General features: G+C 72.8%; 40 protein-coding genes and 1 rRNA gene (1 of these 41 running past the window's edge). 24 read left to right on the top strand and 17 right to left on the bottom strand.

What is annotated here, in order from left to right:
* The 9 genes from ACZ470_RS00205 to ACZ470_RS00165 all read left to right on the top strand — a co-directional run.
* A protein-coding gene (locus ACZ470_RS00205; RefSeq protein WP_468422930.1) for an FHA domain-containing protein crosses the window boundary here: on the top strand, nucleotides 1–3179 show its 3' portion. Its footprint begins 499 nt before the window's first position; 3179 of the gene's 3678 nt are visible here — the last part of the coding sequence; the start codon falls outside the window, past its left edge; it ends in the stop codon at nucleotides 3177–3179.
* A 174-nt stretch (nucleotides 3180–3353) separates the two neighbouring features.
* Entirely contained in the window at nucleotides 3354–4709 is a 1356-nt protein-coding gene (locus ACZ470_RS00200; RefSeq protein WP_468422928.1) for an ABC transporter substrate-binding protein, read from the top strand.
* Nucleotides 4710–4716: 7 nt separating this feature from the next.
* Nucleotides 4717–6066, top strand: a complete 1350-nt coding sequence (locus tag ACZ470_RS00195) for a carbohydrate ABC transporter permease (RefSeq protein ID WP_468422926.1) — start codon at nucleotides 4717–4719, stop codon at nucleotides 6064–6066.
* A complete protein-coding gene (locus ACZ470_RS00190; RefSeq protein WP_468422924.1) occupies nucleotides 6063–6980 on the top strand; it encodes a carbohydrate ABC transporter permease in 918 nt (305 codons plus the stop codon). The genes ACZ470_RS00195 and ACZ470_RS00190 overlap by 4 nt, the downstream gene beginning before the upstream one ends.
* A gap of 132 nt (nucleotides 6981–7112) precedes the next feature.
* Nucleotides 7113–9380 (top strand): bifunctional glycosyltransferase/CDP-glycerol:glycerophosphate glycerophosphotransferase, encoded by a 2268-nt coding sequence (locus ACZ470_RS00185; RefSeq protein WP_468422922.1) that lies wholly within the window; start codon nucleotides 7113–7115, stop codon nucleotides 9378–9380.
* Between the two features lie 147 nt (nucleotides 9381–9527).
* A complete protein-coding gene (locus ACZ470_RS00180) occupies nucleotides 9528–11732 on the top strand; it encodes a bifunctional glycosyltransferase/CDP-glycerol:glycerophosphate glycerophosphotransferase (RefSeq protein WP_468422921.1) in 2205 nt (734 codons plus the stop codon).
* 7 nt (nucleotides 11733–11739) lie between these two features.
* Nucleotides 11740–13962 (top strand): bifunctional glycosyltransferase/CDP-glycerol:glycerophosphate glycerophosphotransferase, encoded by a 2223-nt coding sequence (locus ACZ470_RS00175; RefSeq protein ID WP_468422920.1) that lies wholly within the window; start codon nucleotides 11740–11742, stop codon nucleotides 13960–13962.
* Nucleotides 13959–15260, top strand: coding sequence for a hypothetical protein (locus ACZ470_RS00170; protein WP_468422918.1), 1302 nt, complete (start codon nucleotides 13959–13961; stop codon nucleotides 15258–15260). Before ACZ470_RS00175 ends, ACZ470_RS00170 begins: the two co-directional genes overlap by 4 nt.
* 73 nt (nucleotides 15261–15333) lie before the next feature.
* Entirely contained in the window at nucleotides 15334–16890 is a 1557-nt protein-coding gene (locus ACZ470_RS00165; RefSeq protein ID WP_468422917.1) for a hypothetical protein, read from the top strand.
* Here ACZ470_RS00165 and ACZ470_RS00160 read toward each other — a convergent pair.
* A complete protein-coding gene (locus tag ACZ470_RS00160) occupies nucleotides 16880–17293 on the bottom strand; it encodes an organic hydroperoxide resistance protein (RefSeq protein ID WP_193510828.1) in 414 nt (137 codons plus the stop codon). The two genes, ACZ470_RS00165 and ACZ470_RS00160, sit on opposite strands and share 11 nt — an antisense overlap.
* 127 nt (nucleotides 17294–17420) lie before the next feature.
* Between ACZ470_RS00160 and ACZ470_RS00155 the strand changes: the two genes are divergently transcribed.
* The 3 genes from ACZ470_RS00155 (at nucleotide 17421) to galE (ending at nucleotide 20701) form a co-directional block, all read left to right on the top strand.
* Nucleotides 17421–17927: a MarR family winged helix-turn-helix transcriptional regulator gene (locus ACZ470_RS00155; protein ID WP_468422915.1), complete on the top strand. Its 507-nt coding sequence runs from the start codon at nucleotides 17421–17423 to the stop codon at nucleotides 17925–17927.
* A gap of 105 nt (nucleotides 17928–18032) precedes the next feature.
* Nucleotides 18033–19664, top strand: a complete 1632-nt coding sequence (locus ACZ470_RS00150) for a glycosyltransferase family 2 protein (RefSeq protein ID WP_468422914.1) — start codon at nucleotides 18033–18035, stop codon at nucleotides 19662–19664.
* Between the two features lie 56 nt (nucleotides 19665–19720).
* The gene (galE, locus tag ACZ470_RS00145; protein WP_468422912.1) at nucleotides 19721–20701 is read left to right on the top strand and encodes a UDP-glucose 4-epimerase GalE; all 981 of its coding nucleotides are present in this window, start codon (nucleotides 19721–19723) and stop codon (nucleotides 20699–20701) included.
* Between the two features lie 7 nt (nucleotides 20702–20708).
* Here galE and ACZ470_RS00140 read toward each other — a convergent pair whose 3' ends face one another.
* The 3 genes from ACZ470_RS00140 to ACZ470_RS00130 are packed head-to-tail and all read right to left on the bottom strand — an operon-like array spanning nucleotide 20709 to nucleotide 22482.
* Nucleotides 20709–21353, bottom strand: coding sequence for a dihydrofolate reductase family protein (locus ACZ470_RS00140; protein WP_468422911.1), 645 nt, complete (start codon nucleotides 21351–21353; stop codon nucleotides 20709–20711).
* Between the two features lie 55 nt (nucleotides 21354–21408).
* A complete protein-coding gene (locus ACZ470_RS00135; protein WP_468422910.1) occupies nucleotides 21409–21807 on the bottom strand; it encodes a YunG family protein in 399 nt (132 codons plus the stop codon).
* Nucleotides 21808–21843: 36 nt separating this feature from the next.
* Entirely contained in the window at nucleotides 21844–22482 is a 639-nt protein-coding gene (locus ACZ470_RS00130; protein WP_468422909.1) for a TetR/AcrR family transcriptional regulator, read from the bottom strand.
* Between the two features lie 132 nt (nucleotides 22483–22614).
* Here ACZ470_RS00130 and ACZ470_RS00125 point away from each other — a divergent pair, with 132 nt between their 5' ends.
* The 4 genes from ACZ470_RS00125 (at nucleotide 22615) to ACZ470_RS00110 (ending at nucleotide 28338) form a co-directional block, all read left to right on the top strand.
* A complete protein-coding gene (locus ACZ470_RS00125; protein WP_468422908.1) occupies nucleotides 22615–23547 on the top strand; it encodes an ABC transporter permease in 933 nt (310 codons plus the stop codon).
* Nucleotides 23540–24373 carry an ABC transporter ATP-binding protein gene (locus tag ACZ470_RS00120; protein WP_468422906.1) on the top strand — a complete coding sequence of 278 codons (834 nt, stop codon included), beginning with the start codon at nucleotides 23540–23542 and terminating at the stop codon, nucleotides 24371–24373. The genes ACZ470_RS00125 and ACZ470_RS00120 overlap by 8 nt, the downstream gene beginning before the upstream one ends.
* Nucleotides 24374–24475: 102 nt before the next feature.
* On the top strand, nucleotides 24476–26668 hold the full coding sequence (locus ACZ470_RS00115; RefSeq protein ID WP_468422904.1) for a CDP-glycerol glycerophosphotransferase family protein: 2193 nt from the start codon (nucleotides 24476–24478) through the stop codon (nucleotides 26666–26668).
* The gene (locus ACZ470_RS00110) at nucleotides 26665–28338 is read left to right on the top strand and encodes a glycosyltransferase family 2 protein (RefSeq protein ID WP_468422903.1); all 1674 of its coding nucleotides are present in this window, start codon (nucleotides 26665–26667) and stop codon (nucleotides 28336–28338) included. Before ACZ470_RS00115 ends, ACZ470_RS00110 begins: the two co-directional genes overlap by 4 nt.
* A 158-nt stretch (nucleotides 28339–28496) precedes the next feature.
* Here the strand turns inward: ACZ470_RS00110 and ACZ470_RS00105 are convergent, their stop codons facing one another.
* The 4 genes from ACZ470_RS00105 to ACZ470_RS00090 all read right to left on the bottom strand — a co-directional run bounded on the left by ACZ470_RS00105 (nucleotide 28497) and on the right by ACZ470_RS00090 (nucleotide 36855).
* Nucleotides 28497–30029: a hypothetical protein gene (locus ACZ470_RS00105; protein WP_468422901.1), complete on the bottom strand. Its 1533-nt coding sequence runs from the start codon at nucleotides 30027–30029 to the stop codon at nucleotides 28497–28499.
* Between the two features lie 124 nt (nucleotides 30030–30153).
* On the bottom strand, nucleotides 30154–35097 hold the full coding sequence (locus ACZ470_RS00100) for an NAD-glutamate dehydrogenase (protein WP_468422899.1): 4944 nt from the start codon (nucleotides 35095–35097) through the stop codon (nucleotides 30154–30156).
* Nucleotides 35098–35633: 536 nt separating this feature from the next.
* Complete coding sequence (locus ACZ470_RS00095) at nucleotides 35634–36302, bottom strand: HAD family hydrolase (RefSeq protein ID WP_468422897.1); 669 nt, start codon at nucleotides 36300–36302, stop codon at nucleotides 35634–35636.
* Between the two features lie 46 nt (nucleotides 36303–36348).
* The gene (locus tag ACZ470_RS00090) at nucleotides 36349–36855 is read right to left on the bottom strand and encodes a DUF6912 family protein (protein ID WP_468422895.1); all 507 of its coding nucleotides are present in this window, start codon (nucleotides 36853–36855) and stop codon (nucleotides 36349–36351) included.
* Nucleotides 36856–37147: 292 nt separating this feature from the next.
* Between ACZ470_RS00090 and ACZ470_RS00085 the strand changes: the two genes are divergently transcribed.
* Nucleotides 37148–37816, top strand: a complete 669-nt coding sequence (locus tag ACZ470_RS00085; protein WP_468422893.1) for an Rv3235 family protein — start codon at nucleotides 37148–37150, stop codon at nucleotides 37814–37816.
* A gap of 85 nt (nucleotides 37817–37901) precedes the next feature.
* On the opposite strand, the gene secA is transcribed toward ACZ470_RS00085, so the two are convergent.
* Nucleotides 37902–40748, bottom strand: a complete 2847-nt coding sequence (gene secA / locus ACZ470_RS00080; RefSeq protein WP_468422891.1) for a preprotein translocase subunit SecA — start codon at nucleotides 40746–40748, stop codon at nucleotides 37902–37904.
* Nucleotides 40749–41028: 280 nt separating this feature from the next.
* On the opposite strand from secA, the gene ACZ470_RS00075 reads away from it, so the two are divergent.
* Both ACZ470_RS00075 and ACZ470_RS00070 read left to right on the top strand, forming a co-directional pair.
* Nucleotides 41029–41598: a GNAT family N-acetyltransferase gene (locus ACZ470_RS00075; protein ID WP_468422889.1), complete on the top strand. Its 570-nt coding sequence runs from the start codon at nucleotides 41029–41031 to the stop codon at nucleotides 41596–41598.
* Nucleotides 41599–41647: 49 nt separating this feature from the next.
* On the top strand, nucleotides 41648–42835 hold the full coding sequence (locus ACZ470_RS00070; RefSeq protein WP_468422887.1) for a winged helix-turn-helix domain-containing protein: 1188 nt from the start codon (nucleotides 41648–41650) through the stop codon (nucleotides 42833–42835).
* Nucleotides 42836–42855: 20 nt separating this feature from the next.
* Here the strand turns inward: ACZ470_RS00070 and ACZ470_RS00065 are convergent, their stop codons facing one another.
* The 7 genes from ACZ470_RS00065 to mtnA form a co-directional block, all read right to left on the bottom strand.
* Nucleotides 42856–43602, bottom strand: coding sequence for a response regulator (locus ACZ470_RS00065; RefSeq protein ID WP_468422885.1), 747 nt, complete (start codon nucleotides 43600–43602; stop codon nucleotides 42856–42858).
* A 202-nt stretch (nucleotides 43603–43804) separates the two neighbouring features.
* A complete protein-coding gene (gene hpf, locus ACZ470_RS00060; protein WP_468422883.1) occupies nucleotides 43805–44497 on the bottom strand; it encodes a ribosome hibernation-promoting factor, HPF/YfiA family in 693 nt (230 codons plus the stop codon).
* Between the two features lie 312 nt (nucleotides 44498–44809).
* Nucleotides 44810–45718: a ComF family protein gene (locus ACZ470_RS00055; RefSeq protein WP_468422881.1), complete on the bottom strand. Its 909-nt coding sequence runs from the start codon at nucleotides 45716–45718 to the stop codon at nucleotides 44810–44812.
* A gap of 79 nt (nucleotides 45719–45797) precedes the next feature.
* A complete protein-coding gene (locus ACZ470_RS00050) occupies nucleotides 45798–47603 on the bottom strand; it encodes an LpqB family beta-propeller domain-containing protein (RefSeq protein WP_468422880.1) in 1806 nt (601 codons plus the stop codon).
* Complete coding sequence (mtrB, locus tag ACZ470_RS00045; protein WP_468422878.1) at nucleotides 47590–49788, bottom strand: MtrAB system histidine kinase MtrB; 2199 nt, start codon at nucleotides 49786–49788, stop codon at nucleotides 47590–47592. Before mtrB ends, ACZ470_RS00050 begins: the two co-directional genes overlap by 14 nt.
* A 1-nt stretch (nucleotide 49789) precedes the next feature.
* The gene (gene mtrA, locus ACZ470_RS00040; protein ID WP_004930665.1) at nucleotides 49790–50479 is read right to left on the bottom strand and encodes a two-component system response regulator MtrA; all 690 of its coding nucleotides are present in this window, start codon (nucleotides 50477–50479) and stop codon (nucleotides 49790–49792) included.
* Between the two features lie 4 nt (nucleotides 50480–50483).
* Nucleotides 50484–51632 (bottom strand): S-methyl-5-thioribose-1-phosphate isomerase, encoded by a 1149-nt coding sequence (gene mtnA, locus ACZ470_RS00035; RefSeq protein WP_468422877.1) that lies wholly within the window; start codon nucleotides 51630–51632, stop codon nucleotides 50484–50486.
* A gap of 140 nt (nucleotides 51633–51772) precedes the next feature.
* Here mtnA and ACZ470_RS00030 point away from each other — a divergent pair, with 140 nt between their 5' ends.
* From ACZ470_RS00030 to ACZ470_RS00010, 5 genes are read left to right on the top strand one after another with little or no spacing between them, the layout of a single operon-like run.
* Nucleotides 51773–53092 carry a DUF7847 domain-containing protein gene (locus ACZ470_RS00030; RefSeq protein ID WP_468422875.1) on the top strand — a complete coding sequence of 440 codons (1320 nt, stop codon included), beginning with the start codon at nucleotides 51773–51775 and terminating at the stop codon, nucleotides 53090–53092.
* Nucleotides 53093–53132: 40 nt separating this feature from the next.
* A complete protein-coding gene (locus ACZ470_RS00025; RefSeq protein ID WP_468424017.1) occupies nucleotides 53133–53843 on the top strand; it encodes a DUF4129 domain-containing protein in 711 nt (236 codons plus the stop codon).
* Nucleotides 53840–55036 (top strand): DUF4350 domain-containing protein, encoded by a 1197-nt coding sequence (locus ACZ470_RS00020; RefSeq protein WP_468422873.1) that lies wholly within the window; start codon nucleotides 53840–53842, stop codon nucleotides 55034–55036. The genes ACZ470_RS00025 and ACZ470_RS00020 overlap by 4 nt, the downstream gene beginning before the upstream one ends.
* Nucleotides 55036–56025, top strand: coding sequence for an AAA family ATPase (locus tag ACZ470_RS00015; protein ID WP_468424016.1), 990 nt, complete (start codon nucleotides 55036–55038; stop codon nucleotides 56023–56025). Before ACZ470_RS00020 ends, ACZ470_RS00015 begins: the two co-directional genes overlap by 1 nt.
* The gene (locus tag ACZ470_RS00010) at nucleotides 56025–57335 is read left to right on the top strand and encodes a DUF58 domain-containing protein (RefSeq protein ID WP_468422871.1); all 1311 of its coding nucleotides are present in this window, start codon (nucleotides 56025–56027) and stop codon (nucleotides 57333–57335) included. Before ACZ470_RS00015 ends, ACZ470_RS00010 begins: the two co-directional genes overlap by 1 nt.
* 66 nt (nucleotides 57336–57401) lie before the next feature.
* Here the strand turns inward: ACZ470_RS00010 and rrf are convergent.
* Nucleotides 57402–57518 (bottom strand): 5S ribosomal RNA (gene rrf / locus ACZ470_RS00005).
* Nucleotides 57519–57671: the final 153 nt, after the last annotated feature.

Below are 57671 nucleotides of genomic sequence, written 5' to 3'. Positions count from 1 at the left end.
CCAACGGCACGACCCTGGACGGCCGGCGCGTGGGCCCCCGCCCGGTCCGTCTCGCGCCGGGCGCGCTGCTCCGCATCGGCGAGTCGGCCCTGCGCCTGACCCCGGCGGCGGGACCACGCGCCCGCGCGGCGACCACGCCGGACGGCGAGGGGCATGTGCGGGTGCGGGGTGAGGACACGGGGGCGGCCGTCCCCGCCAGGGAGGTCCCGCTTCCGCGGGTCGCGCCGACGGAGGCACCGTCCGGGCCCACGCACCACGCCTATGGTTCTGCGAGCCGACCGACGGGCGACGGGCGGATGTCGGAGGGGGAGGCTCCGGCCGGATGGTCCGCCGGCGGGCGGCCTCATGCCGGGCAGGGCTCGACGGCCCTCGGCGACCGCACCCCGGGCGCCACGGACGCCGGGCGGGCGCGGATGGTGCCGGGACAGAGTTCGACGGCCTCTGGCGACCGCACCCCGGGTGCCACAGACGCCAGGCGGGCGCGGACGGTGCCGGGCCAGGGCGGCGCGCCGGAGGGGCAGGCGCCGGACGGACGGTCCGGAGGCGGGCGGCCGCATGCCGGGCAGGGCGGGGCGCCGGGGGGCGAGCGGCAAGGGAGTGGTTCGGGCGGGCGGACCGTGCGGATCGCGGCCCAGGGGGACGTGCCGCGTGTGCCCAAGGGGCGGCGGGTGTCGCAATACGGGCCCGTCGGTGACGAGACGCACGCGGGGGGCGGGTCACTCGACGCGGGGTTCGGCGTGCGCCCCGGTTCCGTCGATCCCGGGCACCGGGCCTCCGACGCGGCTCACGGCGACTCCCGGGACGAGGCGCCCGCCGCCGCTCCCGGCGGGCGCACCGCCCGGGTGACCGGTGACGCCCGCGGCGCACACCAAGGCGGCGAGGTCCCCGGCACCCGCAAGGGCACCCCCCTGCGGGGCACCGACCTCCCCCAGCCGCCGAGCGGGCGGAAGCGCGGCGGGATCGGGGCCTGGGCGCGGCGGCTGGCCGGCGGGCGGCAGGAGCGGGAGGCCGTGCGGGACGGCGGCCACGGCGAGGAGTCGCGCGGGTTCGCGGACGAGCCGTCACCCCTCGCCCCCGTGCTGCCCGACACCTGGCCGGACCCCGCCACGCTGCTGCTGACCGCGCTGGGCCCCGGACCCCGGTTGTGGGAGCGCGGGCCGGGTCACCCGGAGGCGCTCGCGGTGCGGCTCGGCACGGCCGACCGGCCGGCACCGGACGGCTCCGGTCTGCTGCCCGCCGTACCGGTGACCTCGGGTCTGCGCGAGGTCGGCGCGCTGGGGCTGGCCGGGCCGCGCGACCGTCTCGCCGGGCTGGCCCGCGCGGTGCTCGCCCAGCTCGCCGCGCTGCACTCCCCCGACTCCCTGGAGATCGTCCTGATCGCCGCGGACCACTCCCGCCCCCTCGCGGAGCGCACCGCCGAGTGGTCCTGGCTGGGCTGGCTGCCGCATGTGCGTCCGGGGCACGGCCAGGACTGCCGGCTGCTCCTCGCCCACGACCGCGAACAGGCCACGGCCCGCGCCGACGAGCTGCTGCGCCGGCTGGCGGACCACGACCACGCGGCCCCGGCGGGCCCGACCCCGGCCGGCTCCGGCGAAGGCCCGTACACCGTGGTCGTCGTGGACGGCGACCTTGGCGGCGCGGATGTGCGCGAGGCCGTGGCGCGGCTGGCCCTGGAGGGCCCGCGCGCCGGCATCCACGTGGTGTGCCTCGCCGAGACGGCCGCCGCCTCCCCCGCGTCCCCGGTGACGGAGACGTACGAGGCGGCCTGCGCGGTGGCGCCGACGTTCCGGCAGTGCGGGTCCGTCGCCCTGCTCAGCGGGGACGTGGCGACCGCGCTGCGCGTGCTGCGGGTGGCCGGCCCCGGCTCCGGGACACCGCCCGGCCCGGTCGGCCACGGCACCCTCGCCACCGTCGACGCGGTCTCGCCGGCCTGGGCCGAGCGGTTCGCGCGGGCACTCGCGCCCCTGCGCACGGACGGCACCGGCGGCGAACGGCACCCGCGGGTGTCCGCGCCGCTCCCCCAGTCGGCGCGGCTGCTGGACGAACTGGGCCTGGCCCGCGCCACCCCGGCCTCGCTGATGGCCCGCTGGGCCGACGCCGCCGACGACACCCGGGCGCTCGGCGGACGCGTCACCGCCATACTGGGCGCCGGACCGCGCGGCCCGGTCACCGCCGACCTCGCCGCCGACGGACCGCACCTGGTCGTCGAGGGCCCGTCCGGCAGCGGCCGTACGGAACTGCTGCGGGCGGTCGTCGCCTCGCTGGCCGCCGCCGAGCGTCCCGACCGGCTGGGCATCGTGCTGGTCGACGGCCGGGGCGGCCCCGCGACGGGCGCAGCGCCCGGTGAGGGCCTGCGCGTGTGCACGGACGTACCGCATGTCACCACGCATCTCACCGCCAACGACCCGGTGCTGATGCGGGAGTTCGCGCAGTCCCTGACCGCCGAGCTGAAGCGGCGCGCGGAGCTGCTGGGCCGGTCGGACTTCGCGGAGTGGCACACCGGGCGGGAGCTGTCGGACCGTATGGTCGCCCAGCGCACGGCCGCGTCCCGCGCGGGGGCGGCGGCCGGCGGGGAGCAGAACGGGGACCTCGACGCGCCGCCCAGTTCCACGCTGCGGCTGCGGCCGGGGGCGGACCGGCGCAAGACGGAGGCCGCGCCGCCGCTGCCCCGGCTGGTGGTGGTCGTGGACGACCTGGACGCGCTGGTCTCCCCGGCGCTCGGCGCCCCCGGGCGGCCCTCCGCCGGCTCGGTGACGCGGGCGCTGGACGCGGTGGCCCGGGACGGCGAACGGCTGGGCGTGCATCTGGTGGTGGCCACCGGGCCGTGCGCCCGGACGGCACAGACCGAGCCGGTGCGCCGGGCGTCGCTGCGGGTCACGCTCGACGCGCCCGTTCCGGGCGGCGGACCGGACGACCCGGCGCCGGGCCGCGGCCGGCTGGCTCACGCCGACGGACGGGAGACGGCCTTCCAGGGCGGCCGGGTGACGGGCCGTATCCCGCGGACGGCGACGCTGCGGCCCACGGTCGTCCCCCTGGAGTGGCACCGCATGGGCGACCCCCCGGCCCGCCGCCAGGTCCGCGAACTCGGCAACGGCCCGACCGACCTGGCCCTCCTCGCCAGCGCGTTGGAGCGGGCCGCCCGCCAGGTTGCGGCGGCCGAGGTGCCGTCACTTCTGTAACACGCGTACCACTGCCGGGAGTTGTCCCACACCTTCCCGCCCCGAGGAGTCACGACGCGGTCACGATCGCGGACTTGACACGGGACGCGCTCTTGCCACCCCCACCCCCCGGGCGTAGACCAGAGCGCACGGGACAGCGCTCGACGTTCGACGAGTACGAAGAACGGGGCAGTGATGCGCAGAACGAGCAGGATCAACCGGATACGTGGAGCCGCCGCGCTCGCCGCGGGCGTGCTCGCGGTCTCGCTCACCGCGTGCGGTGGCGACGACGACGGCGGGGGCGAGGAGGACAAGGGCGGCGGGACCGGCAGCGCCACCGTCACCCTGCCGAAGCTGGACGGCGAAAGCCTGGAGGTCGCCGCCGTGTGGACCGGCGCCGAACAGGCCAACTTCAAGAAGGTCCTCGCGGAGTTCGAGAAGCGCACCGGTGCCAAGGTGACCTTCGTCCCCGCCCAGGACCCGATCATCAACTTCCTCGGTTCCAAGATCGCGGGCGGCGCCCCGCCGGACGTGGCGTTGCTGCCGCAGCCGGGCGCCATCAAGCAGGCCGTGGAGAAGGGCTGGGCCAAGCCGCTGGGCGCCGAGGCGACCAAGGAGCTCGGCGAGAACTACTCGCAGGGCTGGCAGGACATCGGCAAGGTCGACGGCAAGCAGTACGGCGTCTACTACAAGGCCGCCAACAAGTCGCTGATCTGGTACAACGCGCAGGTCTTCGAGAACGCCGGCGCGGCCGAGCCGAAGACGTGGGACGAACTGCTCACGGCCGCGCAGACGGTGTACGACTCCGGTGTCACCCCGTTCTCGGTCGGCGGCGCCGAGGGCTGGACGCTGACGGACTGGTTCGAGAACGTCTACCTCTCCCAGGCGGGCCCGGAGAAGTACGACCAGCTCGCCCAGCACGAGATCAAGTGGACGGACCCCTCCGTCAAGGAGGCGCTGACCACGCTCGCCGAGATCTGGGGCAAGAAGGACTATGTGGCGTCCGGCGCGCTGGGGACCGATTTCCCGACGTCCGTGACGCAGACCTTCACCGGTGGTGACCAGCCCAAGGCCGGCATGGTCTACGAGGGCGACTTCGTGCAGGTCAACATCGGCGAGACCAAGGCGGAGATCGGCACGGACGCGAAGGTGTTCCCGTTCCCGGCCGTCGGCGACACCGCGCCGGTGGTCTCCGGCGGTGACGCGGCCGTGATCCTGGAGGACTCGAAGGCGGCGCAGGCGCTGGCCACCTTCCTGGCCTCCCCCGACGCGGCGGCGATCCACGCGAAGCTGGGCGGCTTCCTCTCGCCGAACAAGAGCATCGATCCGTCGACGTACCCGAACGACGTGCAGAAGAAGATCGCCGAGGCGCTGATCGCGTCCGGCGACGACTTCCGCTTCGACATGTCCGACCAGGCCCCGCAGGCGTTCGGCGGCACGCCCGGCAAGGGCGAGTGGAAGGCGCTCCAGGACTTCCTGAAGAACCCGAAGGACATCGCCGGCACGCAGGCGAGGCTGGAGGCCGACGCGGCCGCGGCGTACGGGAACTGAACCGGCGATGGCGTCGGACACGGCGGCAGGGGCACCGAAGGCGGCCCCTGCCGCTCCCAAGTCGCGCAAGAGCGTCACCGGCACCCGCGGCACCGTGGCGGCGCTGTTCCTGCTGCCCGCGCTCGTCCTGCTCGGTGCGCTCGTGGTCTACCCGATCGGGTACTCCGTCGTCCGCAGCTTCTACGACCAGTCCGGTGACGGCTTCGCCGGATTCGACAACTACCAGGCCCTGTTCACCGACGACGGCATCCGCACCGCGCTGAAGAACAACATCATCTGGGTGGTGTTCGCGCCGACGGTGGCGACGGCGCTCGGTCTGGTCTTCGCGGTGCTGACCGAACGGGTGCGCTGGGGCACGGCGTTCAAGCTGGTCGTCTTCATGCCGATGGCGATCTCGATGCTGGCGGCCGGGATCATCTTCCGGCTGGTGTACGACCAGGACCCGGACAAGGGCGTGGCGAACGCTGTGTGGGTGGGGGTGCACGACACCTTCGCCCAGTCGTCGGCGTTCCCGAAGGCGCACCCGGGCCGCGAGTCGCCGCTGGAGCCGGCCGGCGGCGGCGCGTTCATCACCAAGGGGACGGTGAGCGCCGGTGACACGGTGACGCTGCCGCTGGTCGGTGTCGCCCCGGACCTGATGCCGGACGAGGCGCAGCCGGCGGCGGCGCCGAAGCCGGAGGGGGACCGGATCACCGGCACCACCTGGCAGGACTTCACCCGGGGCAAGGGCGTGGGCACGCTGAATTCCGTCGACGCCTCCGAGCTGGGCTATCCGGGGATGCGGATCGAGGCCGTCAAGGACGGCGTGGTGGTGGAGACGGCCACGGCGGGCGACGACGGCACGTTCTCCCTGTCGTCCAAGGCCGACGGGGCACAACTGCGCCTCCCGGCGAGCAACTTCGCGGCGCCGTACAACGGGCTGGACTGGCTCGGCCCGTCGCTGGTCACGCCCGCGATCATCGGCTCGTACATCTGGATGTGGGCGGGCTTCGCGATGGTGCTGATCGCGGCCGGGCTGGCGAGCATGCCGCGGGAGCTGCTGGAGGCCGCGCGGGTGGACGGCGCGAACGAGTGGCAGGTGTTCCGGCGGGTCACGGTGCCGCTGCTGGCGCCGGTCCTCGCGGTCGTCACCGTCACCCTGATGATCAATGTGCTGAAGGTGTTCGACCTGGTCTTCATCATCGCCCCGGGCTCCTCCCAGGACGACGCGAACGTGCTCGCGCTGGAGCTGTACCGCCAGGGCTTCTCCGCGGACCAGCCGGGCGTCGCCAGCGCGATCGCGGTCTTCCTGCTGCTGCTGGTGATCCCGGTGATGTGGTTCAACGTACGGCGGCTGAGGCGGGAGGTGCGGCGATGAGCGCGGACACCGAGAGCGTCACCACCGGGGCGGGGGCCCCGCCCGTCAAAGCCGCCGGGACCGAGCAGTCGCTGGGGTCCCGGCTCAGCCAGTGGGTGAGCGGCGGCCTGGTCCGGGTGTTCCTGATCGTCGTCGGCCTGTTCTGGCTGGTCCCGACCCTCGGGCTGCTGCTGGCCAGCCTGCGCGCCCCGGAGGACATGGCGGCCGACGGCTGGTGGAAGGTGTTCACCGAGCCCTCGCAGCTCACCTTCGGCGCGTACGAGACGCTGCTGGAGAACGACGACATCACCGGCTCGCTGCTGAACACGGTGTACATCACCGTCCCGGCGACGGTGCTGGTCGTGGTGATCGGCTCGCTCGCGGGATACGCCTTCGCCTGGATGGAGTTCCCGGGCCGCGACTGGTGGTTCCTGGCCGTGGTGGGGCTGCTGGTGGTGCCGGTGCAGGTGGCGCTGATCCCGATCGCCGAACTCTTCGGCAACCTGGGCATCTTCGGCTCCGTGACCGGTGTCGTCCTCTTCCACGTCGGTTTCGGCCTGCCGTTCGCGGTGTTCCTGCTGCGGAACTTCTTCGCGGAGATCCCGCGGGAGCTGCTGGAGGCGGCCCGGCTGGACGGCGCGGGCGAACTGCGGCTGTTCGTCCGGGTCGTGATGCCGCTGGCCGGTCCGGCGATCGCCGCGCTCGGCATCTTCCAGTTCCTGTGGGTGTGGAACGACATGCTGGTCGCGCTGATCTTCACCGATTCGGGGAGCCAGCCGATCACGGTCGCCCTCCAGACGCAGGTACGGCAGTTCGGCAACAACATCGACGTGCTGGCGCCCGGCGCGTTCATCTCGATGGTGGTCCCGCTGGTCGTGTTCTTCGCGTTCCAGCGGCAGTTCGTCTCCGGTGTGATGGCGGGGGCGGTGAAGTAGCCGCGAGGGGCGGACCCGTGCGGGTCCGCCCCTTCGTGTGACGGGCGTCCCCCGGATGCCGCAGGGGGCGTAACCAAGTCGGCCCAGCGGCCGTTGCCGGGCCGAACGCCCGCACCGACCGTTGGATGCCCCTTGCCCAGGTTCAGTGTCATTGTCCCCGCGTACCAGGTTCAGGCGTATCTGCACGAGTGCCTGGAGTCGGTGCTGTCGCAGTCGTATCCCGACCTCGAACTGATCGCCGTCGACGACTGCTCGCCGGACGCCTGCGGTGCGGTGATCGACGAGTTCGCGGCCCGCGACCCGCGCGTACGGGCCGTGCACCTGCCGGAGAACACCGGCCTCGGGCCGGCCCGCAACGCGGGGATGGAGCGGGCGACGGGCGACTACCTGGTGTTCCTGGACGGCGACGACACCCTCACCCCCGACGCGCTGCTCGCCCTCGCCGACCGGCTGAAGGAGACCGGCGAGCCGGACGTCCTGGTCTACGACTACGCGCGCACCTACTGGTCCGGCCGGGCCGTGCGCAACCGGGTCGCCGCGGAGCTCACCGAGCACGGTCCGGCGCCGTTCCGCCTCGCGGACCGGCCGGGGCTGCTGAACGTGCTGATGGTGGCCTGGAACAAGGCGTACCGGCGGGAGTTCGTGGAGCGCGCGGGGTTCGCCTTCCCGCCCGGGTTCTACGAGGACACCCCTTGGACGTACCCGGTCCTGATGACGGCGGAGTCGATCGCCACCCTGGACCGGGTGTGCGTGCACTACCGGCAGCGCCGGACCGGCGGAATCCTGCGCACCACCAGCGAACGGCACTTCGACGTCTTCGACCAGTACGACCGGGTCTTCGCGTTCCTCGACGGACGGCCCGAGCTGGAGTGCTGGCGGCCGGTGCTGTTCCGCCGGATGGTCGACCATCTGGTGACGGTGTACGGGCGGCGGGACCGGCTGCCGCGGGGTTCGCGCGCCGCCTTCCTGCGCCGGGCCCGTGCCCAGTACCGGCGCCATCGGACGCCGGGCGCGTCCGTGTCGGCGCGGGCCCGCGTCCATCACACGCTGACCCGGTTCGGGCTGCACCGCACCTACCAGGCGCTCCGGCTGGCGGCGGCCCTGCGCCGCCGGTCGGCCCGGTTCGCGGGGAGGCTGCGGCGCGCCCTGGGCCGCATGGCGCTGCGCCTGCACTACCGCGTCCAGCGGCTGCTTCCGCTCCGCGCCGACCTGGCCCTCTTCACCGTCCACGGGCATCGCGGCCACGGCGGCGACCCGGGCGCCCTGGAGTCGGCGCTGCGCGACCTGGCCCCGCACGTCCGTACCGCGTGGGTGGCCCGCCCCGAGCACCACCACACCGTCCCGCCGGGCACCCGCCGTCTCGTCCCCGGCACGGCCGCCCACTGGAGCGCGCTCGCCCGGTCCGCGTACCTGGTGACCGACACGGACGTCGTCGCCGGTCTCGTCAAGCGCGAGGGGCAGGTGCTGGTCCAGACGCGGCGCGGCACCCCTCTCGGGCACGAGGGCCTGGACCTGCTGGAGCGCCCCGCGGCGGCCCGGGACACCGACTTCGCGCGGTTCCTGGCGGGCGTCGACCAGTGGGACCACCTCGTCTCCGCCGACCGCCACTCCACCCTCACCTGGGAGCGGGTGTGCCCCGGCCGCTACACCACCCTGGAGTACGGCCGGCCGCGCACCGACCGGTTCCACACGGCGACCGAGGCGGACGTGGCCCGGCTGCGGGCGTCGCTGGGCGTCCCGGAGGGCTCGGTGGCGATCCTGTACGCGCCGGCCCACCGCGACTACCGGCGCACCCAGCCGCGGCCGCTCGACCTGGAGCGCGTGGTGCGCCGTCTCGGCCCCCGGTTCGTCGTCCTGTCCCGCGCCCGCGATCCGCACCGCGGGCCGGTCGAGGCCGCCTCCGACCGGGTCCTGGACGTCAGCGGCCACCCGGACGTCATCTCGCTGTGCCTGGCCTCGGACGCGCTGGTCACGGACTACTCCTCCCTGATGTTCGACTACGCGGGCCTGGACCGGCCGGTCGTGCTGCACATCGACGACTGGGAGGCGTACGAGGCGGCCCGCGGCGCCTACTTCGACCCGCGGGCGTTCCCGCCGGGGGCGGTCGCGGCGGACGAGGACGAGCTGATCGACATCTTCGCCACGGGTCACTGGTGCGGCGCCCGTTCCACCCGGCTGCGGGCGGAGTTCCGGGCCCGCTTCTGCCCGTACGACGACGGCCGCGCCGCCGAGCGGGTCGTGCGCCGGGTCTGGCTCGGGGAGACCGCCCTGCCCCCGGTCGTCCCGCCGGACGAGCGCCGTCCGGTTCCGTCGGCGGCCGCCGCGTCCGGCCCGTCGTCGCTCACGACGGTGCCCCCGCAGCAGCCCACCGCCCTGCTGACCGTCACCGATCACGGCTGACCGCCGTTTTCCCCACAGGGAGTCCCATGTCCCCCGGCTCGTCGCGGCCCACCCCGAGCCGGCCGCCCACCTGGCGGCCGGCGGGGCGGCCCGGTCGGCGCCCCACCCGCTGAGGACGCCCACGACACCGTCGACAGAGAGAGCAGCATGCCCCGCTTCAGCATCATCGTCCCGTCCCATGGGGTCGCAGGCCGGCTGGGCCAGGCGCTGGACTCGGTCCTCGCCCAGTCCTTCGGTGACTTCGAGCTGATCCCGGTCTGCGACGCGCCGGGGTCACCGGCGGCCGACGTCGCCGCCCGGCACGCCGACCGCGACTCCCGGGTGGCCCCGGTGCACGCGCCGCCGTCGGCCGGACTGGCGGGGGCGCGCAACGCGGGGACGCGGGCGGCCACAGGGGCGTATCTGCTGTTCCTCGACGGCGACGACGTGCTCGTACCGGGCGCGCTGGCGGCCCTGGACGCCCGGCTGGCGGAGACCGGGCCCGTGGACGTGCTGCACTTCGAGCACGAGCGCGCCCCCTGGTGGGAGGGCGAGCCCGGCAACCCGGCCGCACCGCTGCTGGCGAGGGCCCCGGACGGCGCCTTCGCCCCCGACCGTGCCCCGCACCTCACGGGCGTGGGCCTCCCGGCGTGGAGCGCGGCCTGGCGGCGCGCGTTCGTCACCGAGCGGGGTCTCGCCTTCCCCGGCGGTCACTTCACGGACGTCGGCTGGGGCGGACTCGCGATGCTGAGCGCCGAGCGGGTCGCGGTGCTGCGGACGGTCGTCGTACGGCATCTGGTGCGCCGGCAGGGCAGCCGGCTGAACCTGCCCGGTGAGCACCACGCCGAACTGCTGGACCAGGCCGAGCTGGTGCTCGTCCGGGCCGCCGAACTGGGGCTGTCCGCCGACCGGTCGGGGCCGCTGTTCGAGCAGCTCTTCACCGCCGTACTGAAGACCGCCGCCCATCCGAGGCGGCTCACGTCGGGCCGCCGGGCCTTCTTCCGCCGGGCGAGCCTCCTGTACCGCCGTCACCGCCCGGCCGGCTACCGGCCCCCGCGCGGCAGCCTCGGGGTCCAGCACCGCCTGCTGGCGTCCGGTTCCTACGCGGCGTTCCGCGCCCTGCGGGGCGCCCACCGCGCGGTGACGCGGGCGGTGGTGGCGGTGCCGCGCCCCCGGGGCCTGCGCACCCGGCTGCTGTACCGGACGCACCTGCGCCGTCCGCTGGACCCGCACCTCGCCGTGTACTGCGCGTACTGGGGCCGCGGTTACGCCTGCAACCCGGCCGCGATCCACGCGAAGGCGAGCGAACTCGCCCCGCACATCCGGTCGGTGTTCCTGGTGGAGGCCGGCCAGGAGCACACCGTGCCGGACGGTGTCGAGTACGCGGTCATCGGCAGCCGCCGCTACTGGGAGGTCCTGGCCCGCGCCAAGTACCTGGTGAACAACGCCAACTTCGCGGAGGGGGTGGTCAAACGCCCCGGCAGCGTCCACCTCCAGACACAGCACGGCACCCCGCTGAAGACGATGGGCGTCGACCAGTCGACGTACCCGGTGGTGGCCGCCGCGACCGGCAGCTTCACCAAGCTGCTCGGCCGGGTGGACCGCTGGGACTACAACCTCTCCTCCAACCCGCACTCCACCCGCGTGTGGGAGCGCGCCTTCCCCGGCTCCTACGAGCATCTGGAGTACGGCTATCCGCGCAACGACGTGTACTGCACGGCCGGCCCGGAGGACGTGGCCCGCGTCCGCGCTCAGCTGGGCGTCCCGGAGGGCGCGCGGGCCGTGCTGTACGCGCCCACGCACCGCGACCACCACACCGGCTTCGAGCCCGGCCTCGACCTGGAGGCGTTCTGCGAGGCGGCCGGGGAGGACGTCGTCGTCCTGCTGCGCGCCCACTACTTCTACGACCGGGGCACCGCGCGGGCCGGCGGCCGGGTCATCGACGTCACCGCGCACCGCTCCTCCGAGGACGTATGCCTGGCCGCCGACGCGCTGATCACCGACTACTCGTCGATCATGTTCGACTACGCCAACCTCGACCGCCCGATCGTCGTGTACGCCGACGACTGGGACGTCTACCGGGAGACCCGGGGCGTCTGCTTCGACCTGATGGACGGGCCGCCCGGACCGGTGGCCCGTACCCCGGAGGAACTGGCCCGGGTGTTCCGCGACAGGTCGTACGCGGACGCGGAGTCCGCCGCGCTGCGGGCCCGTTTCCGCGAGCGGTTCTGCGCGTTCGACGACGGGCGGGCCGCCGAACGGGTCGTGCGCCGGGTGCTGCTCGGCGAGCCGCCCGAGGCCCTGCCGCCCGTGATCCCGCTCGCGGAGCGCGTCCCCGCCCCCGCGGCCGCCGCCACCCTGGTGAGGAGCTGACGAAGCAGTGCCCCGCTTCAGCATCATCGTCCCCGTCCACAAGGTGCAGGGGTACCTGCACGCCTGTCTCGACTCGGTGCTCGGGCAGTCGTACCGCGACATCGAGGTGATCACCGTCGACGACCGCTCCCCCGACGGCTGCGGAGCGATCCTCGACGGGTACGCGGCCCGCGACGAGCGCGTCCGGGTGGTGCGGCTGCCGGAGAACGTGGGCCTCGGCCGGGCCCGCAACGCCGGGATGCCGCACGCGACGGGCGACTACCTGTTCTTCCTCGACAGCGACGACACCCTCACCCCGGGCGCGCTGCGTGCCCTGGCCGACCGTCTCGACGAGACCGGCGACCCGGACGTCCTGGTCTTCGACTACGCCCGCACGTACTGGTGGGGCGGCACCCGCCGCAACGCCCTGGCCCGGCTGCTGGCCGAGTCCCCCGGGGGCACCTTCACGGCCGCGGAACGGCCGGAGATCCTCGACCTGCTGATGGTGGTGTGGAACAAGGTCTACCGGCGTGACTTCGTCGAACGGGAGGGCTTCGCCTTCCCGCCCGGCTACTACGAGGACACGCCCTGGACCTTCCCGGTGCTGCTGACCGCGGAGCGCATCGCCGTCCTGGACCGGATCTGCGTGTACTACCGGCAGCGCCGCCGGGGCAGCATCCTGTCCACCACCAGCCGCAAGCACTTCGACGTCCACGAGCAGTACGCGCGGGTGTTCCGGTTCGTCGACGCCCGTCCGGCGCTGGCGCACTGGCGGCCCTTCCTGCACGCCAAGATGGGCGAGCACTGTCTCGACATCCTCTCCAAGCCGGACCGCCTGCCCCCGTCCGACCGGGGCGAGTTCTTCCGCCGTACGGCCGAGATGTTCCGGGCGCACCGGCCGGAGGGCGCCCGGGTCCCGGCCGAGCTGCGGGTGCTGGAAGGGAGTTACGCCGGCTACGTACTGCGGCGGCAGGCCGGGCGGGCGGGCCGGGAGCTGGGGCGGCGGGCCCGGCAGGCGCGTACGGCGACGGCGGCGCGGGCCGTCCGGGCCAGGTCCGCGGTCGCCCTCCACCGGCCCCTGGACGACGGCCTCGCGGTGTACTCGGCGTTCTCGCACCGGGGAGTGCTCGGCGACCCGGCGGCCGTCCACCGCGCGGCACGCGAACTCGCCCCGCACATCAGGGGCGTATGGGTGCTGGCCGACGAGGAGCGGGCCGCCGGGCTGCCGCCGGACACCGAGTACGTGCTGCTGGACTCGCCCGGCTACCGCAGGGTGACCGAACGGGCCACGTACTTCGTCAACAACGTCAACTGGCCCGGGGCGCTGGTCAAACGGCCGGGGAGCGTGCACATCCACACCCACCAGGGCACGCCGCTGAAGTACATGGGCGCCGATCTGCTGGACCGGCCCGGAGCCCGGCTCGGCACCGACGTGCCGCGGATGCTGCGCCGGGCCGACCGCTGGGACTACAGCCTGGTCGCCAACCGCCACTCCGAGCTGGTCTGGGAGCGCGCCTACCCCTGCCACTTCACCTCCCTGCGCACCGGCAGCCCCCGCAACGACGTGCTCGTCGGGGCGCCGGCGGAGCGCGGCCGCGCGGTCCGCGCACGGCTCGGGATCCCGGACGGCGACACGGTGGTGCTGTACGCGCCGACGCGCCGCGACTACCGCAGGGGCGGGCTGGTGGAGCGGATCGACCTCGCCCGGTTCGCCGCCGACCTGGGCGAGGGCCGCACCCTCGTCGTCCGTCTGCACCCCTCGCTGGCCGGCGGACCGGCGCGCGGGCTGGGCCTGGCGGAGCTGCACCGGCGGGGCGTGCTCGTCGACGCCACGGACGAACCGGAGGCACAGGACGTGCTGCTCGCCGCCGACGTGCTGGTCACCGACTACTCGGCCCTGATGTTCGACTACGCCAACCTGGACCGGCCGATCGTGATCCACGCCGACGACTGGGCCGCGTACCGGGCGAGCCGGGGCGCCTATCTGGACATCACGGCCGAGGCGCCGGGCCATGTCGCGCGTTCCTACCGGGAGCTCGCCTGGCTGTTCGACTCCGGGACCTGGCGGGACGAGGAGTCCGCCCGGCTGCGGGCGGCGTTCCGGGAGCGGTTCTGCGAGTTCGACGACGGCCGGGCGGCCGAACGGGTGGTGCGCACGCTGATGCTGGGCGAGCCGATGCCCGAACGGCCCGCCGGCCCGGCCCGGGTGCCGTCCCAGGCCACCGGCCGGAATCTGCTGACCCCGTCGTGAGCCCGCGCAACCTGGTCCTGCTGCTGGCCGCCGTCTTCGCGCTGCTGCAACTCGCCAACGTCACCGGCCGGGACACCCCGGACAGCAAGAACTACCTGTCGTACGCGCTGAGCCTGACCGGTGCGGACAAACGGGAGGCGGCGGCCGCCACCATCGACTACTTCTGCGCGGGCCGGGCGTCGATCGCGCACCGCGAGCAGAACGTGAACGTGGTCCGCTTCCACGCGCCGGACCCGGCCCCGCGGGTGCTGCGGGAGTGCCGGGAGCGGGAGTGGCGGCAGGTGGAGGCGCGGCTGGCGGCCGGGCAGACCGGCGGGCACACCGTGCCGTTCATGCCGGAGCGCTTCATGCGGATCTTCGAGGTGCGGCCCGGCTATCCGGTGGTCCTGGCGCCGTTCGTGTCGCTGTTCGGGGTGACCTGGGGCGTGTGGGCGGCGGGCGTGGCGGTCACCTGCGCGGGCGGGGTGCTCGCCTTCCTGGTGCTGCGCGCCCTGTCGGTGTCCGTGCCGCTCGCGCTCACCGGGCAGGCGCTGTTCATGGTCCTGCCGTGCGGGACGACGGCGATGCGCCCGATGACGGAGGGGCTGCTGCTGGCGCTCACCCTGGCCGCGCTGTGGGGCTGTGCGCTGGTGCTGGAGGGGCGCAGGACGCGGGCGGGCGTGGCGCTGGTCGGCGCGGCGCTGCTCGCGTTGTTCACCGTCAAGCACTCGCAGGCGCTGTTCCTCGGGCTGTGCCTGGCGGGCGCGGGCGCGCTGATCGCCGTACGGCGCCGGTCGCGGGGACTGCCGCCGGGGCGCGGGGTGGTGGTGCTCGCCGGGGCGGGGTGTGCGGGGGTGCTGGGCACGGTGCTGCTGTCCCGGCTGCTGGACTTTCCGTCGGTGTCGGAGAGCGTGCAGGACCTGCTCACCGATCACTTCGCCCGGCCCGACCGGGAGCGGCCCTGGGCGGAGTTCTTCCAGCTCCAGGGGAACTTCTGGATGGAGTGGCTGCGGCGGCAGGCGTGGGAGCCGGTGTTCCTGGCGTTCCTGGCGGCCGGTGTCGTGGGGGCGCGGCGGCGGCCGGCGTTCGGCGCCTTCTTGGTCGCCGCCGCCGGTACGGGGTTCCTCAACCAGGCCGGGCATCCGGACATCAACATCTGGGGCGACCGGCTGATCACGCTGGCCTGGCTGCTGCCGGTGCTGGGGGTGCCGCTGCTGCTGGAGCCGGTGGTGCGACGGGTGGCGGTGCCGGCGCAGGGGGCTTCCGTGCAGGCCGTCCGCCGACCGTGCGCCGACCGTCAAGATCACTCGATGAGGTGACGCGAGGTCATGTCATTGACCTCGCGGGGAACATACGGCAGATGTCTGGAACGCTTTTCTTCCTCACCACCCGATGAGCGCCGGAGTCCTCGTCCGGCGGACCGCCGTGCACGGTGCCACGGCGCTGCGCGGCGGCGGGTCCTGGCGCCCCACCCCGTACCAGCTGACCGGCTTCCTGTTCTGGCTCGTGATGGCGCTGGCGTACTGGAGGGTGCCGCTGTGCTGCGACGCCGGGCAGCACGCGGCGGTCGTCGAGCGCCTCAAGGCGGATCTGCTGGATCCCCGGCATCCGATGGCGGACCTGCCGGGGGCGGGCAGCCCCTACTACTCGCCGTTCGCGCTGGCGCAGGGCGTGTTCGCCCGGCTGACGGGGCTGGGCGGCTGGGAGGTCGTCAAGCTCACCGGTCCGCTGAACCTGCTGGTGCTGCTGACCGGGATCGGCCGCTTCGTGCGCGTGCTCACCCCACGCCCCTGGGCGCCGGTGCTGGCGCTCGGCGCGATGACGCTGCTGTGGGGGCTGGAGCGGGCCTGGTGGAGCGGCTATCTCAACCTGATGTCGATGACGGGCAATCTGGCCTACCCGTCGGCGTTCGCGATCGGGCTCGCCTTCTGGGCGTGGGCGCTGACGGGGGCGCGGGCCCGGGACGCGGGGGCCGTGCGGTACGTGGGTCCGGGCGGGCTGCGCCCGGTGTCCGGGTACGCGGCGCTGGGCGCGCTGTACGGGCTGATCCTGCTCGTGCATCCGATCACGGCGGTGGCGGCGGCGCTGGGGGCGGTGGCGCTGGTCGCCGGGTGGCAGCGGCGCTGGGGGCCGGCCGTCGTGGGGCGGTGGGCGCTGACGGGGGCGGTGGCCGTACTGACGGCCGCCTGCTGGCCCTACTTCGACGTGTTCGCGCTGGCCGGGGACTCCAGCGTGGACGCGATGCACCGGCGGTTGTACCTGGACCTCGGCGGGCAGTTCGGGCTGGCGCTGCTGGGGCTGCCGGTGCTGTGGCTGCGGGCGCGGCGCACCTCGTGGCGTGATCCGCTGGTGCTGATGTTCGCACTGGACTGCCTGGTGGTGGCGTACGGCTGGGTCAGCGGCCACTACACCTACGGCCGGATCCTCGGGCTCACCCTGGTGCCGCTCCAGTTCGCGCTCGCGGTGGAGCTGGCGGCGCCCCGGCCGTGGCCGGTGTGGCGGCGGCTGCTGGGCGGCGCCACGGCGGCGGGGGCGTGCGCCGGGTTCCTGACCGTGCAGGCCGGGGCGGTGGTGCCGGCCGGTTTCGAGCAGCCGCCGAGCTGGCCGGAGTACACGTGGGCCGCCCGGCACATCGGGCCGGGCGAGGTGGTGATCACCGACGGCTACTACGCCGTCCACGCGATCGCCGGGTACGGGCCGAACCTCGCCGCGCCGGCCTGGCCCGACGCGGCGCTGGACGAACGGGAGCGGCTGCGGCGGGCGGCCGACGTGCGCGCGTATCTCGACCCCGCCTCGAGCCGCGCCGAGCGCGCCGCGGTCGTCCGCCGGTACCACGCGCGCTGGCTGCTGCTGACGCCCCGGCAGCGGGTGCCCGAGGAGGCGGTGGTGGTGGCGTGGAGCCGGCGGACGGGGGAGGTGCTGGCGCGGGTCCCGGGTGTTACTCGATGACGAGGTCGACCGGGATGTTGCCGCGGGTGGCGTTGGAGTAGGGGCAGACCTGGTGGGCCTGCTCGACCAGCTTGCGGCCGGTCGCCTCGTCCACGCTGTCGGGCAGCTCGACGCGGAGCGTCACCGCGAGCGCGAAGCCCTCGCCCTGCTTGCCGAGGACGACCTCGGCGGTCACCGCGGCCTCGCTGACGTCGACCTTCGCCGCCCGGCCGACCACGCCGAGGGCGCTGCCGAAGCACGCCGCGTAACCGGCGGCGAACAGCTGCTCGGGGTTGGTGCCCTGGCCGTTGCCGCCCAGCTCCACCGGGGCGCTCAGGCCGAGGTCCAGCTTGCCGTCGGAGGTGACGGCGCGGCCCTCACGGCCGTGGGTGGCGGTGGCGACAGCGGTGTAGAGCGCGTCCATGGAAGGACCTTCCCTCTCGAGTCGTGACGCGGCCGGGCCGGTGGGGCCGGGCCGCCGAACGACCTCAAGTAGAGCACACAATTAAATTGCGCACAACTAAATGGTTCGCCGGAGCTACCCTGGACCCATGACAGCGACTCCGACTCCCCCGCCCGCGACCCAGGCGCCACCCCCGCCACCGGGCTCGGCGGACGACCTGCTCCGCCTGGACCAGCAGATCTGCTTCTCGCTGCACGCGGCGTCCCGGGCCTTCAACGGCGTGTACCGGGTGATCCTCAAGGACCTGGGGCTCACCTATCCGCAGTACCTGGTGATGCTGGTGCTGTGGGAGCGGGGCGCCCTGCCCGTGAAGAAGCTCGGCGAGCATCTGCGGCTGGACTCCGGCACGCTGTCCCCGCTGCTCAAGCGGCTGGAGGCGGCCGGTCTGGTGCGCCGGGAACGCAGTGCGCACGACGAGCGGTCGGTGGAGGTGCGCCCCACGGAGGAGGGCACCGCGCTGCGCGTGCGGGCCCTGGAGGTGCCGCGCCGGATCATGGCCTCGACCGGCTTCGAGGTCGACGAGATCCGCGATCTGAGCACCCGTCTGCACCGGCTCACCGCGGCGCTCGACACGGCGGCGGCGGAAGGCGCGTAGCGACCGGGATTCCCGCGCCGCCCCGTCCACGCAGGATCGCCAGGGCGCACCGGGGTACTAATGGGCACAGGAAAGACAAACCGCCCATAGCATCCCGAGGACGCCATGCGCCCCCACCGCCCTCAGGTCGCCGTCATCGTCATCGGCCACAACGACGCCGCCCACGTGACCGACGCCGTGCGCTCGGCGCTCGGGCAGGGCCCCGCCGTGCGCTCGGCGCTCGGGCAGGGCCCCGCCGTGCGCGAGGTCGTCGCCGTCGACGACTGCTCGACGGACGGCAGCGCCGGCCTGCTGGACCGGCTCGCGGCCGGCGAACCCCGGCTGCGGGTGATCCGGTGCCCCGTCAACAGCGGCGGCTGCGGCACCCCGCGCAACACCGGGCTCGACGCGGTGACCTCGCCGTACGTGATGTTCCTGGACAGCGACGACGTCCTGCCGCCGGGCGCGGTGGACGCGCTGCTCACCGCGGCGGCCGACGCGGACGCCGAGGTCACGGGCGGCCTGTGCGTACGCCGGGAGCTGCCCTCGGGGCGCGAGGTGCCGTGGGAGCCGGGGCTGTACGCCTCACCCGCCGTGCTCGCCCACCCCACGCGGCGCCCGCGTCTGATCCACGACACCCTGTGCGTCAACAAGCTCTACGCCACGGCCTTCCTGCGCGCACACGGCATCCGCTTCCCCGAGGGCCGGTTCCCCTACGAGGACGTGGTGTTCACCGCGCGGGTGTGGGCCGCCGGCCCGCGCGTCGCGCTGGTCCCCGACCCGGTGTACGTGTGGCACGTCCGCCGGTCGGCGCGGCGGCTGTCGATCTCGCTGGACCGCGCGGGCGTCGACAACTGGCGGGCCCGCACCCACGCGTGCCGCACCGCCCACGAGATCCTGCTGGGCGCCGGGCAGAAACGGCTGGCGCGCAGGGCGCGGGCCAAGTTCCTCGACCACGACCTGCGCATGTACGCGCGTGAGCTGCCGCTGCGCGACGAGGAGTACCGGCGGGAGTGGTGGGCGCACACCCGTGCGTTCCTCGCGGAGTACGACGCCGCCGACTGGGCCCGCGACCCGGTCGCCCCCGGCCGGCTGATCGGGCGGGTGGTGCTGGCCTCCCCCGAGCCGTGCGACCTGCCCCGGCTGCGGGAGCTGGCGGCCCGGCCGGCCCGGCTGTGCCCGCCGTACGCCCGCGCGGAGGACGGCACACCCCGCTGGTCGGCGGGCCTGCCCGGAATCACCCTGGAACCCCTGCTGACCCGCCCCGCGCCCCTCCTCCCGCTCGCCGTGGACGCGGAACTGCGCCCCCGCGCGCGGGGCGTACGGCTGCGGCTGCGCCTGCACGAGCTGTACGGCCGGGTCGCGCAGGCCGGGCCCTGGTCGGTGGAGGTGGAGTGGCGGCACCGGGACCGGACGGGCACGTCCGTCCGCCGTACGGTGCCCCTCCGGGCGGCCCCCGGGGACACCTGGACCGCCGAGACGACCGTACGGCTGGACCGGCTGGCCACGCTCGGCACGGGCGCCTGGGACCTGCGGCTGCGGGTGCGCTTCCGGGACGGGTCGAGCCGCAGGGTCACCGCGCACGCCCTCGCCGGGCCGGGACTGCTGCGCCGCCGCGCGGTGCCGAGCCCCCGCCACGGCGTGGTGCTGGTCCGGCCGTACGCCACCCACTCGGGCTCACTGGCCCTGCGCGTGGCGACCGGTGTGCGCGGAGTCGTCCCGGTGCTGCGCGGCAGGCTCTGGCGCCTGCTTCACTGAGGGCTGACCATTCTCGGCCACACGAGCACGGGCCAACGACGAGGGGACGGCCATCCATGACCTGGTTGATCACCGGCGGCGCCGGCTACATCGGGGCGCACGTCGTACGGGCGATGACCGAGGCGGGCGAAGGGGCGGTGGTGTACGACGACCTGTCCACCGGCCTCGCCGACCGGGTGCCGGACGGGGTGCCCCTGGTGGTCGGCTCGACCCTGGACGAGGAGCGGGTGGCGCGTGCCCTCACGGACCACGGGGTCACCGGCGTGGTCCACCTCGCGGCGAAGAAGCAGGTGGCCGAGTCCCTGTCGCTCCCGCTGCACTACTACCGGGAGAACGTCGAGGGCCTGCGGGTCCTGCTGGACGCGGTCACGGCGGCCGGGGTGCGGTCGTTCGTGTTCTCCTCCTCGGCGGCGGTGTACGGCATGCCGGACGTCGACCTCGTGACGGAGGAGACCCCCTGCGTGCCCATGTCGCCGTACGGCGAGACCAAGCTGGCCGGCGAGTGGCTGGTCCGCGCGGCGGGCCGAGCGGCCGGACTCTCCACGGCCTGTCTGCGCTACTTCAACGTTGCCGGCGCGGCGCGCCCGGACCTCACCGACACCGGCGTCTTCAACCTGATCCCCATGATCTTCGAGAAGCTCACGGAGGACCTGCCCCCGCGCGTGTTCGGCGACGACTACCCGACCCCGGACGGCACCTGTGTCCGCGACTACATCCACGTCGTCGACCTGGCCGAGGCCCATGTGGCGGCGGCCCGCGCGCTGCGCTCCGCGCCCGGCCGGGACCTCACGCTGAACATCGGCCGCGGCGAGGGCGTCTCCGTCCGGGAGATGATCGACCGCGTCAACGCCCTCACCGGCCACGACCGCCCGCCGGTGGTCGCCCCCCGCCGCCCCGGCGACCCGCCCAGGGTCGTGGCGTCCGCCGACCGCGCGGCCGCGGAACTGGGCTGGAAGGCCCGCCACGGCATCGACGACATGATCACCTCGGCCTGGGCGGGCTGGCTCCGGCTCCACCCGCCGGCCGGGCGGCCCTGAGAGCCGGTCACTTCCTCCAGAACAGATGGTGGGTCACGCCGCTCGGGCTGGGCACGACGTCCAGGTGGAACCGGTCGAGCAGTTCCTCGGGGGACTCCCACAGGCGCAGTCCGGACCCGAGCTTCACCGGCGAGACCGCCACATGCATGGTGTCGACGAGGTCGGCGTCGAGGAACTCCCGGATGGTGGTCACCCCGCCGCCGAGCCGGACGTCCTTGCCCTGCGCGGCCTCCCGCGCCTGCTCGAGGACGGCGGCCGGGTCGCCCGAGACGAAGTGGAACGTGGTGTCGGAGAGCGTGAACGAAGGACGCTCGTGGTGGGTCATGACGAACACCGGCGTGCGGAACGGCGGCTCGTCCCCCCACCAGCCGCGCCATTCGTGATCCTGCCAGGGCCCGCGCTGGGGCCCGAACTTGTTGCGGCCCATGATCTCGGCACCGATGTTGCGGTCGTAGTCCCGGGTGAGGTAGTCGTCGAGGCCCCGGCTCCCGCCGGGCTCCGTGCGCATGGGCCAGCTCGCCGTGGCACCGCACCAGGCGAACAGCCTTCCCGGATCGACGTGACCGAACGGCCGCTCGAGGCTCTGGTCCTCCCCGGCGGCGACGCCGTCGCTGGAGACGTTGAAGTTCTGCACCCTCAACAGCTGAGTCACGCGTTCCTCCCGTGATGTCGGACAACGGCAATGAGACTCCCGGGACCGGAGAAACTCATCGCCGGTCCACCGGATCCCTGCCGAGTCTCTCCGAGACCCTGGCGCCGAGCAGCTCGTACTCCTCGCGCAGGCGGGCGAGTCTCGGCGGGCGGGGGACGACGACGCCCTCCGTGACGATCTCCCCGGGGCCGAACTGCTCGCGGGTGAGGTCTATCTCCACGCCCGGGCCCAGGCGGTTCCACCAGTGGTAGTCCGTGCGCGTGCCGTCCACCAGGACCTCACCGCGGAGCAGTTCCCCGCCCAGCAGGTCGTTGAGCACCAGGGCGGTGACGCCGCACTGGTCCCGGGCGGGGTTGTCCGGCGTCCAGTACGGCCGGTACTCGGGCGTGCACGTGTCCGCGCCCCAACTGGCGCGGACGGCCTGTTCGATGTCGGTGAGGAGCAGCGGTGTCATGGGCCGCATCCTGGCAGCCGGCACTGACACCCGCCGTCACAGCGCCTTCAGTGCCGCCGTCGTGGCGCGGGTCAGCGCGTCCAGGTAGCCCTTCGGGAGCTTCGGGCTGCGGATGACCACCGAGCGCCAGTACAGCGGCCCCGAGATCAGGTCGAGGGCCAGGGCGTGGTCGGTGCCGGGGCGCAGGTCGCCGCGTTGCTCCGCCGCCGCGACGATGCCCTTCGCGACTCCGTCCTGGCCCTCGCGCAGCGCCTTCTGCAACGCCTCCGCGATGTCCGGGTTGCGCGCGGCCTCGGCCTGGAGGTCGGGGAGGATCTGCGAGGCGACGGGGTGGCGCAGGGCGCGGGAGGTGACCTCGTACAGCAGACGCAGGTCGCCCTCCAGGGAGCCGGTGTCCGGCGCGGGCAGGCCCTGGACGGCGATCGCGGACACCAGGTCGAGGACCAGGTGCAGCTTGGAGCGCCAGCGCCGGTACACCGCGGTCTTGCCGACGCCCGCGCGGCGCGCGGTCCCCTCGATCGACATCCGCGCGTAGCCGACCGCCGCCAGTTCCTCGAAGACGGCCGCCCGGATGGCCTCCGTCACGTCCGCCCGCAGTACGGCGGCCCCGGCGGGGGCCCTGCGGCGCGGACGCGGCTGGGGCTCGTCGGAGTTCGTCGTCATGCGGACCAGCATAGGGCGACGACGGAACGGTTGCGTTCCGACGTGCGCTCGGATTACGCTCGCGTTGCGACGATACGGTGCCGTTCCGACGCAGGAGACGTAGGAACCGTTGCCCACCCCCCTCCCCCCTAGCGAAAGCAGCGGATGGTGAGTCAGGTCCTCCACACACCACCCACCGCCCCGGCCGGCCCGACACCGGCCGAGGGCGATCTCGCGGCCCTCGCCGCCCGGCACGGGCTCACGGTCAGCGGCGCCCGCCCGTCCCTCAGGGAGTACGTCCGTCAGCTGTGGGACCGGCGGCATTTCATCCTCGCCTTCTCCCGGGCGAAGCTGACCGCGCAGTACAGCCAGGCCAAGCTCGGGCAGCTGTGGCAGGTGGCGACCCCGCTGCTGAACGCGGCCGTGTACTTCTTCATCTTCGGCCTGCTGCTGGGCGCCAACCGGGGCATCCCGAAGGACGTGTACGTGCCGTTCCTGGTGACGGGCGTCTTCGTGTTCACCTTCACCCAGAGCTCGGTCCTCGCCGGTGTGCGGGCCATCTCAGGCAACCTGGGCCTGGTGCGGGCGCTGCACTTCCCGCGGGCCTCGCTGCCGGTCTCCTTCGCGCTCCAGCAGCTCCAGCAGCTGCTGGCCTCGATGATCGTGCTGGTCCTCGTCATGGTCGCCTTCGGCAGTCTGCCCGCCCTGTCCTGGCTGCTGGTGATCCCCGCGCTGCTGCTCCAGTTCGTGTTCAACACCGGGCTGGCGCTGATCTTCGCCCGGATGGGCAGCAAGACGCCGGACCTGGCGCAGCTGATGCCGTTCGTGCTGCGGACGTGGATGTACGCGTCGGGCGTGATGTTCAGCATCCCGGCGATGCTGCACGACAAGGACGTCCCCGGCTGGCTCGCGGACGTCCTCCAGTGGAACCCGGCGGCGGTCTACATGGACCTGGTCCGCTTCGCGATGATCGACGAGTACGGGTCCTCGTACCTGCCCCCGCACGTGTGGGCGTTCGCGCTCGGCTGGGCGCTGCTGGCCGGTGCGGTCGGCTTCGTGTACTTCTGGAAGGCGGAGGAGCGGTACGGCCGTGGCTGACACCACCAACGAGCGAATTCCCACGGTCGTCGCCGACCGCGTCGACATCGTCTACCGGGTCAACGGCACCGGCGCCGGACGCGGCTCCGCCACCGCCGCCCTCAACCGGATGCTGCGCCGCAGGCAGACCGAGAAGGCATCGGGCGTGCGCGAGGTGCACGCCGTACGGGGCGTGTCCTTCGTGGCGTACCGGGGCGAGGCGATCGGGCTCATCGGCACCAACGGCTCGGGCAAGTCGACCCTGCTCAAGGCCGTCGCCGGACTGCTCCCGGTGGAGAACGGCCGGATCTACACCGACGGCCAGCCCTCCCTGCTCGGCGTCAACGCGGCGCTGATGCGCGACCTGACCGGCGAGCGCAACGTCCACCTCGGCGGGCTCGCCATGGGCATGTCCCGCGAGGAGGTCAGGTCCCGGTACGAGGAGATCGTCGAGTTCTCCGGGATCAACGAGAAGGGCGACTTCATCACGCTGCCGATGCGGACGTACTCCTCCGGCATGGCGGCCCGGCTGCGCTTCTCCATCGCCGCCGCCAAGGACCACGACGTCCTCCTCGTCGACGAGGCGCTGGCCACCGGCGACCGCTCCTTCCAGAAGCGTTCCGAGGCCCGCATCCGGGAGCTGCGGGAGCGGGCGGGGACGGTCTTCCTGGTCAGCCACAACAACAAGTCGATCCGCGACACCTGCGACCGCGTGCTCTGGCTGGAGCGGGGCGAGCTGCTGATGGACGGGCCGACGGACGAGGTCCTCAAGGAGTACGAGGCGTTCACCGGAGGCACGGACAAGGCCCGCAAGCCGCGCCCGAAGGCGGCACCCGTGCCCTCCTGAGGCGCCCGCCCGCGTGCCCTCGGGGCCTTTTCATCGTATTGATGCCAATATGACCGAAGAGGGAAGCCCGGAGGGACGTCGAGCAGCCGAAGGAGCCCCGCGATGCCCGAACTCAGCGTCGTCGTCCACGGGCCGGACATCCAGGACCACCTGACCGGCCTGCTCGACTCCCTCGCCGCGCATCCCCTCCCGGACACCGAGGTCGTCGTCGCCGCGGTCGGCGACTGGGCCCGCGACACGGCGGAGCGGCACGCTCCGGACGTCCAGGTGGTGCCCCTGCCCGACGGCACGTCCGACGCGGCGGCCCGGGCGGCGGGGGCCGCGCGGGCCACCGGCCGCTGGCTGCACTTCGTCCGCGCCAAGGACGGCCTGCCGCCCGGCAGCACCCGCACGGTCGCCGAACGGGTCGCCGAACTCTCCGGCACCGTGGACGTCCTGCTCCTCGACCACCTCCGCAGCACCTGGCGCAGCTCCGGGCTGCCCTCGGCGGACGGTCCCCTGCTCGCCCGCGCGGGCCGCACCGACCTCGCCCTCGACGACAGCGCCTACCTGCTGCGGCTGACCCCGCTGCTCGGCACCCGGGTGCTGCGTACCCGCTTCTGGCGGGCGCACGAAGAGCAGCTCACGACCGACGACGAGCCGAGCGCCGCCCTCGCCGCCCTGCTGCTCGCCGACCGCGTCGCCGCCCTGCCGCACATCGCCTACGAGGACCGCCGGCTGCGGCCCGCCGGCCTCCCCCCGGTCACCGCCGAGCGGCACTACGCGCTCGTCGACCGCTACGAGCGCCTCCTCGACCTCGCCCGCGAACGCCCCGCCGTGTACACGGTGCTCTACGAGATCATGGTCCGCGACTGCCTGCGCGCGTTCACCCGCGGCGGCATGCCGGACGACGTGGCCCGGGAGTTCTTCCACCGGGCCTCCGTGGCCGCGCTGCGCCGCCGCCCCGAGGGCCACCGGCGCCCCGCAGGCTTCGAGGGCATCCGCCGCTCCCTGCTCGAAGAGGGCGCCTACACCAAGTACCGCGCCTTCCAGGCCGCCAACCGCACCCGCCGTGCCGTGCGGTCCACGGTGCGCACCGGCCGGCGCCGGCTCGGCACCCGGGTCCGCGACCTCCAGTACCGCGCGGCCCTGCACCGCCCCGTCGACCCCCACCTCGCGGTGTTCGCCGCCTACTGGTACCGCGGGGTGGCCTGCAATCCGGCCGCGATCGCCGCGAAGCTCGCCGAGCTCGCCCCGCACATCCACCCCGTGTGGGTGGTGACCGACCGGAACGCCGCCCTGCTCCCGCCCGGCACCGACCACGTCGTCCCCGGCACCCGCCGCTACTGGGAGACGCTCGCCACCGCGAAGTACCTCGTCAACAACGTGAACTTCCCGAACGCGGTGGTCAAACGCCCCGACGCGGTCCACGTCCAGACCCACCACGGCACCCCGCTCAAACGCATGGGCCTGGACCAGCTGCCGTTCCCGGCCGCCGCTCAGGGCCTGGACTTCGACGCACTGCTGGAACGCATCGACAAATGGGACTTCAGCATCTCCAGCAACAGCCACACCACCCGCATGTGGGAACGGGCGTACCCGTCGCGGTTCGTCTCGCTCGACCACGGCTATCCGCGCAACGACGTCTACTACACGGCCGGGGCCGACGACATCCGCGCGATCCGCGCACGCCTCGGCATCGCCCCCGGCCGCCGGGCCGTCCTCTACGCGCCCACGCACCGCGACTACGAGGCCGGCTGGACCCCGCGCCTGGACCTCGCCGTCCTCGCGGACCGGCTCGGCGAGGACACCGTCCTGCTGGTGCGCGGCCACTACTTCTACGACGGTGCCGCCTCCCCGCTCACCGGCCTGCGCCGCTCCGGGCGGGTCGTGGACGTCTCGTCCTACGACCCGGTCGAGGAGCTGTGCCTGGCCGCCGACGCCCTGGTCACGGACTACTCCTCGATCATGTTCGACTACGCCAACCTGGACCGCCCGATCGTCGTCCACGCCGACGACTGGGAGACGTACCGCACGACGCGCGGCGTCTACTTCGACCTGATGGCCGAGGCGCCCGGCCCGGTGGCCCGCACCCAGGAGGAGCTGACCGAGATCCTCACCACCGACGCCTGGCGCGACGAGAACGCGGCGAAGGCGCGGGCCGCCTTCCGGCGCCGGTTCTGCGAGTACGACGACGGCCGCGCCGCCGAACGCGTCGTACGCAGGGTCTTCCTCGGCCAGGACGAGGCCTCGCTGCCGCCGGTGCTGCCGCTAGAGGAGCGCACCCCCGCGCCGACCCCCGAGGAGGCGTCGTGAGCACCCCGCGGCTCCCCGACGTCACCGTGACGGTGATCGTCCACAACGACGCCGAACGGCTGCCCCGCGCGGTGGAGTCCGTCCGCCGCCAGACCCACCGGAACGTCGAGATCGTCATCAGCGACGACCACTCGACGGACGACACGCCCCGGGTGGCGCGGGCGCTGGCCGCCACCGACGGCCGTATCCGCTATCTGCGGCTGCCGGAGAACAGCGGCGGGTGCAGCGCGCCGCGCAACCGGGCGCTGGAGATCGCGCGGGCGCCGTACCTGATGTTCCTCGACAGCGACGACGAACTCCCTCAGGAGTCGGTCGCGTCGCTGCTCGCCGCGCACCGCGAACGCGACATCGACTTCGCGATGGGCGCCGTGCGGCGCGTCCGGGTGGACACCGGACGCCGCTCCACCTGGATGCCGCACCTCGTGCGCGAGCGCCGCACCCTGGACGGCATCGAGACCGACCCGCGGCTGTTCTTCGAGCACCTGTCCACCAGCAAGATGTACGCCCGCGCCTTCCTCGACCGGCACGACCTGCGCTTCCCCGAGGGCATCCACTACGAGGACCAGCTGTTCTCGGCCCAGGCGTACTGTCTGGCGAAGCGGTTCACGATCATCCCGGAGCCGGTGTACCTCTGGTACGTCGCCCCGTACGCGGGCTCCGACGCGGCGTCCATCTCCAACCAGCGTCATCTGCTCACCAACGTCCGCGACCGGATCCACGTCCAGCGGCTGATCGACGCGTTCCTGGCCGAGAGCGGGCACGAGGCGCTGCGCGAGGACAAGGACCACAAGTTCCTGAAGCACGACTTCCGGATGTACGCGGGCGATCTGCCCTACCGGGAGGAGGAATGGCTGGACGCCTTCGCGGACCTGGTGAACCCGTACCTGGAGACCCTGTCGCCGGGCGCGTACGCCAGGCTGCCCCGGGCCGAGCGGGTGGTGCTCCAGCTGATCCGCGACCGGCGGCTGTCGGAGGTGCGGTGGGCCGCCCGGGGGCTGGGGCACGGTGTCGCCCCGAGGGAGCTGACCACGGGCCCGGACGGGCGCGTCTACTGGGGCGGGCTGGTCCCCGAGTCCACCGGCGCCCGCCGCGAGCTGGACCTGACCGAGCTGGAGCTGGACACCCGCCCGTTCGCCGGCGCCCAGTTCCGCCATGAGATCACGGAGATCACCCGGGGCCCGGGGGCCTCCGTCGACCTGGCCGTCCGCACCTACGACCCGGCCCTGCGCCTCCCGGTCGGCCCGCAGCGCGCGAGCCTGCTCATCTCCCCCGGGCGCCGCCGCCTCTCCGTCCCGTTCCGTCTCCTCCCGGTCCGCCCCGGGGTCTTCGAGGGCCGGGTCCGTCTCGACCCGGCGACCGCGCGCCTCCCGCTGAGCGGCTTCGCCGGGGTGCGTCATCCGATGGTCCGGCTCACCTGCCGGGGCCAGGGCAACCGGGGCCTGCTGCTGGCCCCGCTCACCTTCCCCTCCCTGACCGCCCGCGTCCCCTACCACTCCGGCGCGGCCCCGCACCAGGTCACCATCGAGCCCGAGGGCCACGGCCCGGGCCGCCTCCAACTCCGCTGGCAGCCAACGGGCCTGACAGCAAGAGTCCTCCGCCCCGCAGCCCACCACCTGACCGGCCCCCGAACCCGCCGAGCGGCCCGCCTACTGGCCAGCGCACTCCGCTAGCCCGTTCTCAGCCCGTCCGGCGGCATCCCAGCCCGTCCGGCGGCACCATCAGCCCCTCCGGCGGCACCATCAGCCCCTCCGGCGTTTGAGGAGCGGGGGTCCGGGGGCAGCGCCCCCGGGGAACGGGAACGGGAAGGGGCGGCGGGGGCGAAAAACCCTCACCGCACCGCATACAGCACCCACCCCTCCGGCCCCCGGCCCACCACCCGCAGCCCCCGATCGTCCCCCAGCGCACCCCCACGCCCCACCACCCATCGAACCCCGTACTCCCGCTCAATCCCCCGCCGCACGGCCCCCGCCGTCCCCTCCCCGAAATACACCCCCGTGTCCACCACCCGCCGCCCCTCATCCGGCAGGAAGAAATCGGGATACCCCGGAGCCACCGTGTACGCCCCATACGCCGGAATCTGACGCGCCGCCCGCCCCTCGGCCATGACCACATCCCCGTACCCCACCCACCGCGTGATCCACTGAAACCCCGCCCACACCCCCCGGTACCTCTCCTCGACCACCCCCGGCAGCACCCCCCGCGGAACCACGTACCCGACCGTCCCCACCTGCGCCCACCCACCCACCACCAACGCCCCGGCAAGCACCCCCGCCCAAACGCCCCGCACCCACCGCCGCCCCGCCCCGAAAACCTCCAGCGCCGCCGCGAGCTGAGCCGGGATCACCACGGCAGGCAGGGCACGCCCCCACGAGTAGTGCCCGCTCAGCCACCCCGCCCCCACCACCAGCACCCCCAGCGCGAAGAAGAGCACCAGCGGATCCCGCCGGTCCCGCCGTCCCCGTGCCACCAGCGCGGCCGCCCCGAGCAGCACCAGCCCGTACCGCGCCACCGGATGCCCGTACAGCACCCGGTGCACCTCGTCGAGCCCGGTCCCGGCGCCGAACAGCGCGTAGAAGTCGTAGTACGGCCAGACCCACAGCACCACCGCCCCGACCATCAGCCCGGCGCCCAGCCGCACCCACACCCCACGCCCGGGACGGGCGCCCCGCGCCGCGAGCACCGTCGCTGCGGCGCCCAGCGTGGCCACGACCCCCGAGAACTGATGGCAGAGCAGGATCACCGCCCACAGCACCCCGAGGGAGAGCCACCCGCCCCAGCCGGCCGGCCGGCGCAGCGCCCCCGCCAGCCAGGCCCAGAAGTGGAAGGCGAGCCCGAGCGTGAACGTGCTCGGGTACGACACCGTCAGCGCGAGCGAGTTCAGCCCCGTGAAGCCGCTCCACAGGAAAGGGCCGGTGCCCCACAGCAGCAGCAGGCTCAGCAGGGCGAGCGCGGGCGCGGCCCGGTGCGCGCTCAGCGTCCGCACATACCGCCACACCCCCGTGACCAGCAGCGCCAGCCCGGCCACGGCGGCCAGCCGCAGCACTTCGAACACCGACAGCCCCGTCACCCGGGCGACGACGCCGAGCAGCAGCGTCCACGGCGAGTAGTACGGGCTCGGGGTGTCCGCGTCGACCAGCGGGTTGCCGGGGTCGAGCGGACCGTGCCGCAGCCGCTGCACCGTCGCCGCGTGCATGCCCAGGTCCCCGACCCAGGGCAGCCGCACGATCACCAGCGCCATGAGGGCGAGGACGAGTCCGGCGGCGGCGAGGGCTATGGTCCGGCCGAGGGCCGCCGGATGGGTTCCGGCGCGGCGCGCACCGGCCTTCCCCGGCGCGGCGGACGACGAGAATCGGACAGTCACATAGAAGCCATTGCCCGGAACGGCGAACCCGCACCGCATACCGGCCGATGCCCACCTAAGGCACCACACCGCATGAGGGCGCCCCGGGCCGTCGGACCCGGGGCGCCCTCACACACACCTGCGCCTACGAGTGCGACCGCAGCAGCGTCCGCATCGTCCGCATCGCCACCGACAGGTTGGCGAGGTCGAAGGCGTCGGAGCCGTGGATCTCCTCCAGCGTGGTACGGGCCCGGCCCAGCAGCGCCGCGTTCTTCTGCTCCCACAGCTTGAAGCGCTGCGGCGGCGTCGACGAGCCGTTGCCCTCCGCCAGCACGTCCGCGGTCACCGCCGCGTGCGCCGCGTACAGGTCCTCGCGGATCGCCGCGCGGGCCATGGACTGCCAGCGGTCGGCGCGCGGCAGCTCGATGATGCGGTCCATCAGCTGGGTGATGCGCAGCCGGTCACCGAGGTCGTAGTACACCTCGGCGACGTCCATCGGGTCCTTGCCCATCCGGTCGGCCACCGACACGATGTCGAGGGTCGGGAAGGCGGAGGAGAACCCGGCGACCCGCGTGGCGAGCTCGTCCGGGACGCCGGCGCCGCTCAGCTCGTCGTAGATCTTCTGGTACCAGTCGAGGTCCGCGCCGCGCAGCAGCTTCGGCAGCTGCGACCAGACCTGCTCGACGCCGTCGGCGAAGAACGACACCGTCTCCTCGAGCTCCAGCGGCTGCGGCCGGTTGTTGAGCAGCCAGCGCGTGCCGCGCTCCACCAGCCGGCGCGAGTGCAGCCGGATGCGGGTCTGGACGTCCGCGTCCACCGTGTTGTCGAGCGCCTCGACCCCGTCCCACACCACGGAGGAGCGGAAGATCGCGCGGGCCGCGGTCTGCGCCCGGACGATCTCCTCCAGCGACGCGCCGGTCTCCTCGCGCAGCCGGTGCAGATACGTCGTACCGCCCGTGTTGACCGTGTCGTTGACCAGCACCGTCGTGGTGATCTCACGGCGCAGCGGGTGGGTGTCGATCCGGTCGAGGAACTGCTCGCGCAGCGCCGTCGGGAAGTACGCGTGCAGCAGCACCTTCAGATACGGGTCGTCGGGCAGCGAGGTCGCCAGCAGCTCCTCGGCGACCGTGATCTTCGTGTACGCCAGCAGCACGGCCGTCTCCGGCCCGGTCAGGCCCTGCCCGGAGGCGAGCCGCTCGCGGATCTGGCGGTCGGTGGGCAGGAACTCCAGGGCCCGGTCCAGATGGCCCTCGCGCACCAGATGCTTCAGGAAGCGCTGCTGCGCGTGCATCATGTCCTTGGACTGGGCCAGCGCGTTGGCGATCGCGGTGTTCTGCGCGTAGTTGTTGCGCAGCACCAGCCGGCCGACCTCGTCGGTCATCTCGGCGAGCAGCTTGTTGCGCTGCTTGACGGTCATGTCGCCGTCCTTGACCAGGCCGTTCAGCAGGATCTTGATGTTCACCTCGTGGTCGGAGGTGTCCACGCCGGCGCTGTTGTCGATCGCGTCGGTGTTGATCCGGCCGCCCCGCAGCGCGAACTCGATCCGGCCGAGCTGGGTGCAGCCCAGGTTGCCGCCCTCGCCGACGACCTCGACCCGCAGGTCCTTGCCGTCGACGCGGATGGCGTCGTTGGCCTTGTCGCCGACGTCGGCGTTCGACTCGGTGGACGCCTTGACGTACGTACCGATGCCGCCGTTCCACAGCAGGTCCACCGGGGCCCGGAGGATGGCCTTCATCAGGTCGGCAGGGGTCACCTTGGTGACGCCGGGCTCGATGCCGAGGGCCTCGCGGATCTGCGAGTTGACCGGGATGGACTTGGCGCTGCGCGGGAAGATCCCGCCGCCGGCCGACAGCAGCTCGGTGTTGTAGTCGGCCCAGGAGCTGCGCGGCAGCTCGAACAGACGGCGGCGCTCGGCGTAGGAGACGGCCGCGTCGGGGTTGGGGTCGATGAAGATGTGCCGGTGGTCGAAGGCGGCGACCAGGCGGATGTGCTCGCTGAGCAGCATGCCGTTGCCGAACACGTCACCGGACATGTCGCCGATGCCGACGACCGTGAAGTCCTGGGTCTGGGTGTCCACGCCCAGCTCCCGGAAGTGCCGCTTCACGGACTCCCAGGCGCCGCGGGCGGTGATGCCCATGCCCTTGTGGTCGTAGCCCGCGCTGCCGCCGGAGGCGAAGGCGTCACCGAGCCAGAAGTTGTACGACTCGGCGACCTCGTTGGCGATGTCCGAGAAGGTCGCGGTGCCCTTGTCGGCCGCGACGACCAGGTAGGTGTCGTCCTCGTCGTGCCGGACGACGTCCGCCGGGGGCACGACCTCGCCGGCCACCATGTTGTCGGTGATGTCCAGCAGCGCCGAGATGAACGTCCGGTAGCTGGCGATGCCCTCGGCCAGCCAGGCGTCACGGTCCACGGCCGGGTCGGGCAGGTGCTTGGCGACGAAGCCGCCCTTGGCGCCCACCGGCACGATGACGGTGTTCTTCACCATCTGCGCCTTGACCAGGCCGAGGATCTCGGTCCGGAAGTCCTCCTTGCGGTCCGACCAGCGCAGACCACCGCGCGCGACCTTGCCGAAGCGCAGGTGCACGCCCTCGACGCGCGGCGAGTACACCCAGATCTCGAACGCCGGGCGCGGCGCCGGGAGGTCCGGGATGGCCGTCGGGTCGAACTTCATGGAGACGTAGTCGTGCGGCACGCCGCCGCTCGCCTCCTGGAAGAAGTTGGTGCGCAGCGTCGCCTTGATGACGGTGAGGAACGAGCGCAGGATGCGGTCCTCGTCCAGCGAGGCGACCTGGTCGAGGGCGGCGTCGACCTCCTCCAGCAGCGCGTCCACCAGCTCGTACCCGGCACGCTGCCGGTCCGGCGACATCCGCGCCTCGAACAGGGAGACGAGCAGCCGGGTGGTGTGGACATTGTTCCGGAGGGTGTCCTCCATGTAGTCCTGGCTGAAGGTGGAGCCCGCCTGGCGCAGGTACTTGGCGTACGCCCGCAGCACCACGGCCTGCCGCCAGTTCAGCCCGGCGCGCAGCACCAGGGCGTTGAACCCGTCGTTCTCCGCCTTGCCGGTCCAGGTCGCCTCGAAGGCGTCCTGGAACCGCTCACGGGCGTCGTCCCCGAGGTAGTCGGCGCCCGCGCTGGGCATCCGCAGACCGAAGTCGTAGATCCAGGCCACGCTGCGGTCGGCGCACCGCAGCTCGTACGGCCGCTCGTCGACGACCTCGACACCGAGCCGCTGGAGCACGGGCAGCACCGCGGACAGGGAGACGGCCTCCCCCTTGCGGTAGATCTTGAAGCGGCGCTCGTCGGCGGCCGCGCCCACCGGTTCGTACAGGCTGAGCGCGAAGTCCCGCTGCTCGTCGAGCTCCTCGACGCGGACCAGGTCGGCGACCGCGCTGCGCGGGGTGTGGTCGGCCTTGTAGCCCTCGGCGAAGGCGCCCGAGTAGCGGCGCAGCAGCTCGGCGGCGCGCTCCTCGCCGAACTCGGCGTTCAGCGCCTCGGCGAAGCCGTCGGCCCAGGAACGGGCGGCCTCGACGAGCCGGGCCTCGATGCGCTCCTTGTCGGCGTCGGACAGCTCCGGCAGCTCGGTGCCCTGCGGGACCCGGACCACGAAGTGCAGTCGGGAGAGGACGGACTCGGTGTTCCAGGCGGTGAAGTCGACGCTGATGCCGCCGAGCTCCTCCTTGAGGATGTCGATGATCCGCAGCCGGACACCGGTGGTGTAGCGGTCGCGCGGCAGGTAGACGAGGGCGGAGTAGTAGCGTCCGTACTCGTCCTGGCGCAGGTAGAGCCGCAGCCGGCGGCGCTCCTGGAGGTACAGCACCGACGTGACGATGGACTGGAGCTCGGCGGGCGGGGTCTGGAACAGCTCGTCGCGCGGGTAGGTCTCCAGGATCTGGAGCAGGTCGCGCCCGTCGTGGCTGTGCGGCGAGAAGCCGGCGCGCTCCAGGACCTCCTCGACCTTGCGGCGGATCACCGGCACCCGGCGCACGGACTCGGTGTAGGCGGCGGACGAGAACAGTCCGAGGAAGCGCCGCTCACCGACGACGTTGCCGTCCGCGTCGAACTTCTTGACGCCGATGTAGTCCAGGTACGACGGCCGGTGCACGGTGGCCCGGCTGTTCGCCTTGGTCAGCACCAGCAGCTTGTGCTCGCGCGCCTTGGCGCGGGCGTCGGCGGGCAGCCGTTCGAAGGACGGGCTGACCGGGTGGCTCTCGTCGGTGGCGTGGTGCGGGTCGGAGCGCAGGATGCCGAGGCCGGTGCCGGGAACGGCGGCCAGCGAGTCGTCCTCGCGCAGCTCGTACTCGCGGTAGCCGAGGAAGGTGAAGTGGTCGTCGGCGAGCCAGCGCAGCAGCTCACGGGCCTCCTCGACCTGCGGCGCGGGCAGGTCGGCGGGGACGGGCTCGTCGGGCAGCGCCTCGGCCAGCGCGGTCGCGGCCTGGCGCATCTTGCCCCAGTCCTCGACGGCCTCGCGGACGTCGGAGAGCACGCGCAGCAGGTCGGAGGTGATCTGCTTGAGGTCGCCGCGGTCGGTCTCGCGGTCGATCTCCACATGGATCCAGGACTCGACGTGCGCGTCGTGCGGAAGGTCGCGGGCGTCGTGCGGGAGGTCCCCGCTGGGCGGGGTGGTGAGCACCTCGATCAGCTTGCCGGTGACGTCCCGGCGGACCACGAACTGCGGGTGGATGACGACGTGGATGCCGCGGCCCTGGCGGGTCAGCTCATTGGTGACGGAGTCGACCAGGAAGGGCATGTCGTCGGTGACGACCTCGACGACGGAGTGGCTGCACGTCCAGCCGTTCTCCTCGACGGTCGGGGTGTGGACGCGGACGTTGGCCGTGCCCTGGGGACGGCTCTCGGCGAGCCGGTAGTGCGAGTAGGCGGCTCCGAAGATGTCGACCGGGTCGCGGTCGGTCAGGTCCTCCGGGGCGGTGTGCAGGTAGTAGCGCTGGAGGAACTCGAGCACGGTGTCCCGGTCGGGCATGCCCTTGTCCGTCGTCCCAGTCGGCAGTTTCCCCCCGGCCGGGCTGTTCTCAGCTACCCGGGCCGCCCTCTCGAGCAGCTCGGCCTTGGCTTCGTCCAGCTTGGTCTGCATGGTCCTCTGGCTCCTGTCGCGCGCCGTTGCGTGACGTAGAAGGAAGTACGGTCTCCGGCCTCGTGGTGCGGTGGCATGACGCGGGGTGTCCGGTCGGTGCCGACGCTATGCCGCGAGGTGAAGTGAGCGGGGGCTTCTCGGCCGAATTCGACGCGCCCGACGGGTGGTACGCCGCGCTGCGCGACGCCGTTCCCGGGGTGGTGCGTCGCGTCCCGGGTGCCCTTCTGGCCCCGTGCCGCCCGCGAAGACCAGCGACCGCCACCCGGTCACGGATGTCTTCCGTGCTCGCCGGGCGCACAGCAGGGACACCGAGGCCCCCGCGAGCTATCGCGCTGATCACGCCACCAAGGCTATCGCTCCTTACAGGGCCTCCGTCATGAGCCGTATGTGTACAAAACCAGGCCCCGAACTTTGACGTTCTGCACAGTGCGGCCGGCGGGCGCCCCTTCAGCGCCGGACAGGACCACGCACCCAGGGGCGCGGGGAACCGCGCGATCAACCACGACGAACCCGCACCCGCCCACGCGCCGCAGGCGTCAGGCAGCCGCCAGGCGCTCCGCCTCCGCCACGGCCTCACGCAGAGTGTCCACCACCGGGACGCCCACCGCTTCCAGGCTGGCCCGGCCGTGGGAACCGCCGGTGTACAGCACGGCGCGGGCTCCCACGTGCCGGGCGGCCAGCGCGTCGTCGGCGGCGTCCCCGATCACCACCGTGCGTGCCGGGTCGACGCCGGTCAGCGCGCCGAGGTGGCGCACCATGTGCTCCGCCTTGCTGCCCCCGGAGGGTCCGGTCCGGCCGTCGACCCGTATGAAGTGCGCCTCGATCCCGAAGCCCCGCACCAGGGGGACCAGGTCCTCATGTCCGTACATGCTGAGGATCGACTGGCTGCGGCCCGCCGACGCCCACCCCGTCAGCAGGTCCTCCACGCCGTCGGCGAGCCGGCACCGCACCCGGTGCTCCGTGTAGTAGCGGTGGAAGGTGGCGTCCATCAGCTCCCACTCGGCCTCGCTCGGCAGCCGCCCCATCAGCCGCTCGTAGAACTTCGGCACCGGCACGCAGTACAGCTCCCGGTACCGCTCCAGGGTGATCGGCTCCAGGCCCAGCTCGGCGAACGCCGCGTTCGTCGCTCCGATGACCGCGTCGACATCGTGGAACAGCGTGCCGTTCCAGTCCCAGACGATGTGCGCCTCCGTGTGCGTGCCCATGCCGGAAAACGTACCCTCCCGCACTGACATCGACGAGAACGGCGGGTCAACCGACGAGGTTGGGGATCTCCTGCGTGGCGTACCACAGCAGCTCGTGGTCCTCCGCGCCGTCCACCGTGAACTGCGCGTCGTCGTCCCCGCCGTCCGCGGCGGGCAGCGCGGCCGCGGCCGCCGCCACGTCCGCCTCCGCGTCCGCCGCGTCCACGTGCACCGCGGCGGCCTTGGCCAGCCGTACGGCCCCGGCGACCCGCACCTCGCCGAGCGCGGCCGGGTCGAGGCCGCGGTCCGGGTCGGTCGCCGCGGTGTCGTCGGACACGTCGACGGCGACCACGACCCGACGGCGCGGCGCGGCGGCGTCGGCCGCCAGCAGCCGCAGGGAGGCCAGCGCGGCCCGGCTGAGCGCGGCGTACTCCAGCTCCTCGATGTCGTCGGAGAGGTACCACTCGCGCAGGGCGGGCGTCACGGCGTACGCGAGGAACGGCCCCTCGCCCAGCGCACCCTTCCGGTACGCCTCGGCGAGCCCGGGGAGGGTCAGGGGGACGTAGACGCGCATGGTCGGCCGCTTTCGTGTGATCGGGGCTCCGCAGGGCCTTCAGGATACGTGCGGGTGTCCCCCATCGGGTTCCCGCCCACCTCCCCGGCCACGTCCACCCACGTCCCGAAACTCACCCGGCGCGCCCGCCCCAGCACGCCCGAGAACACCCGCCGACCACCCTGATAGGTGAACTTCCCACAGACCGGAACCCACCCCCGCCCCTCCTTGCCGCCGCCACCCCCCGCCCCGTACAAGATCCCCAACCACGAAGTTACTGCCCGGTATCCCCGGGCCACCGAAACGGGGCCCCATGCACAAGATCATGACCAGATCCCAACACCCCCACCCGAGCACCCGTCCCCAGCCGGAGCCCACCGCAACCGCCCCGACCGGCACCACCCCACCCCGCATCCCCACCACCCGGACCACTGCCCCGCCCCCGCCCGGGGGACGTCGCCCAGCCGCCAAACCCCTCTCCGCCCGGCGCCCCACCGACAACCGCCCACCAGGCCGAGCGCCCCGGGGCCGACGCCCCGTAGCACCGACCCCGCCGGCCAGGAGCGCCCTGAAGACACCCGCCCCCGGCCCCGCCCAGACCACCGCCCCGCCCCCACACCGCCGCCCCGCCATCCCCCAACCCCGCCCCACAGACCGCTTCGCGGAACTACTGCTCGCCGTCCTCAGCGGCCAACGCCCCGTACACGCCATGCTCCGCCACACCGCCGGCCCCGCCTACGACGACCTGATCCGGCTCGCCGAGCGAGGACCGCTCCGCACCCGCGGCCCCCGCCCCGTCGTGCGCGACATCGGCTGGTTCGAGCCCCGCGAGGGCGCCATCGAGGCATTCGCCCGGATCGGCGCCGGAGACAGGCTCCGCGCCATGGCCTTCCGCCTGGAACAGGGCCGGGACCTGCGCTGGCGCTGCACCGCGGTGGAGCTGGGCGGCCCCCGCCCCCAGCACCGCGCAAGCACCCCCTGAGCACGCGCGACGGCCGAGGGCCGGACACCCTGGGGTGCCCGGCCCTCGGCCGCACTCACTACCGCTCCATACAGAGCGGCACCGCTCACTTCTTGCGGCGACGCCCGCCCTTCGCCTGCTTGCGCCGCTCCGCGCGCGTCAGCCCGTCCGCCTCGGAGCGCACCGGCTCCTCGTCGGTGGCGAAGTCACCCTCGATGGTGCCGCCCTCGCCGTCCACCGTCGGCGCCGAGAAGTGCAGGTTCCGCCGCTGCGGGGCGTCGAGCCCCTTGGCACGGATCTCCGGGCGGGGCCCCGCCTGCGCGGGTACCGCGTCCTGCTTCTCCAGGTCGGCGACCGGCTTGGCGTCCTCGACCGGAACTTCCTCGACCTGCTGCTCGACCTGGACCTCCAGGTTGAACAGATAGCCGACGGACTCCTCCTTGATGCCGTCCATCATCGCGGTGAACATGTCGAAGCCCTCCCGCTGGTACTCGACCAGCGGGTCCTTCTGCGCCATCGCGCGCAGGCCGATGCCCTCCTGGAGGTAGTCCATCTCGTAGAGGTGCTCGCGCCACTTGCGGTCCAGGACCGACAGCACGACCCGGCGCTCCAGCTCACGCATGATCTCGGAGCCGAGCTGCGCCTCGCGGGCCTCGTACTGGGCCCGGACGTCGTCCTTGATGGACTCGGAGATGAACTCGGCGGTCAGCCCGGCCCGGTCGCCGGCGGCGTCCTCCAGCTCCTCGATGGTGACGCTCACCGGGTACAGCTGCTTGAAAGCGCCCCACAGCCGGTCCAGGTCCCAGTCCTCGGGGAAGCCCTCGGCGGTCTCGGCCTGGACATAGGCGTCGATGGTGTCGTCCATGAAGTGCTGGACCTGCTCGTGGAGGTCCTCGCCCTCCAGAACGCGGCGCCGCTCGCCGTAGATGACCTCGCGCTGCCGGTTGAGGACCTCGTCGTACTTCAGGACGTTCTTACGCGTCTCGAAGTTCTGCGTCTCCACCTGCGACTGGGCGGACGCGATCGCGCGGGTGACCATCTTGTTCTCGATCGGCACGTCGTCCGGCACGTTCGCCATGGACATCACGCGCTCGACCATCTGGGCCTTGAACAGCCGCATCAGGTCGTCGCCGAGCGAGAGGTAGAACCGGGACTCGCCGGGGTCGCCCTGACGGCCGGAACGACCGCGCAGCTGGTTGTCGATGCGCCGCGACTCGTGCCGCTCGGTGCCGAGGACGTACAGCCCGCCGGCCTTCTCGACCTCGTCCTTCTCGGCCTTGACCGCGTCCTCGGCCCGCGCGAGCGCCTCGGGCAGGGCGTGCGCCCACTCCTCGATGTGCTCCTCGGGGTCGAGGCCGCGCTGGCGCAGCTCCGCCTCGGCGAGATCCTCGGGGTTGCCGCCGAGCTTGATGTCCGTACCACGGCCGGCCATGTTGGTGGCCACGGTGACGCTGCCCTTGCGGCCGGCCTGGGCGACGATCTGCGCCTCGCGCTCGTGGTGCTTGGCGTTCAGCACCTCGTGCTGGATGCCGCGCTTGCTGAGCTGCTGCGACAGGTACTCGGACTTCTCCACCGAGGTCGTGCCGACGAGGATCGGCTGACCCTTGCGGTGCTTCTCCTCGATGTCGTCGACGACCGCCTCGAACTTGGCGACCTCGGTGCGGTAGATCAGGTCCGACTGGTCCTTGCGGATCATCGGCCGGTTGGTCGGGATGGGCACCACGCCGAGCTTGTAGATCTGGTGGAACTCGGCGGCCTCGGTCATCGCCGTACCGGTCATGCCGGAGAGACCGGGCATCTCCTTGCCGTCGTGGTCGTGGCGCTTGTACAGGCGGAAGAAGTTCTGGAGCGTGATCGTGGCGAGGGTCTGGTTCTCGTCCTTGATCGGCACCGCTTCCTTCGCCTCGATGGCCTGGTGCATGCCCTCGTTGTAGCGGCGGCCGGCGAGGATACGGCCGGTGTGCTCGTCGACGATCATGACTTCGTCATCGATGATGACGTAGTCCTTGTCCTTCTTGAAGAGCTCCTTGGCCTTGATGGCGTTGTTCAGGTAGCCCACCAGCGGGGTGTTCACCGACTCGTACAGGTTGTCGATGCCCAGCCAGTCCTCGACCTTGCTGACGCCGGACTCGTGGATGGCGACCGTGCGCTTCTTCTCGTCGACGTCGTAGTCGCCGGTCTCCTCGATGCCCTTGAGCGGCTGGCCGGCCTCGCCGCGCTTGAGGCGCTTGACCAGCTTGGCGAAGTCGCCGTACCACTTGGTGGCCTGGTCGGCGGGGCCGGAGATGATCAGCGGCGTACGGGCCTCGTCGATGAGGATGGAGTCGACCTCGTCGACGATGGCGAAGTTGTGGCCGCGCTGGACGAGCTCTTCCTTGGACCACGCCATGTTGTCGCGCAGGTAGTCGAAGCCGAACTCGTTGTTCGTGCCGTAGGTGATGTCGCTGGCGTACTGCTCGCGGCGCTGGGCCGGCGTCATGTTGGCGAGGATGCAGCCGACGCTCAGGCCCAGGAAGCGGTGGACGCGGCCCATCATCTCGGAGTCGCGCTCGGCGAGGTAGTCGTTGACCGTGATGATGTGGACGCCCTCGCCGGACAGGGCGTTCAGATACGCGGGCAGGGTACCGACGAGGGTCTTGCCCTCACCGGTCTTCATCTCGGCCACATAGCCCATGTGCAGGGCGGCACCGCCCATGATCTGGACGTCGTAGTGCCGCTGGCCCAGGACGCGCTTGGCGGCCTCGCGCACGGTGGCGAAGGCCTCGGGGAGCAGGTCGTCCAGGCTCTCACCGTCGGCGTACCGCTGCTTGTACTCATCGGTGAGGGCCCGCAGCTCGGCGTCGGAGAGGCCTTCGAAGTCCTCTTCGATGGAGTTGACCTGGTCCGCGATGCGGTGCAGCTTGCGCAGGATTTTGCCTTCGCCTGCACGCATGATCTTCGAGAGGACGGACACGGGGGTTGGTCTCCTTGCCGGTCGGGCCTGGGACGGTCGGTTTCCATTTCACTGACTGAGCAACGGCCATCGTATGCGAGGACCCCGCCGCGCCGGGAGGCCTGCCGTGGCGGTGACCGTCCGCTGCTTCCTATCCGTTTCACAGCTGCTTCAAAAGGACAACGTCCGGGACGCTCGGATGGTGCCGCGTCATCCCGGCGATTTGCGCGAAGGGTGATCGTCGCCTCACGCATTGCGAAAGGGATGGCGCCGTTCACCGCCACGTGAGCAGAATCGGCCGATGGAACCCGTCACGCTCACCACCGACCGCCTCCTGCTGCGCGCGGTCGGCCCGCAGGACACCGACACCGTGTACGCGATCTGCCAGGATCCGGACATCCAGCGCTGGACCACGGTCCCGTCCCCCTACCTCCCCGAGCACGCGCGGGGCTTCACGGAGCAGATCGCGCCCGACGGCTGGGCGAACGGTTCGATGTTCACCTTCGGTGTCTTCCTGCCCGCCGGGGAGCTCGCGGGCATGCTCAGCATCACCATGCGGTCCCTGGGGACGGGCGAGATCGGCTTCTGGGCGGCGAAGGAGCACCGAGGCAACGGCTACATCACCGAGGCCGCCCTCGCCGCCTCCCGCTGGGCCTTCACCCGGCTGTCGGTCGACCGCGTGGAATGGCGCGCGGAGGTGGGCAACACGGCCTCCCGCGCGGTGGCGGAACGCGCGGGCTTCACCGTCGAGGGGGTCCTGCGCTCCTCGCTCAACAACAAGGGCGTACTGCGGGACGGCTGGGTGGGCTCCCTGCTCCCGTCCGATCTGGGGCTTCCCTCCTCGGCGCCCTATCTGCCGGGGCCGGGGTGACGCCCGTCCGCGCCTGCGTTGTCAGTGCCACCCTCTATCGTGCGGAGCCATGACGACCCTTCCGCGTCCGGCCACGGAGCTCTCGGCAGACGAGGCCCGTCGTATCGCCCTGCGGGCCCAGGGCTTCCTCGGCGCCCCCGACCGCCGTTCGGGTGTCCGGGGCGTCCTCCGCCATCTCGGCGCGGTGCAGCTCGACACCATCTCCGTCCTCGCCCGCTCCCACGAGCTCATCCCGTACGCCCGCCTGGGCGCCGTGGGCCGCCGGACCGTCGAGGAGGCGTACTGGAAGAAGGACTCCCAGCCGCCGCACGCGTTCGAGTACTGGTCGCACGCCGCGTGCATCCTCCCGGTCGAGGAGTGGCCCCACTTCGCCTTCCGCCGCCGCGCCTATCGCGCCCGCCCGCACTGGAACCACCAGCTGCCCGACGGTGTGTACGACCAGGTGATCAAACAGCTCCGCGCCGAAGGCCCCCTCACGGCCACCGAGTTGGGCGGCGCCAAGCGCACCAGTGAGTGGTGGGACTGGTCCGGCACCAAGGTCGCCGTCGAGCGCGCGCTGATGTACGGCGAGGTGGTGTGTGTCGAGCGCCGCGGCTGGAAGCGGGTCTACGACCTCGCCGAGCGGGCGATCCCCGCGGAGCTGCTGCACGACGAGCTGGACGACACCGAGTGCCTGCGCCGCCTGGTCCGCCTGGCCGGCCGGTCGCTCGGCGTGGGCACCCGCGCGGACATCGCCGACTACCACCGCCTCAAGGGCGAGCAGGTCGACGCGGTCATCGACGGCTCGGGCCTGGTCCCGGTCACGGTGCAGGGCTGGTCCAAGCCGGCCTGGGCCGACCCGGAGGCCCTGGCGGCACCGCCGCGCGGCCGGCACCGTACGACGCTGCTGTCCCCGTTCGACTCCCTGGTCTGGGAACGGGCCCGCACGGAGCGGATATTCGGCTTCACCCACCGCCTGGAGGCCTACGTCCCCAAGCCGAAGCGGGTGTACGGCTACTTCGCGATGCCCGTCCTCGCGGGCGGCCGGCTCGTCGGCCGCGTCGACCCGGCCCGCGAGGGGCGCACGCTGGTGGCCAAGCAGGTCACGCTGGACGGCCGGAAGGCGGTCCCCGCCGTGGCTCAGGCCCTGGTGGAGGCGGCGGGCTGGGTGGACTGCACCGATGTGCGCGTGGAGCGGGCCGACACACCCGAGCTGCGCGAGGCACTCACGCTGGAACTCGCCCGGATCCTCGCCTGACCCCGCTTCCGAAAGGAGCGTCAGCGGATCTCGAGGATCTTCTCCCGCATCGCGTAGACCACCGCCTCCATCCTGGAGTGCAGCTGAAGCTTCTCCAGGATGTTGCGCACATGGTTCTTCACGGTGTTCTCGGAGATGAAGAGTTCCTTGGCGATGTCGCGGTTGTTCATCCCCGTGGCCACGAGCTTGAGGACTTCGAGTTCACGGTCCGTCAGCCGGGGCGCGGGCACGAGCCGGCGCTCGTCGGTGCGCTGAATCATCGACTTGAACTCGGTGAGCAGTTTCGACGCCATGGACGGACTGATCTGCGACTGCCCGTCGGCCACGGCGCGAATGGCGGTGGCCACCTCGTCCGTGGAGATCTCCTTGAGGAGATAACCGGTCGCGCCCGCCTTGATGGCGTCGTAGAGATCGGCTTCCTCGTCGCTGATCGTCAGCATGATGATCTTCGCGCTGGGGGCGACCTCCTTGATGGAGGTGCACGCCTCGATCCCGCCCCGCTTGGGCATCCGCACGTCCATCAGGACGATGTCGGGCAGCAGGTCGGCCGCCTTCTCCACGGCCTCGGCGCCGTCCCCCGCCTCGCCGACGACCTGGATGTCCTCCTCGGCCGCGAGCACGATCTCGAGTCCGCGGCGGAACAGCGCGTGGTCGTCCACCACAAGGACTCTGATCGGCTCCTTGCGTGGAGTGTCCACGTCCGGGCCCATGCCGACGACGCCGTCGTCGGCATCCTCCTCATGCATCGGTCCGAAGCTGTCCGCCATCGTTCCTCCCCCTGAAGGCTGTGGCCTGTGGTCCTGACCATCGCCAACCCAAGGCAACGGCCCACCGGTTGAGCCGCTGCTGCCATGATTCCATGCCCCGCCGACACCGGGGTGCCGGTGTGTGCGCCCAGTGGTCGCACACCGGTGCCCCTGGGGGCGCACACGCGCACCAGGGGCACCGGATCGGTCGTCACGCGGCGGGTCAGCCGCCGAGCGTCCCGCCCGCCTCGGGGGACTGCGTCTGGGTGACCATCGTGTCCGTGCTGAGGTGGATCACGCCGTAGTCGTAGGCGTGCCGCCGGTAGACGACACTGGGTTCCTTGGTCTCGGAATCGACGAACAGGTAGAAGTCGTGCCCGACCAGCTCCATCTCGTAGAGAGCCTGGTTGAGCGTCATGGGCGCTGCCACGTGGGTCTTCTCGCGGACGACCAGGGGTCCGTCACCCTGTACCTCCAGCGAGCCGATCTTCTTGGTGGGGACGGCTTCCGGCTCCTCCGTGACGGTGCTCGCGCCGGTCCCGTTGAGGGTCGCCGCACCCGGGACGTGGTCGGGGACCTCGGCGGCCGAGATCCTGCGCGCACCGCGCCGCGAGAAACGCTTGTCGTGCTGCTTGCGCAGCCGGGCGTCCAGCTTTTCCGCTGCCAGGTCGAGCGCCGCGTACGGGTCGCTCGCCGCTGCCTCCGCCCGGATCACCGGACCGCGGGAGCGGAGGGTGATCTCCACCCGGTCACTGCGGTCGGCCTGTCGGGGGTTGGGCTCCTTGGACACCTCGACGTCGAGGCTGATCACCTTGCCATCGAGCTTCTGGATCTTCTCCAGGTTCAGCTTCTCGGCCACGTGCTTCCGGAACCGCTCGGGCACCTCGGTCTTGCGGCCCTTGACGACGATGTCCACGCAGAACTCCGTTCCCGGATCACTCCGCCTCGGTGCGGAGCGTCTCCCTTTTGCACCAGGTTCCGGTGTCGTCCGGAACCTCGGACTCGGTGACGTCCACCTCCTCCCCCATGGGCGGGATCTCCACTCCACCGGCGCGGGTGATTGCGAAAAAACCCGCAGCACGGCAATCGGATTCGAGAGGTGTGGCCTGCGGCTTTCCCTCACAACCGAACATATCTCGCCCGGACGGATGTCGTCACCCTCTACCGCGCCGTACCTCCATTCTGATGAATAGGCCCTCTCATTACCTGCAACGACGTACGTTCTCAGTCAGTTCCGGTTTAATTCGAAAGCGTTCGGAGGTGCCGCGACGACGGCCGCGCACATCACATCCACGGTCCCGCCCGCATCCGCCGTCCCCGACGGCCGGCCGGACCGTCGGCCCGCCCTCTCCCGAGCCGGTCCGTTCCGTTGTTCTCCTCTCCTTTCCCATGTCTCACCCCAGTACACGAACGCGGGCCCCGAAATACTCGATTCGGCGCCCTGATCCGGCACCGCGGCCCACGGCCGGCCCCGTACCGCGCGTGCCGCCTCGGCCAGCGACGCCCCGGTCGTCATCAGGTCGTCGACCAGCACGACCCGCCCCGCCGGGAGCAGCCGGCCGCAGCCCGGGGCCACCGTCAGCGCGCCCGCGAGATTGTCCAGCCGCTGCCGGGAGTTGAGCCCCGACTGGTCGGCCACCTCCCGTCGCTGCCGCAGCGCGGGAAGTACCCGGACGGGTACCCCGGCCCGCCGCAGCTCACCCGCCGCCGCGTACGCGATCCGCCGCGCCGGGTCGTGCCCGCGCGCCCGCACGGCCCGCCGCGCGGACGGCACCGGGACGAGCAGCACCGGGCGCCGGTCGCCGAACGGCCCACCGCCGCCCCCGCCCGGTGTCCGGGCCGCCGCTCGCAGCGCCGCCCGCACCGCACCCGCCAGGGCCTCCCCGAGCGGCCGGGAGAGGGCGAGGGCACCGCGCTCCTTGTGGGCCAGCAGCGTGGCGCGCACCTCGTCCGCGTACCGCGCCGCCGCGTGCACCGACGGCAGCCCGGCCGGCTCGGGCAGCGGACGCACCCGGCACGGCTCGGCCCCGCTCAAGGCCGTACGGCACCGGGCGCAGAGCACCGCACGAGGTCTGCCACAGCCGCCGCACTCGGCCGGGAGCACCAGGTCGGTGAGGTCCTGCCACCAATCCCGCATGGGCCCACTGTGCCAACGCATGCCGCACCCGGCCACCCCTGTGGATAACTCGGGGGACGGAGGCGGCAGGCGCTCCCGCTCACCCCGGATAGACCGGCGCGGTCCCCTGAGTCACCTTCTGCCACTGGGCCCCCGAGGGCAGCCGCACGATCCCGTCCACGGAGTACGCCACCAGCGGCGCCTGTTCGTCCTCGGACCCCGTGACGGCCTTGACGCCGGTCAGCGCGGCCGGCGGCGGCACGTCCGGCGTGGAGCCGTCGACCTCGACGTACTTCATCTGCTCCACACCGCCCTCCTCGCGTCCGACCACCACGAGCCGGCTGTCCCCGGCCCAGGACATGGCCGTGACCTGCTCCAGTTCGGGCGTCGCGGAACGCAGGTCCCGCACGGTGACCTCCGGCTGCTCGCCCGTCCCCCGTTCGATCCGCCCGACCAGCAGGGAACGCCGGTCGCCCTTCTCCACGACGAGCGCGATCCGCACCCCGTCCGCGGCCACCCGTACCGCCTGGACGCGGCCGTCCAGACCCGGCGTGCGCACCTGGACCGGCTCGCCCTTGCCCTCCTCCTCCAGGAGGTACAGCCGCGGGGCGTCGGGGTCCCGGTCGGCCACCCACAGTCCGCCCTGCGCGTCCCAGCTGGGCGTGGTCAGCCTGTCCTGCTCCGCGTCGCCCGTGCTGCGCAGCACGGGCTCCCCGAGGGAGCTGCCCGACACCAGCGGGGCGACGAACAGCGACTTGCCGTCGAAGCCGACCCCGGCAGCGGTGCGCTCGTCCCGCGCGACCGCGACCGACCGGAGCGCCGTCTCGCCCTCGCCCAGCGCTCCGGGCACCGGGTCGGGATCGGTGTCGTTGGTGCCGGCGGTGATCCGCACGAGCCGGTGTTTGTCGTCGACGAAGTACAGGGAGTCGGGCGGGTTCAGCGCGCCCCGGGTGGCCACGGTCTCGGCGCCCTCCCGGCTGAGCGAGCACAGCTGCCCGCCACCGGCCCGCACCTCCACCTCCTCGACCGCCGGGCTCAGCGTGCGCAGCGTGAACAGCAGCTGGGCGGCCATCTCCTCGCAGCGGCCGGCACCGGCCTCGGCCGCCTTGTCGTTGAGCGGCACGATCAGCCTGCCCCGGTCGTCCGGGGTCAGCGGACCGTCCTTCCGCAACGCCGTCCCCGCGGGGAAACTGGTCCGGACGGCGGGGTCCAGCCAGGTCGTGGGCCCGCCGATGAGGGAGCGCACCATCTGGGTCGTGGGGTCCACATGGCTGCGCACATAGACGGGGTCGGCGACCGTCATCGGCGGGGACCCCGCCCCGTTCAAGGCGAAGTAGTACTTGTTGACGGACATGTAGTTGCGCTGGAAGTCCGACTTGCCCATGACCACGCCCTGCGGCACCGCGTCGATGCGCCACTGCTCGGTCTTGGCGTCCTTGGTGAGATGCACCAGCTTGCTGTAGGGCCCGGAGGCGGGCGCGTACGACTGCTGCGCGTCGACCGTGGCGACCTTGGTCCCGGTCAGTGTGTAGGACAGGGAGCCGGTGTCCTCCCGGTCCGGGCGGTCGGCCTGGGCGCCCGGCCCGTCCGACAGCACGGTGGTGGACAGCTCCGGCTGCCAGGTCTTCGCCGCCTCGGCGGTCAGATACTGGCGCGCGGTCTTGTAGTCCGGGTCGTCGCTGGTCAGCGCCTCCAGGAAACCCTGCACGATCTGGGTGGGGCTGGCGTCCTCACTGGGCGGCATCGCGAACACCCGCACCTGTGTGTCCTGCCGCGGCGTGGACTCGACGCCCCGCAGATCCCCGCTGTCGGGCATCGAGGCGCACCCGGCCAGCAGGACGACCCCGCCGACGGCGTACGCCACCGTCCGCACCGACACCCCCCGGCCGCGCTCACCGCCGCCCACGCGAAGCCTCCCCGTCCCTGTCCGCGTCCCGCGCCGTACCCCGGCTCTCGGGTCCTTCTCCGTCGGCACCGTCCGTCCCGGCCCGCCGCTCCGCCTTCGTGCCCCCGTCGCCCGAAGCCTCCGAGGCCCCGTCCGCCCTCCGCGCGGAGCCCGCGTCACCGTCGCCCGCGGCCCTCGTCGGCGCCCCGGGCGTCATCCTCGTACTCCCGGTCCGCGCCTGCGGGCCGGGGCGTGCCACCACGCGCGCGCCGTTGCCGGGCAGTGCCGTGGGGTCGGCCGTCGGGGTCGCGGTCGTCGTCGGCAGCGCGAACGGATCCCTGGCCCCCCGCGCCGGCCCGTCGGCGCCCGTCTCCTGCGCCGGCACCGTGGCCCGCTTCTCGCCGTCCCCGCCGCCGCGCGGCAGACCGGCGTCGTCGAGTCCGCGGTTGCGCCGCGAGTCCTTGGGCTCCAGGGGTATCGGAGACCCCCTCAGCGGCTCGTCGGCGGTCCTGGGCAGCGTCAGCCGGAACTGCGAGCCGCCGCCCGGCTCGCCCCACGCCTGGAGCCAGCCGCCGTGCAGCCGCGCGTCCTCCAGGGCGATGGACAGCCCCAGCCCCGTACCGCCGGTGGTGCGCGCGCGTGCCGGGTCGGCCCGCCAGAAGCGGCTGAAGACCCGGGTCGCCTCACCGGGCTTGAGCCCGACGCCGTAGTCGCGCACCGCGACCGCCACGGCCCCGCCGGCCGCGGCCAGCTTCACGACGACGTCCTTGCCCTCACCGTGCTCCACCGCGTTGACGACCAGGTTGCGCAGCACGCGCTCCACGCGCCGCGCGTCCGCCTCGGCGACGACGGGCTGCTGGTCGCCGACGACCTTGATCCGCGTGCCCTTTCGCTCGGCGAGCGGCTCCGCACCGCTGACCACGCGCCGGACCACGTCCCGCAGGTCTATCGGCTCCGCCTCCAGCGCCGCCGCGCCCGCGTCGAACCGGCTGATCTCCAGCAGGTCCGCGAGCAGCGACTCGAACCGGTCCAGCTGGTCGGCGAGCAGTTCGGCCGACCGCGCGGTCACCGGATCGAAGTCCTCCCGCGCCTCGTGGATGACGTCCGCGGCCATCCGCACGGTCGTCAGCGGCGTCCGCAGCTCGTGCGACACGTCCGACACGAACCGGCGCTGCATCCGCGACAGGTCCTCCAGCTGGTTGATCTTCAGCTGGAGGTTCTGCGCCATCTTGTTGAACGCCTCGCCGAGCCGCGCGATGTCGTCCTCGCCGGTGACCTTCATCCGTTCCTGGAGCCGCCCGGCGGACAGCCGCTCGGCGATCCCCGCCGCCATCCGCACCGGCGTGACGACCTGGCGCACCACGAGCCACGCGATCGCCCCGAGGAGCACGACGACGAACAGCCCGGCGGTCGCCAGAGTGCCCTTGACCAGGCTCAGCGACTTCTCCTCCTGGGTGAGCGGGAAGAGGTAGTACAGCTGGTACGGGTCGCCGTTGGGGTCGTTGACCTGCTGGCCGATGACCAGGCCGGGCTGGGAGTCCTTGTTGGTGTCGTAGACGATGCGCGTGTAGCTCTGGGCCGCCGCCGTACTGGTGTCGATCCGCTCCCGCAGCGCCGCCGGCACACTCGCCGTCGGGTTGACCTCACCGGAGGCACGCGGTCCGCGCCCGCTGCCGCTCTCGTCGGCCGCGGGCAGGGTCACCACGTCGAAGGCGCCCTGACCACCGCTGGAGAGCGACTCCACGAGGTCGCTCATCCACTGGATCACGCTCTGCGAGCGACTGCCGTCCACCGCGGTGACGTCGTCGCCCGTGACGCTCACGGCCTCCTCGGCCTGCTGCTTGGCCACCGCGAAACCGCCGGTGGCCTGGCTCTGCGACGCCTTCACCTTGGCGTCCAGCAGACCGTTGCGCACCTGGCCGATGACGACGAAGCCCAGCAGCAGGACCACGCCCAGCGACATCAGCAGCGTCGTGACGACGACCTTGAGCTGGATGTTGCGCCGCCACAGCCGCATGACGGGCAGCAGCGGCCGGCGCACCCAGCGCATGAACAGCCGGATGACCGGACTGCCCTGGACCCCGCCCTCGAGCAAGCCGCCCTCGAACAGGCGTCCCCAACGGGAGCCGGGCCTCTTCCGGCCGACAGGCCGCCCCGGACGGCCCCCGGATCGGCCGGGCGCCGAAGCGGCACTGTCACCGGACATGTCAGCTCGGTCCTGCCTTGTATCCGACACCACGGACGGTCACCACGATCTCCGGCTTCTCCGGGTCCTTCTCGACCTTGGAGCGCAGCCGCTGCACATGCACGTTCACCAGACGGGTGTCCGCCGCGTGGCGGTAGCCCCAGACCTGCTCCAGCAGCACCTCGCGCGTGAACACCTGCCACGGCTTGCGGGCCAGCGCGACCAGCAGGTCGAACTCCAGCGGCGTCAGCGCGATGGACTGCCCGTCCCGCTTCACGGAGTGCCCGGCCACGTCGATCACCAGGTCACCGATGGCGAGCTGCTCCGGCGCCGGCTCCTCCGACCGGCGCAGCCGCGCCCGGATACGGGCCACCAGCTCCTTCGGCTTGAACGGCTTCACGATGTAGTCGTCGGCCCCGGACTCCAGGCCCACCACGACATCCACGGTGTCGCTCTTCGCCGTGAGCATCACGATCGGCACCCCGGACTCCGCCCTGATCAGGCGGCACACCTCGATACCGTCCCGGCCGGGCAGCATCAGGTCCAGGAGCACCAGATCGGGCTTGGCCTCGCGGAAAGCGGCCAGCGCCTTGTCGCCGTCGGCTACGAAAGACGGCTCAAAACCTTCACCGCGCAGCACGATGCCGAGCATCTCGGCCAGTGCGCTGTCGTCGTCGACGACAAGGACTCGTCCCTTCATAAACGACATCATCCCATTAGCTAATCGTTACCTGGCGTGACCTGGCACACAGCGTGGCCAGAGCCTCGGCGGTCACGGGCGAAACGGCACCTTCTTCGGTGACGATCGCCGTCACCAGCTCCGGCGGCGTCACATCGAACGCCGGGTTGTACGCCTGGGTCCCCAGGGGTGCCACCGGAATCCCCCCTCCCGCTTCCATTCCGGCCACCGGCACCTGCGGTGCCGTGACCTCGGTCACCTCATGACCGGGGCGCTGCTCGACCTCGATGGACGCCCCGTCCGGTGTCTCCGGATCCACAGTCGTCACCGGTGCCACCACGATGAACGGCACATGGTGGTACCGCGCGAGCACCGCGAGCGGATAGCTTCCCACCTTGTTCGCCACCGATCCGTCGGCCGCGATGCGGTCCGCCCCGATCAGCACCGCGTCCACCTCGCCCGCCGCGAACAGCGAACCCGCCGCGTTGTCGGTGAGCAGGGTGTACGCCATGCCGCTGCGGGCCGCCTCGTATGCCGTCAGGCGAGCACCTTGCAGCAACGGACGCGTTTCGTCCACCCACAGGCGCCGCAGCCGCCCCGCCCGGTGCGCCGCCAGCGCCACCGCGAACGCCGTCCCCTCACCGCCCGACACCAGCGAACCGGTGTTGCAGTGCGTGAGCACCCGGTGCCCGCCGGCGGGCAGCAGCTCGTCCAGCAGCGCCAGCCCGTGCTCCGCCATCCGGGCACTGGCCTCGGCGTCCTCCCGGTGCAGCTGCCGCGCCGCGGCCAGCGCCGCCCCGGCCGCCTGCCTGGGATCCCCGGTGCGGGCGAGCACGGCCTGATGGGCGGCCTGCGCCCGGCGCACACCGACGGCGAGGTTCACCGCGGTCGGCCGCGCGCTCTCCAGCGCCGCCGCCGCGTCGTCCACGTCGTAGCCCCGTACGGCGGCGAGCGCGACACCGTACGCCCCCGCGAGGCCCAGCAGGGGAGCGCCGCGCACGGCGAGCGAGCGGATCGCCTCCACCAGCGCGGGCGCATCCGTACAGACGAGTTCGACCTCCTCGGCCGGAAGCCTGGTCTGGTCGAGGAGGACCAGGACGGGGCCTTCGGGTGGCTCTTCCCAGCGGAGTGCCGGGATCTCGGTCGGCCGCTTGATGCCGCCGCTGTCCGCGTACTGATCAGCCATGCGGCCAGTCTGCCCCCTTTCGCGCGGACAATTGAAGGTAAGCAGCCCTCACCTCGGCAGGTCCCCCGATGACCACCCCATGGCACGATGGCTGCCAAGCTGCCGCCGCGACCGCGGACGGGCACCGTGAAGGAGCGACGATGAAAGACACTCCGGGCTGGGCCTCGCCCGGATCCGCCCCGTCCGAAGGGCAGGAACCGGGCACGCCCCAACCTGCCGAGCCCGCCGACCAGCCCCAGCAGCCGGACCCCGGCGTGAAGTGGTCGAAGGAACAGCCACCGCCCGCCCAGTGGTCCGCCCCCACCGGCCGGCCCGGCCCCACGGACCCCGGCCAGTCCGCCCCGCCCCCGCCACCCGGTCCCGGCTGGGGCGCCCCGCCCCCCGGCGGACCCGGCGGCTACGGCGGCGGTCACGGAGGCCCCGGCGGGCACGGCGCCTGGGGAAGCGGATGGGGCGGCGGCTGGGGCGGTCCCCCGCCCGCGGCCAAGCCCGGCGTCATCCCGCTCCGCCCGCTCGGCGTGGGCGAGATCCTCGACGGCGCCGTCTCCACCATGCGCACCTACTGGCGCACGGTCCTCGGCATCTCGCTGACCGTCGCCGTCCTCACCGAGATCGTCGTCGTGCTGCTCCAGGGCCTCGTCCTGGACAACTCCAGCACCGAGGCCCTCAACGACCCCAGCGCCACCCTCGGCGAACTGACCGACGCCATGGGCGACGCCCTGCTCAACTCCGGCGTGGTCTTCCTGGTCACCCTGGTCGGCACCGTCGCCGCCACCGCCCTGCTCACGACCGTCACCAGCCGCGCCGTACTCGGCAGGTCGGTCACCACCGGTGAGGCCTGGCGCGACGCCCGCCCCCAGATCGTCAAGCTGTTCGGCCTGATCTGCCTGCTGCTGCTCATCACCGCCGGCATCATCACCGTCGGCGCGCTGCCCGGCTTCCTGGTGGCCCTGGCGGCGGGCGGCGAGGTCGGCATCGCCCTCACCGTCCTGGGCCTGATCGGCGCCGGCGTGGTCGCCCTCTGGCTCATGATCCGCTTCTCGCTGGCGTCGCCCACGCTGATGCTGGAGAAGCAGGGCATCGTGAAGGCGATGAGCCGCTCCGCCAAACTGGTGCGCGGCTCCTGGTGGCGGGTCTTCGGCATCCAGCTCCTCGCGACGATCATCGCGAACGTCGTCGCGTCGATCATCGTCATCCCGTTCACCTTCCTCGCCGCGGCCGTCGGCGGGGACGGCGTCTCCGGCTTCCTCAACAGCGCCGGCGGCGACATCGGCTGGACGTTCCTCATCATCAGCGGCATCGGCTCGGTCATCGGCGCCATGATCACGTTCCCGATCACGGCCGGCGTCACCGTGCTCCTCTACGTCGACCAGCGCATCCGCCGCGAGGCCCTCGACCTCGAACTGGCCCGCGCCGCCGGCGTCCAGGGCCACGGCACCGGCAGCACCCCGGGGAGCTGATGGGGTGACCACGGGGGGAGTTCTCACATCCGTACAGGCGCTGCCCGCGGCCGCCGACACTGCCGTACGCCGGCTGCTGCGCGGCGACGACGAGCCGCCCGTCACCCTCCCGCGCGACCCCGCGCGGGAGGCGGCCCGGCGCGAGCTGTCCAAGCGCATGTACCACGAGAACGACCCCAGCTGGTTCCAGCGGGCCCTCGACGCCTTCTGGGAATGGGTCGACGAACTGTTCGGCGCCGCCTCCACCGCGGCACCCGGCGGCACACTCGGCCTGATCGTCATCATCGCGGCCGTGATCGCCGTCCTGGGCGCCCTGTGGTGGCGCCTGGGCACCCCGCGCCGGGCGCCCACCTCGGCACCCGCCCTGTTCGACGACCGCCCCCGCAGCGCCGCCGAACACCGCTCGGCCGCCGAGGCACACGCCGCCCAGGGCCACTGGAACCAGGCCGTCCAGGAACGCATGCGGGCCGTCGTCCGCGCCCTGGAGGAACGCGCCCTGCTCGACATCCGCCCCGGTCGCACCGCCGACGAGGCCGCCGCGGAAGCCGGCCGCGCCCTGCCCGACCACACCGGCCGACTGCACACCGCCGCCCGCGTCTTCGACGACGTGACATACGGCGGCCGGGCCGCCACGGAGCAGTCGTACCGGCAGCTCGCCGAACTCGACCGCGACCTGGAGCGCACCAGACCACAGCTCGCCAACAGCGGCACCAGCACCGACACCGACGCCCACCGGGGAGCCACCGGATGACGACCGAGGTCACGCTCCCGTCCACCTCGGCCTCGCCCACCGCCCGCCAGGTGTGGACCCGCGCGCGAGGCGTGGCCCTCGCACTGGTGCTGCTGATCGCGGCCGCCATCGCCATCGCCGTGGTCCGCTCCGACGCCCGGCACGGCGAACTCGACCCGCGCTCCGCCGACCCCTACGGCAGCCGCGCCGTCGCCGAGCTCCTCGCCGACCGCGGCGTGGACACACGCGTGGTCACCACCCTCGACGAGGCCACCGCCGCGGCCGGCCCCGACACGACCCTCCTCGTCGCCGTCCCCGACCTCCTGACCCCGCCTCAGCAGTCCCGGCTGCACTCCGCCACCGCCGGCTCCGGCGGCCGCACCGTCCTGGTCTCCGCCGGCAGCCCGTCCGTGGAGCGGCTCGCCCCCGGCGTCACCGCCGACCCCGCCACCAGCTTCGACTCCACCCTCTCCCCCGACTGCGACCTGCCCGCCGCCCGCCGCGCAGGCACCGCCGACACGGGCGGCATCCGCTACACCACCACCCATCTCACCGCCGACGAGTGCTACCGCAGCGAGCGCCTCGCCACCCTGCTGCGCATCCCGGCCCCCTCCGGCGACGGCGACACCGTCCTCCTCGGCGCGCCCGACATCCTCCTCAACGACCGCCTCGACGAGCACGGCAACGCCTCCCTCGCCCTCCAACTCCTCGGGTCCCGCCCCCATCTGGTCTGGTACCTCCCCTCGCTCGCCGACGCCTCCGCCGCCACCGAGGAGGGCGAGCGCGACTTCTTCGACCTGCTCCCCTCCGGCTGGCTCTGGGGCACCCTGCAACTCTTCGTCGCGGCAGCCCTGGCCGCCCTGTGGCGGGCACGCCGACTCGGCCCCCTGGTGCCCGAAAAACTCCCCGTGGCGATCCGCGCCTCCGAAACCGTCGAAGGCCGCGCCCGCCTCTACCGCAAGGCGAACGCCCGGGACCGCGCGGCCACCGCTCTTCGCTCCACCACGCGCACGCGCCTCGCCCCCCTCGTAGGCATCCCCGTCTCCCAGGCGCACGCGCCCGAGGCCCTGCTCCCCGCGCTGTCCGCCCACCTCCAGGGCGACGGACAGACCCTGCACACCCTCCTCTTCGGCCCGCCCCCGGGCGACGACGCAGCACTCATCCAGCTCGCCGACCGACTCGACGCCCTCGAAAGAGAGGTACGCCGTCCATGATGGACCCGACCACTGACAACGCCGCGCACACCGGGGACCCGGCCGCCGCCCGGGCCTCCCTGGAAGCCCTGCGTGCCGAGATCGCCAAGGCCGTGGTCGGCCAGGACCCCGCGGTGACCGGCCTCGTCGTCGCCTTGCTCTGCCGCGGCCACGTCCTCCTCGAAGGCGTCCCCGGCGTCGCCAAGACCCTCCTCGTCCGTGCCCTCGCCGCGACCCTCGAACTCGACACCAAGCGCGTCCAGTTCACCCCCGACCTGATGCCCAGCGACGTCACCGGCTCCCTGGTCTACGACGCCCGCACCGCCGAGTTCTCCTTCCAGCCCGGCCCGGTCTTCACCAACCTCCTCCTCGCGGACGAGATCAACCGCACTCCCCCGAAGACCCAGTCCTCCCTGCTCGAGGCCATGGAGGAGCGCCAGGTCACGGTCGACGGCACCCCACGCCCCCTCCCCGACCCCTTCCTGGTCGCCGCGACCCAGAACCCGGTCGAGTACGAGGGCACCTACCCCCTCCCCGAGGCACAGCTCGACCGCTTCCTCCTCAAGCTCACCATCCCCCTCCCCTCCCGCCAGGACGAGATCGACGTCCTCACCCGCCACGCCGAGGGCTTCAACCCTCGCGACCTGCGCGCCGCCGGCGTACGCCCCGTCGCGAACGCCGCCGACCTGGAAGCCGCCCGCCGCGCGGTCGCCGGAACGACGATCTCCCCCGAGATCACCGCCTACGTCGTCGACATCTGCCGCGCCACCCGCGAGTCGCCATCGCTCACCCTCGGCGTCTCCCCCCGAGGCGCCACCGCGCTCCTGGCCACGGCCCGCGCGTGGGCCTGGCTCACCGGCCGCGACTACGTCATCCCCGACGACGTGAAGGCTCTCGCGCTGCCCACGCTCCGCCACCGCATCCAGCTCCGCCCGGAGGCCGAGATGGAAGGCGTGACCGCCGACTCGGTCATCAACGCGATCCTCGCCCACGTCCCCGTCCCCCGCTGATGGCACCCACCGGACGCGCCGCGCTGCTCGCGGCCCTCGGCTCCCTCCCCGTCGGCATCTTGGAACCCGGCTGGACGGGCATCCTCGCCGTCAACGCCCCACTGGCGGTGGCCTGCGCCTGCGACTTCGCCCTGGCCGCCCCCGTACGCCACCTCGCCCTGACCCGCTCCGGCGACACCTCCGTACGCCTGGGCGACACCGCCGACGTCACATTGACGATCACCAACACGTCCCGCCGCCCGCTGCGCGCACGTATCCGCGACGCCTGGCCTCCCAGCAGCTGGCAGCCCGGCACGGAGACGACGGCCTCCCGTCACCGCCTGTCGATCCCTCCGGGCGAACGCCGACGCGTCACGACCCGCCTGCGTCCCACCCGCCGCGGCGACCGCCAGGCCGACCGGGTCACCATCCGCTCCTACGGACCCCTGGGCCTATTCACCCGCCAGGGCACCCACAAGGTCCCGTGGACCGTACGTGTCCTCCCGCCCTTCACCAGCCGCAAGCACCTGCCCTCCAAGCTGGCCCGCCTGCGCGAACTGGACGGCCGCACCAGCGTGCTGACCCGGGGCGAGGGAACAGAGTTCGACAGCCTGCGCGAATACGTCCCGGGCGACGACACCCGATCCATCGACTGGCGCGCCACCGCCCGCCAGTCCGCCGTCGCGGTACGCACCTGGCGTCCCGAACGGGACCGCCACATCCTGCTGGTTCTCGACACCGGTCGCACCTCGGCGGGCCGCGTCGGCGACGCTCCCCGTCTGGACGCCTCCATGGACGCGGCCCTGCTCCTGGCGGCCCTCGCCTCCCGGGCGGGCGACCGCGTCGACCTCCTGGCCCACGACCGCCGTCTGCGCGCCCTTGTCCAGGGCCGCACGGCGGGCGACGTCCTCCCGTCGCTCGTCAACGCCATGGCCACGCTCGAACCCGAGCTCGTCGAGACCGACGCCCGTGGGCTGGCGGCGACGGTACTCCGTACGGCGCCCCGCCGGTCCCTGATCGTGCTGCTCACGACGCTCGACGCGGCACCCATCGAGGAGGGCCTGCTCCCTGTCCTGCCCCAGCTGACCCAACGCCACACGGTCCTCCTCGCATCGGTGGCGGACCCACACATCGCCGGGATGGCCAGGGCACGCGGAAACGCGGACGCGGTGTACGAGGCGGCGGCAGCGGCACAGGCCCATGCGGAACGGGACCGCACGGCGGAACAGCTCCGCCGCCATGGCGTCACGGTGGTGGACGCGATCCCCGAGGAACTGGCGCCGGCGCTCGCGGACGCATATCTGGCCCTCAAGTCGGCGGGGCGCCTGTAGTTCCCCGGCCGTCCCTAAACGCAGAAAACCCCGCACCGGAACGGTGCGGGGTTTTCTGCAATATTTGTTCGGCGGCGTCCTACTCTCCCACAGGGTCCCCCCTGCAGTACCATCGGCGCTGTAAGGCTTAGCTTCCGGGTTCGGAATGTAACCGGGCGTTTCCCCTACGCTATGACCACCGAAACACTATGAAACAACAACCGGCGCCCTGAACGGGCGGATTGTTCGTGGTTTCAGAACCAACACAGTGGACGCGAGCAACTGAGGACAAGCCCTCGGCCTATTAGTACCGGTCAACTCCACACGTTACCGTGCTTCCATATCCGGCCTATCAAC

The organism is Streptomyces sp. NPDC031111, from assembly GCF_055570675.1.
The sequence above is the reverse complement of the archived record's forward strand: the minus strand, read 5'-3'. Positions and strand labels throughout refer to the sequence as shown.

Coding starts and splice junctions, on each gene's coding strand:
- ACZ470_RS00015 (WP_468424016.1), top strand. CDS start 55,036: ATGGACCCGACCACTGACAACGCCGCGCACACCGGGGACCCGGCCGCC.
- ACZ470_RS00125 (WP_468422908.1), top strand. CDS start 22,615: ATGGTGAGTCAGGTCCTCCACACACCACCCACCGCCCCGGCCGGCCCG.
- ACZ470_RS00070 (WP_468422887.1), top strand. CDS start 41,648: ATGACGACCCTTCCGCGTCCGGCCACGGAGCTCTCGGCAGACGAGGCC.
- ACZ470_RS00190 (WP_468422924.1), top strand. CDS start 6,063: ATGAGCGCGGACACCGAGAGCGTCACCACCGGGGCGGGGGCCCCGCCC.
- ACZ470_RS00030 (WP_468422875.1), top strand. CDS start 51,773: ATGAAAGACACTCCGGGCTGGGCCTCGCCCGGATCCGCCCCGTCCGAA.
- ACZ470_RS00135 (WP_468422910.1), bottom strand. CDS start 21,807: ATGACACCGCTGCTCCTCACCGACATCGAACAGGCCGTCCGCGCCAGT.
- galE (WP_468422912.1), top strand. CDS start 19,721: ATGACCTGGTTGATCACCGGCGGCGCCGGCTACATCGGGGCGCACGTC.
- mtrA (WP_004930665.1), bottom strand. CDS start 50,479: ATGATGTCGTTTATGAAGGGACGAGTCCTTGTCGTCGACGACGACAGC.
- ACZ470_RS00180 (WP_468422921.1), top strand. CDS start 9,528: ATGCCCCGCTTCAGCATCATCGTCCCGTCCCATGGGGTCGCAGGCCGG.
- ACZ470_RS00010 (WP_468422871.1), top strand. CDS start 56,025: ATGGCACCCACCGGACGCGCCGCGCTGCTCGCGGCCCTCGGCTCCCTC.
- ACZ470_RS00020 (WP_468422873.1), top strand. CDS start 53,840: ATGACGACCGAGGTCACGCTCCCGTCCACCTCGGCCTCGCCCACCGCC.
- ACZ470_RS00075 (WP_468422889.1), top strand. CDS start 41,029: ATGGAACCCGTCACGCTCACCACCGACCGCCTCCTGCTGCGCGCGGTC.
- ACZ470_RS00095 (WP_468422897.1), bottom strand. CDS start 36,302: ATGGGCACGCACACGGAGGCGCACATCGTCTGGGACTGGAACGGCACG.
- ACZ470_RS00165 (WP_468422917.1), top strand. CDS start 15,334: ATGAGCGCCGGAGTCCTCGTCCGGCGGACCGCCGTGCACGGTGCCACG.
- ACZ470_RS00100 (WP_468422899.1), bottom strand. CDS start 35,097: ATGCAGACCAAGCTGGACGAAGCCAAGGCCGAGCTGCTCGAGAGGGCG.
- ACZ470_RS00130 (WP_468422909.1), bottom strand. CDS start 22,482: ATGCTGGTCCGCATGACGACGAACTCCGACGAGCCCCAGCCGCGTCCG.
- ACZ470_RS00090 (WP_468422895.1), bottom strand. CDS start 36,855: ATGCGCGTCTACGTCCCCCTGACCCTCCCCGGGCTCGCCGAGGCGTAC.
- ACZ470_RS00085 (WP_468422893.1), top strand. CDS start 37,148: ATGCACAAGATCATGACCAGATCCCAACACCCCCACCCGAGCACCCGT.
- ACZ470_RS00160 (WP_193510828.1), bottom strand. CDS start 17,293: ATGGACGCGCTCTACACCGCTGTCGCCACCGCCACCCACGGCCGTGAG.
- ACZ470_RS00115 (WP_468422904.1), top strand. CDS start 24,476: ATGCCCGAACTCAGCGTCGTCGTCCACGGGCCGGACATCCAGGACCAC.
- ACZ470_RS00155 (WP_468422915.1), top strand. CDS start 17,421: ATGACAGCGACTCCGACTCCCCCGCCCGCGACCCAGGCGCCACCCCCG.
- mtnA (WP_468422877.1), bottom strand. CDS start 51,632: ATGGCTGATCAGTACGCGGACAGCGGCGGCATCAAGCGGCCGACCGAG.
- ACZ470_RS00200 (WP_468422928.1), top strand. CDS start 3,354: ATGCGCAGAACGAGCAGGATCAACCGGATACGTGGAGCCGCCGCGCTC.
- ACZ470_RS00150 (WP_468422914.1), top strand. CDS start 18,033: ATGCGCCCCCACCGCCCTCAGGTCGCCGTCATCGTCATCGGCCACAAC.
- ACZ470_RS00195 (WP_468422926.1), top strand. CDS start 4,717: ATGGCGTCGGACACGGCGGCAGGGGCACCGAAGGCGGCCCCTGCCGCT.
- mtrB (WP_468422878.1), bottom strand. CDS start 49,788: ATGTCCGGTGACAGTGCCGCTTCGGCGCCCGGCCGATCCGGGGGCCGT.
- ACZ470_RS00065 (WP_468422885.1), bottom strand. CDS start 43,602: ATGGCGGACAGCTTCGGACCGATGCATGAGGAGGATGCCGACGACGGC.
- ACZ470_RS00055 (WP_468422881.1), bottom strand. CDS start 45,718: ATGCGGGATTGGTGGCAGGACCTCACCGACCTGGTGCTCCCGGCCGAG.